Source organism: Criibacterium bergeronii, from assembly GCF_001693775.2.
GTDB lineage: Bacteria > Bacillota > Clostridia > Peptostreptococcales > Filifactoraceae > Peptoanaerobacter > Peptoanaerobacter bergeronii.
On record NZ_MBEW02000002.1, the window covers coordinates 115344 to 173014 of the forward strand.

Below are 57671 nucleotides of genomic sequence, written 5' to 3' on the forward strand. Positions count from 1 at the left end.
TATGCAAAAATTTTTGTAATGAAAAATAATACTATATTTTCTTATGAAAGTCAGTATTAGAATTTATTTTGGCGACTTTTAGGTTGAGATGTTTTGAAAATAAAGAACTTAAAAAATAAAATTTAAGGAGCTGGCAATGGATATCAATTTGGTTGACCTTGGACTTCCAAACGGTATTTTATGGGCAGACAGAAATGTTGGTGCCAATTCACCTGAGGACTATGGTCTGCATCTGACGTGGGGAGATTTGACCCATCAGAAAAACTATTCAAAAGAAAATTACAAATATCTTAAAGATACAAAATATCAGGCTCTTGGAGATAATATTTCCGCAACACCTTATGATGCAGCAACTATGATGTATGGTGAGCCTTGGAGACTCCCAACACTAAAAGAAGCAAGAGATTTCATAAGCAAGAAATATTGTATTTTTACGCTGGAAACGCTCAATGGTATTGAGGGATACCGCGTTACAGGGAAAAAGACAGGTAATTCACTGTTCGTACCATTTGGAGGAATCATCATCGGGAAAGAAAACACATCTGCAACAAGTCAAGCTGTATATTGGACAGCAGAATTACAGCAAACATCTCCAGGAACCTTTTTTCCCTGTGGCTTTTATCTTGAATACTACGAGTACGACCCATACAGAAATCACTGGGGCTACATTAGTCCTTACTATGGGGCTACAATAAGACCGGTGCAAAGTAGGATAAAAAAGAGGTAGTGTGAATTAGTTACAACAATTCCAGTTTTTGGATTTGAAAACCATACAATATCGACATTTAAGACGCAGGAAATTCCGTCTTTTTTAAGTTTGTACTCTATGGGAGTTGCTCTAACGGGTGAAAGTCAAAAACAGCTATGTATTTAGACCAAACAGGTGAGCACAACAAGCAGTAAACAAAGTGTTAGAAATAATGAATGATGTCTAGGATTTGATAGTATACATAGACAAAAGAGAAATTCTTTGATTCAGTAAATCATAATAAACTAATGACGCTAATAGAAAAAACAATAGACGAAATAGTGAGTTTTACAATTTTATTTGAAACAGACTAGTGATATAATTATTGTATAGAATACTCATAATAGATAAATTAAAAAGAAACTTAAGAAAATTAATATTGATTATATCTATGATACCGCTATGTATTTTTACATATTTATTTGTTGTAAATGTTGCTGTATTTACTGATAGTGAAATTATATATAGAACATCAGAAAACATTGTTGGGGAAAAATATGACTATAGTCAAATTGAAAAGATAAGTGCGTATTTTTCTGATGGAGAAATAAAAAATCGATTAAATAATATTTATAAGGGAAGTTTTTTGTATGAAATTACTTTGCCAAACAAAAAATTTATAATAACTGAAACTAATAAAACGACAAATAAAAAATATTTTGAACCTTATACATACTCACAGGTTGTATATTTGGATAAAAAGCTTGTAGATATGGGCATAAATAAGTATTCATCAAAAGAAAATATTGAGTACAGCAAAAGGGATAAGGAGCATATAGACAAATTTTTGGGCATTATTGAAAATAAGTGAACTTGATTGTTATAAGTATTTCGCAGTTATCAAGGATTTTACAATGTCAGTTAGGTGTTGATAGAAATATTTTTTATAAATTATTTTATGTGAGTATAAGTGTCTATATTATTGTTATAATTTTACAGAGGCATAATTCTTTTAAAAGTGCTATAATATGATTGGAAATATAAGGTTTGTGGTATTATATGGAATGGATTTTTTATCAAAAATTGTTTTTTGTTAGGACTTTGTTAGTGATTTTACATAAATATTGCAAGCAATGAGGATGTGAAATAAATGAAGTATGATTTGCTTTTATCTATAGTGTTTTATGTTATAGGCTGCATATATGTGTTGATTGGAGCATACATCGTCATTACAAATTTTAAGAGTAAGATAAATCTTATTTTTTTAGGTATTTTGCTGTGTAGTTCTATTTGGTCATTTTCATTTGCTGTGTCAAATTATGCACAAACTGCTGAAGTTAGTAGGTTTTGGAGGAGTATTGCGACTTTTGGTTGGGGGATTATTTATAGTCTATTCTTACATTTTACTTTGGTTTTTACAAAATTTGAGCAAAAAATTCCTAAGAGATATACTTGGCTTGCTTATTTAATCATTTACGCTCCTGCTTTAATAAATGTTCTTCTTTTTTCTCCTTTTGGTTTTCCTGGCATAGAGCATTTTGTAATGGAAAAAGTGGATATTGGTTGGATAAACACACATAAACTAAATTTTTGGGATATATTTTATATTGCATATTATGTAATTTTTTCGTTTGCTAGCATAGTTTTGTTATTCATATGGTACAAAAATGCAAAGATGTCTGCTTTTGTTAGAAAAATGGCATTGGTAATGATTGTTTCTATAATTGTTCCTATTGTATTTGGCAGTATTACAGATACGTTTTTTAGTTTAATTGGTGTAAAATTTCCTGATATTGGTGTTATTTTCTTTATAATTCCTGTAATTGTCTTTTTTATTTCGATGAAAAAGTATGGTTTATTTTTACAGTTAAAGCAATATCGATATAATGGCATCGATGGGGAAGTCTCAGACACTTTATTATCAGATACAGACCGTTTACTTTTATTTAGAGTTGCAGGGATAGTAATTATTATTGGAGCGTTTTTAGCAAGTTTTCTTGGTTATTTTGTGTTTAGGCTACCAGTGCAAAAGAGTGTATACAATGGTGTGATTTTTTTCCTTTGTGGTGTATTATTACAGCTTGTTCCGATGCTTGTAAGAAAAAATTCCAATCAAAATATATTGTTTTTTATGGTTTGTTCTGCTTTGTTGGCATATATTGTTCAGCTGTTTTTTAATTCAGGAGCTCTTACTGTTTGGGCGGTATACTTATTTTTCCTTGAGTTTGCAGTGTTATTGGAGCAGCAGATTATAGCATTTTTTTTCATACTATTTGCTTTGCTTTTACAAGTATTTTTATGGATAAAAGTTCCCAGTGTCAATGTTACTATAGGCTATGTTGATTATTTGGTTAGGATTTTTGTCATAATTATTTCTTATGTGATTTTAAGATATGTAAATAATGAGTATCTTTTCAAGCTTTTGGGATATAAAAAATTACTCCAGCAGCAAGAGGTAATAGAAAAAATTTCTTCAAATTTTATATCTGTAAATATTAAAAATGCAAGACAAAAAATTGATGAAATGTTTGAAATGTGTTCAGTTATATTAGACTTTAATCATGCCTATCTATGTGAGTTCAGCGATGATAGAAAAGTAGCTACTATATTGAATGTTTGTTTAAAAAATAATATTTCGCCTTCGTTTTCTTATGAATATGGTATGAAATTGCCGATTACATTTTTCCCGCTTATAGAGGAAAATATTATGCAAAATCAAATTGTTGCTTGCAACAATATAATAAATATGGACTATGACTCTATGGGCAGTCAAAGAGAGTATTTTACCAGCAGGGGAGTTAATTCTTTTATTGCGTCTCCAATAGTAGTGTATGACGCGGTTGTAGGTATGGTTGTATTTGAGTATTATCAAAAACAAGAAGTACCTTTAAACAAGAGTAGGTTAAATATAGTCCAAATAATAGCAAATAAATTGGGAGAGATTAAAAAGACCACTTTATCAGAGGCAAAGCTTTACAATTTTGCGTATTTTGACCCTGTGACCAAGCTGATGAATATAAATTCAATTAAGGACAAAATAAAGGAAATCATAGAACAACGCTCTTATGATGAGCAATTTGCAGTATTTAAGATAGGGATTGGCAATATTCAAGAGATTAATGATGCTTTTGGATATGTTATAGGTAATTTTGTGTTGCAATCTGTATCTAATACCTTGGCATCTCTTATAGACGACAGTTATTTATTGGGTAGAACCGGAGACGGAGAATTTGCCATTGTAATGCTGGACTATGAGAACAAACAGCAGGCGGAATTATTTGCTAAAACTATAGTGAATACTTTTTTTAATCCTATAACTGTGAATGATAAACAAGAAAAGCTGTTTGTTTCAGTAAATGTGGGCATCTGTATATTCCCTGAAAACGGTACAGATGATAACGCACTTAAAAAGAATGCAAGCTTAGCATTATTTGAGTCTAGAAATAGTCCATCCTCAATAGAGTTTTTTTCAGATAAAATGCAAGACAAAATCATGCAAAATATTAAAATTAAAAATATGGCATATCATGCACTAGAATATAATGAGTTATATCTTGAATATCAGCCACAAGTAGACAGCGTGACGAAAAAAATTATAGGAGCTGAAACATTACTTCGCTGGATACCTAAAGGTGAAAAGAAAATAAGTCCAGAAATTTTTATACCGATTTTTGAGCAGACTGGAGTTATAAATGAAGTTGGACTATGGGTACTGAAAGCTGCAATTCAGCAGCACAAAAAATTGATAGAGCATGGACTAGCACCTCTACGCATTTCAGTGAATGTATCACCGGTGCAGCTTTTAAATGAAGAAATTTTTTTACAAGTATTAGAAATTTTGGCAGAAAGTAAAGTCGATATCAGATATATTGAGCTGGAGATTACAGAAAGTGCAGCATTAGTAGAGGACGTAAATATATTAGACAAATTAAATAAATTAAAGTTTTTGGGATTTTTAATGGCTCTTGATGATTTCGGCAAAAAATATTCCTCTCTTGGACGTATAGCGTCAATACCAACTGATATAATAAAAATAGACAAAAGCTTTATAGATGGAATAGGAATTAGCACAAAATCTGAGAAAATGATAAAAGTAATAATTATGATGGCTAAAGAACTGGATAATAAAGTAATAGCTGAGGGAGTAGAGACCAAGGAGCAATATGAATTTTTGAAAAAACTTTCATGTGACCAAATACAAGGCTACTATTTTTCTAAGCCTGTCTCAGGAGAAAAATTAGAAGAATTACTTATAAAGCAAAATAATGGAGAGCTTTGGAATGAGTTGTAGAATAACTTTTTAAAAATTAAATATACTGTTACAAAATTAAAGGTTCTATATATTTGTCAGACGTTTAGCCAACAAATATATAGAACCTTTAATTTTTATACCTTATATTAAACTTTTTGATTTAGCATATCCGGCATAGCTCACTGCTGCACAAAAGGCAATGAAAATTGGTACATAAACAGGGTTAGATAGAATTCCGCCAATTAATATTATAACAGAACCCAAAATAGCTAGAGTAGGGAAGATATATCCATAGAAATTACTGGTGATTTCATTTTTAGAACGTAGAGAAATTGATTTTAAATGCAACAAAATATATGCGGTGTATCCGAATACTATGGAAATTTCACTGATATCACTATTACCAAGTAGTCCATAGTGGTGTGTGATATAGTGAATAGCCATCCAAAATATTGAGATAATAAACACAATAAGAGACGGTCTTTTGCTAAATTTATCCGCAAATGGGAGCAGCTTACGTTCATTTAAAGCGGCTGGAAGTTGTGTATATCCTAAAACTAAGCCATTTAATACACCAAGTACGGAAATAAATATAAATACTTGTAAGATAAATTCACCTGCATTACCCCATATTGCTTGACCGGCTAGTCCAGCTCCGCCGTCTGAAGATGTAAGTATTGCCTCAGGTCCGACTAGTTTTATCATTCCAAGGAAATAAAGAACATAAACTAATAGAACAAATAGAGGACCTATAGTAAGTGCAAGGGGAATATTTCTATTAGGATTTTTTATTTTTCCTGTAATTGTAGTAGCAATAATCCATCCGTCAAAGGAGAAGGCTATAGGTGCAAGTGCTGCTAAAAATGCAAACTGACCAGTAGATGCTGTTTCAGTTTGAGACATACTCACGATTGCTGATGAACCTATTTTTAATGCAAATAGAGGTATTACAACCAATGGTATTAATTTAATAAAGGTAGTAACATTTTGTATAAAGCCACCAACCAAGATTGACTTACTATTTACTAAAAATAGTAATATCAAAGTGCAAAGCCCTACAAGCATTTCCAATTCAAAAGAAGAAGGTATGCCAAGTAATGCAACCAAGAACACGCCGCATACCCATGCGATAACAGCTGTTACTGTAGGAAAATATACATAAAAATAAAAATAAGACATAGCACCGCCCATATCCTTAGACAAAAAGCGGTCATAATAATCTATTACACCATTATCAGATTTTGTATGGCGTGCAATGTAGCTGATGGATAGTGCAGAAAAAATAACACAGAAAGCACCTATTAAAAATACTATAAGGCTGTTAAAAATATTACCTTGAGCACTTCTTAAAATATCGTCAGCTTTAAAAAATATACCTGAGCCAATTAACACGCCGACTACCATGTTTATTGCGGTGATTAGACCGAGTTTTCGTTGATTGTTTTCCATTTGATGAATCCTTTCAAATGTGTGATATTTTTTTAAAAAATTTAGCTTGGCTAAGATTATGTGAAATTTAATATAACAAAAATATATAATGACTGTCAATAAAAAATATTTAGTTTTTACAAAAAATGTTTCTTTTTTAACAGGGTGTAGGTTGCTATACACGCTATAATATTTATAATAATTAATACTACAAATCCATAAGAAGAACTTTGCAGGGGAACTGGCACATTCATTCCCCAAATACCTCCTATTATCATTGGTACAGACAAAATAATCGTAATAGAAGTCAACAGCAGCATAATGTCATTAAGCCTTTTACTGGTAAGACCATCAATCAACTCTCCGGCAGATTGTAGCATACCCATATAGGTTTGAATCATGTGGTCACAGTGAGCTATTTGAGTTTTAGTCATTTCATATTCTTTATCTTTTTTTATAATGCCTTTTTGTAACATTCCATCTACAACAAGGTTCAAGCTACCAACTGCGTTATCAAGCTGGCTCATAGAAATCTGTAGCTGATAAGCCAAAATCATTTCATTTTCAGAAGTATTTATTTTAATTTTTTCTACCAAAAATTTTATTTGGGCTTTAATTTCGTCCAGCTCATCCATATAAAAATCTAAGACTTTTTCTATAAAAGTCAATTCTAATGGAAAGTTTAAGATATTTGCTACATATTTTAAGAAAGTATCTTTATGATTGGCTAAAACAATTTTTTTCTTTGAAGTCAATATAACTACTATTGGCTGCATCATAAAATAGGAGTTAAGTTTGTAAGGACTATATAAATATAATAACTCAGCTCCACTTTGGCGGAATACCTGACGTGTGGTAAAATTGTCAAAACACTTTTCTAAGATTTCGATATCAAGCATAAATTCATCAGAAATTGCCCTAAGCTCTTTTTCATCAGGCTCAATTACATATAGAATTTGGTTATTTGCATCCTTTATGCTTGCCAAGCTAAGTACATTTTCCTGCTCATCTATTATCATAAATATTTCCTTTTTTAAATTGTAAATAGAAAAACATATTAATACTTACGCTAATAATGACCAATTTTTTACATCTAAAACATTGTCTACCCAATCTTCGTAAAAGTCAGGTTCATGGGAGATAAGCAAGATTGTATCCTTGTATTCCTTTAATGCCTTTTTAAGCTCATCCTTTGCATAAATGTCCAAATGGTTTGTCGGTTCGTCAAGAAGTAGTACGTTGGTTTTGCTGTTAAGGAGTTTGCATAATCTTACTTTAGCTTGCTCTCCACCGCTTAGCACCATTATTTTACTTTCTATATGATTTCTAGTCAGTCCACATCTTGCAAGCATACCTCTAACCTCTGCTTGATTTAGTGAGGGGAATTCATTCCATATTTCCTCCAAGCAAGTATTTTCATTGGCTTTTTTTATTTCTTGCTCAAAATAGCCTATTTCTAAAAATTCTCCCTTGGATATAGAGCCGGAAATTGGTTTAAGCTCTCCCATCAAGGATTTCATTAGAGTAGTTTTTCCAAGTCCGTTTGCACCGGTCAATGCTATTTTTTGATTTCTCTCTAGGTAAAAATCAATCGGTTTTGATAAAGGTTTTTTGTCGTATCCAATGACAAGATTTTTGGTAACAAATATATCTCTGCTTGGAGTTCTAGCTATTTTAAAAGTAAATTCCGGCTTTGGTTTTTCTTGCTCAAGTTCGATTATTTCCATTTTGTCCAATTTTTTCTGACGGGACATTGCCATATTTCTTGTAGCTACTCTAGCTTTATTTCTATTTACAAAATCTTGCAGGTCAGCTATTTCTTTTTGCTGTCTCTTATATGCTGCCTCAATTTGTTGTTTTCTAGCCTCTTTTATTTCCAAAAATTCTTCGTAGGTGGTTGCGTAACGGTCAAGCTTTAGGTTTTCCATGTTGTAAATCAAATTTATAACGCTTGTCAAAAATGGGATATCGTGTGAAATAAGGATAAAGGCATTTTCATAATTTTGCAGATATCTTGTAAGCCAATTTATATGCTCAACGTCTAAATAGTTTGTCGGTTCGTCCAGCAATAGTATGTCAGGCTTTTCCAGCAAGAGCTTTGTAAGTAAAACTTTTGTTCTTTGTCCGCCACTTAGCTGGTCTACTTTTTTATCCAGTCCAATATCAAAAAGTCCTAAGCCTCTAGCTGTTTCGTCTATTTTGGCGTCAATTATATAAAAGTCGTGATGTTCAAGTATATCTTGTATATCTCCGACTTCTTCCAGCATTTTGTCCATTTCTTCAGGGGATACATCTTCACTCATTTTCATATAGTAGTCGTTCATTTCTGTTTCAAGTTCGTATAAGTGAGCAAATGCTCCTTGTAGGACTTCTCTTATTGTCATGCTTGGCTCTAGTACGGTGTGCTGGTCTAGGTAGCCGGTGGTTACTCTTTTGTTCCATTCGACTTTGCCGGCATCAGGCTCAAGCTTGCCGGTAATAATATTCATAAAGGTAGATTTACCCTCTCCGTTTGCTCCGATTAATCCTATATGTTCGCCCTTTAATAGTCTGAATGATACGTCATCAAATATAGCTCTATCACCAAATCCATGGCTAAGATGTTCAACGTTTAATATACTCAAAATAATACTCCTATAGAAATTTCTTTATTTTAACATAGATGTTGATTATACTATATTTTTTGAAATTTTTAAAGACGAATAATTTACGAAATATTTTTGGCGAAGTAAAGGTAGGGGAGTTAGGTTTATTTATACAAAACAACTGATACTAAAATAGAACAGTTTAAAATGGACCCAATGTCAAGGACGAAATAAAAAAACCTATGCACTTAAAAGCAGATTTGTGTATTGAGCAGGAGTCAGCTTTTTCATATTCCACTGACTTCTATGATTTATGTATTCTTTCTTTACCAAGTATTTGTGGATCTAGTCCAGCTTCACTAAATATCTGTATTGCAGTTTTTCCGTTATTTGTATCTGCTATGAACTGTATTTTAAATTCATTTGTATATGTTATCGCTTTTTCAGATACCGATTTTACATATTTATTTCTTGACAACAAATCTATTTGTTCCGGTGTAAATATTATTTTACTCAACTTGATCACCTCTGTTTTATTATACATAAAAAGAACCATAGATGTAGACTTTTTTATTTGTCTACTTCTATGGATCCATTTTACCTCCATAACGTCTCCTTATTTTTCATTAATCAAATTATCACATAAATAGTCATTTGAAAAAAGTAAATACAATAATACCATAAATTAATTGAAGAATAAATATAAAGTTTAAATTATGTCAAATAAGTTGCATACTATCGCAAAATAAAAAGTTGACAATAGCTGCAATAGCAAATATAATCTGATTGTCGAAAGATATACTAATGTGAATGATTTTATAAAGGGGATGCAGTAATACAATGGATAGATTAAAAGAACTAAAAGAAGCTAAAACAGCAGCTGAGCAAGTCATAGCTAGGATAGATAATGCCACAAAATCTCTTGATAGTGCGAAGTCTTGGGGACTATGGGATATATTTGGAGGAGAATTTTTTAGTAGCTGGATAAAAAGAGGCAAAATTCAACAAGCAAATGCTGATATAAATGAAATTAGTAGCTCACTAGATACACTAAATAAAGAACTTGAAGATGTAAATATGCACCTGCCTGCTGAAATCAGCGATACATTTGCAGATAACGTATTTGATATGTGGTTTGATAACATTTTTACAGACCTTAGAGTTCAAGGAGAAATTAAAGACAAGCTAGTTGAGCTAAAAGCCTTTAGATACAGTATTATTAATCTAATTAATAATCTAAATGCTGAAATAACTGAATTGGAAAAGTAAATCAAAATCACAAGTTGAACTTATGGTATGCACTTAGCCATAGAAGTGCATATTATCTGATACCTCTCAAGTGGTATTTACAAGTACAGATTTTTTACAGGTTGCTTATAAAGCAGCCTTTTTTTATGCATTTGTATTCTTGCTACATATGAAATGGTTTATATATTCTTTGAATTATATCTAGTCATTTATTTTGATAATTGTAATTTGAAACATTATTATATAGTGCAAACACATTTAATGACTATGGTTCATCATATATTTTTCTAAACATAACATCAGAAATTTTAATTTGTATTAAACGTTTATCAAATTCTTTAATAATGTTTCTTGTTATGGTATAATTAAAAAAATGTTAATGAAAAATATTGGTAATTTTGATGATATACAATGATATATTAAATCAAAAGTTAAAGATAGGCTATAAATGGATAAATCAGAAGTGATAGGTTTAATAAAAAAAGATAAAAAAAGACTTACTAAGGCTAAGTTATTAATAATAGATTATTTTGAGGATAATACTGACTTTGTAGACGTGAACACTGTTTGTGAATTTATTGGTAGTTTTGCAGATGTTACTACTATTTATAGAAACCTTGAATATCTTGAACAGATTGGATATTTGGAACTATATATGAGGGATGATAAGCGGTGGTACAGAAAAAAGGAAGATTATGAGGCTCATGAACACTACATAACTTGTAAAATTTGTGGCAAAAAGGAGCTTTTACATTTTTGTCCTTTTACAAATTTGGAGAATAAGGATATTAAGGATTTTGATGTAAAGGAACATATATTTGAGTTAATAGGTATTTGCAACTCTTGTAGGAATAATAAGAATGAAAAATAAAATTAAATCTGATTTGAAAAAAATTAAATATTTAAAGCTTGATGATTTTTTTAAATCTACTCTAGTATTTGAAAAAATTAAAATGAATGTTAAAAAAAATGCTTATGAAAATAAGCTTTTTTATTACGAAAATGGGAAAACTAAGAAAATTTCAATGGATACGGATTTTGACATTGTAAGACTTTTTTCTTCTAGGGTAATTATATATTCGGCTAAAAAGAGGCAAGTGACAGGATTTTATATAAAAAATTTAGATACAAAAGACAAGAAGTTGCTTTTTGATATAGATTATGAGGTTCAGGATTTTGCAGTTACTGATGACAAGAAAATAGTAATTCTTGTAAATGAAAAAGATCTTATGGTAAATAACGAAACTAAGGTTGAAACCACTGATTTGAATTATCGATTTAATGGAAGTGGCTACGTTGCAGGTAGCGCTGGTAGAATTTTCATATATGACCTTATTTTAGGGCAGCTTAAAAAGGTAACTCCAAAGTGTCAGAATGTGGATTTTTTCAATCTTAATAAGAAAGAAAATAAGTTATTTTATCTGATTTCGGATAAAAACAATTTATATAATTTTAACACTCCATACGTTTATGATTTAGACAAGTGTGTTACAAAATGTTTATATGACAAAAAAGATTTTGAATTTACCTTCGTGGATTATATAGACAACAAGGTTGTTGCAGTCGCTACGAATTTCAAAAGATATGGATTAAATGAAAATCCTAAATTTTATGAGATAGAAAATGGAGCTCTTAACCTGTATTTAGAAAATGACTATGGATTTGAAAATACTATTACTTCTGATGTGCAATATGACCAAGTAGACAGGTTTTTGACTATAAAAGATAGCATTTATTTTCTATCTACTAGAGGAGATAAATGTAGTATTTATAGACTGATTAATGGAAAAGCTGAATTGTATTTTGATGAGCTGACAAGTGTGTCTGACTTTGTGATTACTGATGATGAGCTGGTAGTTACCGGGTTTAAGGATACAAATTTAATGGAGCTTTATTCCAAAAAAACTAGTATTGATGGTAAAAAAACACATGGAAAATTGAAAAAAATTACAAAACTTTCAAAAAAATTTGAAAAATCTAATAAAATTTATGAAATTGATAAATTTAAATGTGAGTTAAATTGTGATATAATATACGGATACATAATTTATCCTAGAGGGTATGACAAAAATTTAAATTATCCCGGGGTGTTGTATATCCATGGCGGACCAAAGATGGTGGCAAGTCATAATTTTAATTATGATTTACAATTATTAAGTGAGCTTGGCTATTTTGTATTTTATACAAACCCGCATGGTTCTGATGGTCTTGGTGACGAATTTGCAGATATAATGGGCAACTGGGGAAAGATAGATTATGATGACTTGATGAATTTTACCGATGTAGTTTTAAAAAATTTTAAGCAAATAGACAAGGATAGGCTGGCTGTAATAGGTGGGTCATATGGAGGATTTGCTGTAAACAGTATTATTACAAAAACTGACAGATTTAAGCTGGCTATAGCTCAAAGAAGTATTTCTAATTTTGTCAGTTTCTATGGCACATCTGATATTGGTGCGGTATTTACCTCAGACCAGTTAAATACAGAATATGATTTTGAAAAGTTGCTTGAATTTTCGCCGATAAAAAATGTTGACAAAATAAATACAAAATTATTGATAATGCACAGTGAAAAGGACTTTACTTGTCCACTTGAGCAGGCTACAGAGTTTTATACTCAGCTAAAGCTTAACGATAAAGATGTAAAGCTGATTATATACAAAAATGAAAATCACAATTTATCAAGAACAGGTTCACCTAAGTCTAGGGTTCAAAGATTAAGTGATATGAGTAAGTTTTTGACAAAAAATTTGTAATTTTAGCATATAATTTAATTTTATATTGGAGCTTATATGAGAAAAAAAGGTCTTTTAATAGTGGTTTCCGGACCGGCAGGTGTTGGAAAAGGTACTATATGCAAGGCATACATAAAAAGGTATGACGATGTGTTCTTGTCACGTTCTTCCACTACTAGGCAACCTAGAACTGGAGAAACAAATGGTGTGGAGTACGATTTTATATCTAAGCAAGAATTTGAAAGTATGATTGAGCATGATGAGCTAATTGAATATGTAAACGTATTTGACAATTACTATGGCACACCTAAAAAATGGGTTGATGAGCAAATAAATAAAGGAAATGACGTAATTTTGGAAATTGAAATTGTCGGTGCTATGAATGTAAAAAAAGTCTATGATGATGCGTTACTTATATTTATAATGCCACCATCCTCAGAAATTCTTGAACAGAGGCTAAGAGGCAGAAATTCAGATAGCGATGACCAAATAAAAAAGAGACTGGACAGAATGAAAAAGGAAGTACAAAAAATGACTGATTATGACTTCTTTGTAATCAATGATACAGTAAAAGACTCAGTAAAACAGATAAGAAGAATTATAAGGTCTCAAAGGTGCTCAGTAGAAAGATATGGAGCTGAGTACTTAGAAAAATATCTTAAATCTATGGAAAATAAGGAGAACTAATGTATAGCTATGTGCTTACTGCCGGTGTGATGGGCATAGATGGATTTAAGGTAGTGGTAGAGGCGGACATTAGTAAAGGGCTGCCGGGGATAACAATAGTAGGTATGCCTGATGCTGCAATAAAGGAGTCAAAGGACAGGATAAAGGCTGCGATTACAAATTCCTTTTTAAAATACCCGGTCACAAAAAAGATAGTAATAAATCTTTCACCGGCAGACATTAAAAAAGATGGTTCTCACTACGATTTACCAATTGCACTGTCAATTTTGAGTGAGAGTATACCATTTAGCGAAGAAAAATTAAAAACAACTGCATTTTTGGGAGAACTTTCATTAGACGGCAAGCTTAAACCGGTAAAGGCAACTACTGCACTTATTCTTGGACTGGTAGAAGAAAAAGAAATAAAATCAGTAATAATACCTGCATCAAGTGAAAAAGAGGCAAGCATGGTGCCTGATATTGATATTTTTCTTGCAGAGGATTTAAAACAAGTAGTAGAATATATGCAAGATAAGGTTGAGCTACCAAAGGTAAAGGAAGTTTTGACTTATGAGCCGATTAAGCCTGACAAAGATTTTTCTGACATAAAAGGTTCGTATCAGGTAAAAAGGGCGGCACAAATAGCGGCGGCAGGTTTTCACAATCTTATGATGATAGGACCTCCCGGCAGTGGCAAGACAATGATTGCCTCAAGAATGAATACCATTATGCCACCTTTAAGTGAAAACGAATATATTGAGGTTAGCAAAATTTATTCATTTTTAGGAGAGATACCGGACGAGATTATTTTAAGAAACAGACCGTTTCGTGCACCACATCATACCATCAGCTATGCGTCATTAATAGGTGGAGGCTCAAATGCAAACCCGGGAGAAGTGGTACTTGCACATGGCGGCATACTGTTTATGGATGAATTTTTGAACTTTGACAGGAGGCTTATTCAAGGACTTAGACAACCTATAGAAGATAGAGAGGTTACCATTTCAAGGGTAAATGCAAAATATACATATCCAAGCGGATTTATGCTGGTAGCTGCGACAAATCCGTGCCCTTGTGGATTTTTATACTCAACTGACCGTGAATGCACTTGTTCAGAGAAAAAAATCGATGATTATTTGCAAAAAGCCTCAGGTCCAATCTTGGACAGGATAGACATCTTTGTGGACACAATGTCTATAAAATATGAAGAGCTGACAGATAACAAAAAGTCTGAGCTTTCATCAGCGGACTTGAAAGAAACTGTTGAAAAAGCTGTAGCAATTCAAAAAGAGAGATTTAAAAAATTAAAAATTAATTATAATTCTCAGATGAACCCTAAGCAGATTGAAAAATATTGCATACTTGATGATGGAGCAAAAAAGCTCATGGAAACATATTATAAGACAGCAAATTTAACTGCTAGGAGCTATCATAGAATATTAAAGGTTGCTAGAACCATCGCAGATATGGACGAAAAAGAAAAAATCACGCAGGCTCATGTGGCAGAGGCTATAAACTTTAGAAAGGTTTATAGTAAATATTGGGATAGGAATTAAAATGGAAAAATTTGGAGATATTTTAATTTATATAATTAGTGCAGTTATCTTTTATTTTATTGGAGAATATGCAAAAAAGACAAAAAAACCAATGCACTTTTGGAGCGGGGATTCTATAGACCCTAACAATATAAAGGATATATATGAATATAACAGAGCTAATGCAAGAATGTGGAAACAGTATGCACTTTCATTTTTAATTTGCTCATTAGTAGTATACATTTATCCAAAGCTTTCAATAATTTTATTTATCATCAACCTTTTCGTTGGTATGGTAATAATGGTAATGCAATATGAAAAAATAACAAAACAGTATATGTATGACCCAAAAAATTATGTAATTAAAAGTAGAAAAAAATGAAAATTTAAATTAAACGGAGTATTTAATGGAAAACTTAGAAAAGACTTACAGTCCCAAAGAATTTGAAGACAAAATTTACAAAAAATGGGAAGAAGGAGAATATTTTAAAGCCCATATAAACAAAGGCAAAAAAACTTATTCAATAGTTCTTCCTCCACCAAATATAACCGGTCAGCTACACATGGGACACGCTCTTGACCATACATTGCAAGATATCCTTATAAGATTTAAGAGAATGCAAGGCTATGACACACTTTGGCAACCAGGCACAGACCATGCGTCCATCGCTACGGAAGTAAAGGTTGTAGATAAAATAAGAGCAGAAGAAGGTAAAACCAAGGAAGAACTAGGTAGAGAAGAATTTTTAAAACGTGCTTGGGAATGGAAAGAAGAATACGGCGGCAGAATAGTATCTCAGATGAAAAAACTTGGAGACTCCTGCGACTGGAGAAGAGAGCGTTTTACAATGGACGAAGGCTGTAACAAGGCAGTCGTAGAATTTTTCGTAAGACTTTATGAAGATGGATATATTTATAAAGGCAACAGAATAATCAACTGGTGTCCAAGCTGTAAAACTTCTCTTTCTGACGCAGAAGTTGACCACGAGGACACACCGGGTAATTTTTATCATGTAAAATACCAAATCGAAGGTACAAAAGACTTTGTAGAGCTTGCCACAACAAGACCTGAAACAATGTTTGGAGATACTGCAATAGCGGTAAATCCTAACGATGAAAGGTATAAATCACTAGTAGGTAAAAACGTAATACTGCCAATAGTAAACAAACCAATCCCGATAATAGAAGACGACTACGTTGACATGGAATTTGGTACAGGAGTAGTAAAAATTACACCATGTCATGACCCTAACGACTTTGAAGTAGGATTGAGACATGATTTGCCACAGGTGCTAGTTATTGGTGAAGACGGCAAAATGAATAAAAACGCCGGCAAATACGAAGGACAAGATAGGTTCGAGGCTAGAAAAAATGTAGTAAAAGAATTAGAAGAATTAGGAAATTTAGTTAAAATAGAGCCGCATGACCACAGCGTAGGACATTGTTACAGATGTCACTCCATAGTAGAGCCGATGACTTCCAAGCAGTGGTTTGTAAAAATGCAAGAGCTTGCAAAACCAGCTATAAAAGTATTAAAAGAAAATGAATTAAAATTTGTGCCTGATACTTTTGATAAAATATATCTAAATTGGCTAGAAAACATCAGAGACTGGAATATTTCAAGACAATTGTGGTGGGGACACAGAATACCGGCATATTACTGCCAAAAATGTGGCGAAATGGTGGTATCAAGAGAAGAAGTCCACACTTGCCCAAAATGTGGCTCAGCTATGAAACAAGATGAGGACGTACTGGATACTTGGTTTTCATCAGCACTTTGGCCATTATCTACACTTGGCTGGAACAGTGATGATGAAAGCTTCTTAGAGCATTATTTTCCAACAAACTGCTTAGTTACAGGCTATGATATAATTTTCTTTTGGGTTATAAGAATGGTATTTTCGTCTATGTACCTAAAAAAAGAAGTGCCGTTTAACGATGTGTTTATCCATGGCTTGGTCAGAGACTCCCAAGGTAGAAAAATGAGCAAATCACTTGGAAATGGTATAGACCCACTTCAGGTAATAGACGATTACGGTGCAGACGCATTAAGACTTACACTAGTTACCGGAAATAGTCCGGGTAACGACATGAGATACTATGATGAAAAAGTAATAGCCTCTCGTAACTTCGCCAATAAAATTTGGAACAGTGCAAGATTTATCTTGATGAACATTGACGAAGCAAATGAAATCACAATCGATGATGCACTAAAAGACCTTGAAATAGCAGACGAATGGATACTGCACAGATTAAACCAAGTAATAGAGCAAATGACAGCAAATCTTGAAAAATACGAGCTGGGTATGGCAGTATCCAAATTATACGACTTTACATGGGACGAATTTTGCGACTGGTATATTGAGCTTACAAAGAAAAGAATTTATCTTGATGGCGATGCAAAGAGCAAAAAAGTTGCACTTGCGGTATTGAAATATGTATTAAAAAATATCTTAAAACTATTACACCCATTTATGCCATTTGTTACAGAAGAAATTTGGTCACACCTTGGCGAAGAAGATATGCTAATAGTGGCAAGCTGGCCTGAATTTGACGAAAAATTTGTGTTTGAAAATTCTGATAAGAGCATGGAAGAAGTAATTTCAGCCATTACAAAGATAAGAAATGCTAGACAGGGTATGAACATACCACCATCTAAAAAGGCAAAGCTTTTCGTTGAAATTTTAGACCAAAGTAATGCTAACATATTCAAAGACACTACAGAATATTTTGTATCAGTGGGAGGAGCTAGCGAAGTATTATTTGACAGCGAAACTATGCCACAAGATGTGATAAAAATCATTACACAATACGCAAACCTTTATATACCAACCGGTGAATTAGTAGACTACGAAAAAGAAAAACAAAGACTTACAAAAGAAAAAGAAAAGCTAGTCAGTGAAATAGACAGAGTAGATAAAAAGCTTGCCAACAAAGGGTTTGTAGAAAAAGCACCGGCAGCATTAATTGAAGAAGAAAAAGCAAAAAAAGAAAAATTTGTAAAAATGCTTGAAGAGGTTAATGCTAGTCTAGCAAAAATTAATAAATAGTTAAGTATTTATTAATCTGAAATTCAGTTTTGAGATTTAATATTAATATAATGAACTTTGATATTTTAAATTAAAAATTATTTGAATTTACGAGGTGTATTGATATGAATGGAAAAAAACTTACAAGGTCATTAATAGACAGAAAAATTGCCGGAGTATGCGGTGGCTTAGGCGAATATTTAAACGTTGACCCAACAATAATTAGAATAATATGGGCAATGCTTGCTCTAATAGGCGGAGGCGGACTAATTTTGTACCTAATTTGTGCCTTAGTGATACCCGAAGCAAGTTATTAAAGACAACCTTGCCTTGCTTTAGATTAATTGCAGGTGAAAATATTTATTTGGTGGGGATAAAATGTAAAAACCATGAACCAGTTTGAAATACTGAGTTCATGGTTTTATTTTTTTGAAAAGCGTACAAAAAACGTACCAAGTTATTATTTTTCAATTCTTTTATAGTTTTTGTCATTATATATCGCTTTTATTTACTGCATATTCTGTATATTTAATGTATTTTTATTTTGTGGGTCAGATACAATTTATGAAACTTTTATAATTTCTAGAAAAAATGTCTACTAATTTAGGCATCGATAGTAAATTCTTGACAAATTGTCTTTAATTTTTTGGTATTTAAACTTTTCTTAAATCAAACTATGTGTTATTATTAAAATAATGTAAAAAGTATAACTAATCCTTAATTACTTTATAAAATTAATTTAATTCTAAACTGGAGTTTTATATGAAAGGAATAATACTTGCAGGCGGTTCGGGTACAAGACTTTACCCAGCCACAAAAGTAATATCTAAGCAAATAATACCAATTTATGATAAACCGATGATATATTATCCATTATCTACATTAATGTTGGCAAATATTAGAGAAATATTAATAATTTCTACGCCAAATGATATAAAGTTTTATCAAGATTTGTTTGGTGATGGCTCTCAGTTGGGATTGAATTTGAGCTACGAAATACAACCAAGTCCGGATGGTTTGGCACAAGCATTTATTATTGGCGAAAAATTTATAGAAAATGACAATGTGTGTTTAGTCCTAGGAGATAATATCTTTTATGGGAAGGGATTTACAGGAGCACTTAAACAAGCGACATCTTTAAAAGATGGAGCAGTAATATTTGGCTATTATGTGAATAATCCATCTGATTTTGGAGTAGTAGAGTTTGATAAAAATGGTAATGTAATCTCATTAGAAGAAAAACCAAAAGAGCCCAAGTCTAATTATGCAATACCGGGACTTTATTTTTATGACAATAACGTTGTAGAAATAGCAAAAAACGTAAAACCATCAGCTAGAGGAGAATTAGAAATAACTTCTGTAAGTGAAGAATATTTAAAAAGAGGGAAATTAAAAGTAGAGCTGTTTGGTAGAGGTATGGCTTGGCTAGATACTGGTACACACGAAGGCCTGCTTGAAGCAGCTAATTTTGTGCAAACAATGCAAAAAAGAACTGGCTTGTATATATCAAGTATAGAAGAGATTGCTTATAATAATGGATTTATAGATAAACAGCAGCTTATAAAATTAGCAGAGCCACTTATGAAGTCTGATTATGGGAAGTATTTAATAAAAATAGCACAAGAGAGTATGATTTAAAAAGAATATATTTGATTTTATTAAAATGGCATCTATAAATTAGGGAGTTTAAAAAGTGAATAAATATATTGAAAATTTTATAAAATATAAGGCACTTATTATAGAGTTGGTTATTAGAGATGTCAAAATAAAATATAGAAGGTCATTTTTGGGGATATTTTGGAGCCTTATTAATCCACTTTTGATGATGATGGTTTTAAATATTGTTTTTTCAGATTTATTCAAAATAGAGATTGATAATTTTCTAATGTATTTATTAACCGGACAAATATTATTTGCTTTCTTATCTGAAGCTACAAGTTCTGCTATGCAGTCTGTTATTTCAAATGCGTCATTGATAAAAAAAGTCTATATACCAAAGTACATATTTCCTATTTCTAAGGTTATGTCCTCCTTTGTCAACTTACTTTTTTCATTGCTGGCTATTTTTATCATGATGATGATAACCAAAGTAGAGTTTTCAGTTAGTTTAATAATGGTTATTCCGCTTTTTTGTATGTTTTTGATATTTGTAATGGGAATTGGAATACTTTTATCTTCGGTAACTGTTTTTTTTAGGGATATAATTTATTTGTATGGGATTTTTATAAGTATATGGATGTACTTTACTCCTATTATGTATCCGCAGAGCATTATCCCTGAAAAATACAGTATAGTAATAATGGCAAATCCTTTATATTATTATATCAAGTATTTCAGATTGATAGTGATGGATGGAAAATTTCCTGATTTATATTTGACTTTAGTTTGTTTAATTATTGCTCTTTTAACATTTATACTAGGGTTAATAGTTTTTAAAAAAGTACAGGATAAGTTTATATTATATATATGAATGAGAGACGATGAATGGATAAGGCTGTAGAAGTAAAAAATGTATCTATAAGTTTCAATCTTGGAAAAGAAAAAATTTTAAGTTTAAAAGAATATATAATAAAATTAGTAAAAAAAGAATTGTTTTTTGAAGAGTTTAAGGCTTTAGATGATATAAGCTTTGATATAAAAAAAGGGGAAGTGTTTGGGATTGTTGGATTAAATGGGGCAGGAAAAAGCACACTTTTAAAAATCATAGCCGGGGTTATGAAACCTGACAAGGGTACAGTTAAAACATTTGGAAGTATTGCTCCTTTAATAGAATTAGGAGCAGGTTTTGATATGGAGCTTACTGCATATGAAAATATTTTTTTGAATGGTGCAGTTTTAGGATATAGTAAGCAGTTTATGAAATCAAAACTAAATGAAATCATTGATTTTTCAGAGTTATACGATTTTATAGATGTTCCGATTAAAAATTTTTCATCCGGAATGGTAGCAAGGCTGGGGTTTTCGATAGCCACTATTGTCGAACCAAATATTTTGATAGTTGATGAGATACTTTCAGTAGGGGATTTTAAATTTCAAGAAAAATGTAATGAAAGAATAAATAAAATGATGGAAAACGGAACTACAATTATAATAGTATCGCATTCAATTGAGCAAATTGAAGAGATATGTGATAGAGCACTTTTGATAGAGCATGGTAAAATTATAAAGTTGGGAGATGCTAAGACAGTTTGTGAATACTTTAAAAATAATTAGTATAATAAAAAAAAATATCAAATCTTTATTGAATTTACTATGTTTTATATGTTATAAAAGAAAAATTATTTCAGATAATAAAAAAAATGCTAATAAGATTTTGATATTATTTCCATCTCCAAGTGTTCCTTGGTCGTATATGTTTCAAAGACCTCAGCAATTAGCAAAATTTTTTGCAAGAGCAGGTAAAACAAAAGATGTTGTAGTTTATTATGGGGTACAAAACAACTTTAAATTTACCCCGGACAAAACAGTGAAAGGTACTTTCTTTTTAGAAGATAATCTATTCTTGTATAATGATTATTCAAATGGAAAACTTTTAGAAACTTTTAATAAAATTGTCATTTGGAGATATTGGGCAACGCAAAAAGAATATTTATCAAATATACAAAAAAATGTGCAAGTAATAAATGTATATGATGTTGTCGATGATGTAGCAGTTTATGATTACAATAAAAAGCAACTCAGTGACCACGCATACCTAGAAAAAAAATCTGAAATAGTTGTTACTAGTTCTAAAAGGCTAAAAAAACTATCAAAAAGAGAGGATATCTTTTTGATGCCAAATGCGTGTGATTATGATTTTTTTGCAAATCCAAATGATAATGATATAAATTTGTTAGACAAAAATTTGCAAGAAAAAATAAAAGGTAATAAAGTAAAAGTTTGTTATTATGGTGCAATAGCTGATTGGTTTGATACAGATTTACTGGTTGAATGTGCAAAAAGTTATCCTGACTGGGAGTTTATCATAATAGGAAGGTTGTATGATAATATAGGATTTATTGATAAAATATTTGATTATAAAAACATAGTACACTTTGATGCTATTGATTATAATTTATTACCAATTATTTTATCTAAAATTAACATAGCAATTATACCTTTTAAAATCAATGATATTACAAAATCTACATCCCCTGTAAAATTATTTGAGTATTTAGCAGCGGGCAAACCAACAGTAACTACTCAATTATATGAAATAACGGATATAAAAACTGTATTTATTTCTAGTACATACGAAGAGTTTATATCTAATTTGAGTAAAGCTGAAATAAAAAGTAAAGATTCTGATTTTATAAAAGAGATGAAAAATATAGCAAAAAATAACTCTTGGGAAAAACGAATAGAAGATTTTTTTGATTTTTTGGAGGAAAAGCTTGCTGAATAAGAAAAAGGTTGTAGTTTTTGCAAGAAAAGACAATACATTAAATCCGGGAGGAGATAGTGAGCAGATAAGACAAATTTGTCAGTGGCTTGAAAAAAATGATTGTGACATTGTTTTAGTAAGTGAACCAAATGAAAATTTGCAAAATTTTGATTTAGCTTTTATTTTCAATCTTACGATACCATTTGAGTGCATTTTACCTGTCTTATGGTGTTTAAAGTATAAGATTCCATATGTAATTTTTCCAATATTTTGGAGACTAGATACACTTAGTATGAAACACTATGATACAACTGATTATATGTCTATGGAGTTTATTGAAAAAGTAAAGTTTCAGTTAAAAAAAATCATAAGAATAAAAGATTTTTACAATTATTTTAATGATTATATTAAAATAACAAAAAACTCAAAAACATTGATAGAGTTTGTATTAGAAAACGCATACATGATTTGCCCTGACAGTTATGCAGAAAAAGAGCATTTAAGAGAGCATTTCAATTTCAAAAATGATTCCATACTAATTGTATACAACGCAATAGAAAGTAACTTATATTTAAAAAGCTCTCCAAGCATTTTAAAAAGTGGGATTTACTGTATAGGAGGCATAGGACCAAGAAAAAACCAACTTACACTTTTAAAAGCAGTAGAAAGCACTGATTTAAAAATTCATTTGATAGGAAAAAATAACAAGAAAGATAAGAGTTATTATAATAAAATTGCTAAGCACCAAAATAATGTAATAATGGAGGGCTGGAAACCACATTCTGAGGTTATTGACACCTTGACAAAAGCAGAAATATATATTCAGCCTAGTTATATAGAGACTCCTGGTATCGCAAGTATGGAGGCGTTTTGCTTAGGGTGTAAGACCATATTGTCTGATGTACCACCAGTAAGGGAGTATTTTTCAGATTTAGTATCATATATTTCACCTTATGACAAAGCTGATATTAAACAGAGCCTGTTGAAAGAATTAGACAGAGAATATAATTATGCGCAAAATATAGAAAAAATTGAGTATTTTAATAATAGGTTTTCATGGGATAATGTGCTTGAAAGTTTAAAATATATTTTTAAATAATTTCGGAGATTAATATGGAAATTATTAACATGGAAGGTTTAAAAAACCCAGTACCTGAAACATGGGATAAGGTAGCAGAAAATTATACTTTAGAACTAGCTGAAGGAGAAAAAAAGTTAGCATTAGAAATATTGAATATAATACAGACAATGGGGTTGGAAAAAGGTGCTCGAATTTTAGAGTTAGGGTGCGGTAGTGGGCATCTATCCGCTTTTTTGTCATTAAACGGATATAAAGTAGATTTGCTTGATTTTAGTGAAAAAGCAATTGAAAAAGCAAAAAAAACGTTTAAATTTTATAAATTAGAGGCTAATTTTTTTCAAGCAGATATGATGAACTTGCCAAAATTTGAAAATAGCTATGATTTAATATGGAATAGTGGAGTGATGGAGCATTTTACATCACAAGATTTGAGCGTTATGGCAAAAGAGTTTTCATCAAAATTTAATTGCCCTTATCTTTGTATAGTTCCTAATCCAAAATCGTTACCTTATCTATTGTATAGATTTAATATGATAGAAAAGGGACTTTGGAATGTTGGTAAAGAGTATTTAAGAAAAGATTATGCAAAACTATTTATGCAAAATGGATATAATCTATTAGATGTTTTTTATTTAGGGGACAGCTACACAGTAGAATGGTTTAAAAGTTCAGGGAAATCAAGTGAATTAGAATATGTTGCATCTAATTTTGAAAAGATGTTAAAAAATGGTCTTATTCCTGAGGAAGAAAAATACTTAGTGGCATATTTATTTAAAATAGAAGAAACTGTAGCAGAAAACAAGATGGTTAACAATACTGAATTAGAAAGTTCTTTTTTTGATTTAGTAGCTACATTTAATGCAGTTAGAAACGAATATATCTCAGATAAAAATAAATTAGACGCTAATTTAAATAATCTATCTAATCAATTAGAAAATAAAAATAATATAATAAATCAAAAGAATGATGAAATAATTGAAAAAGCTAAAATAATAAATAATAATAACGAAATCATTGAAGAATTTAAAAGTAGCTTTAATGATATTGAACTTGAAAATAAAAGCCTTAAAGACAAGTTGCAAAATAATGAAAAACTTAGTAATGTTTTAGAACAATTTATAAATGAGTCTAATCTAAATTTACCAGTTTATAATGAAATCTTAAATGGATATGATTTTAAATCTGTGGATGCATCTGATGAATTTAGTCTAAAAATGTATTTTAAAGAATATATCAATCAGATAATACATCTTCTGGCTCAAAACAAATACTTAAATGAAGAAATTGTATTAGAAGAAAATAAAATATTAAATGCGGCTAATTCTATAAAACTTCTTTCCCAAACTAAACCTTATAAATTAGCACATTTATTAAGAAAATTTAAATTTCAATATCTTAAAGGCAGCAAAGAAGAAAAAAATGAATTTAAAACATGGTTATATTCAAAACTATGTAAAAAAGATTGCTATTCAACATTTGAAGATGGACATTTTACAATATATAGCGTAATTGATATATTGGAAAATAAGAAAAAAATTAAAGATGCATCAGAGAATGATTGTGTTATAAAAGAAAAAAATCATGCAGCAGAAAAGCTACAGACAGATTTTGATGGATATGTGAAGTCGATTAAACAAAGTTATGCAATAAGTTTATATGAAGAATCTGATGAAATATATAAAACAATTTGTGACAAAATTTCTGAAAAAAATAGTGGTATTATAGTTTATCCACCAGCAGTACATTGGCAGCCGATACAAAGAACACAACATATTTTAAGAGAATTTGCTAGAAATGGTTTTATAGCAATATTTTGTGAAACTAATGTACAAGATAATAATTATTTTAGAGAAGAAGAAAAAAATTTATTTGTCAGTAATTGCCCCGAATTGGTTTTAAAAGCTATTAAAAGAAAATCAGTGATTGTTCTTTGCACATGGGCAGTTCAATTATCGTTTATAAATTTATTGGATAATCCAATTATTTGGTATGATATTTTAGATAAAATAGATTTTTTTAGTATGTATGATAATGCTTATAAAAATTCACATGATAAATTAGTGAAATATGCACATATTTTAAGTTATTCTTCAAAACTGTTAGAAAAGTATACAAACAAAAGGAAAGATGCATTATATCTTCCAAATGCTGTAAATGTGGAAGATTTTATGAAAAATAAATCAGCCAAGAACGAATTTATAAAAGAAATAAAAAATAAGTATGACAATATAATTGGATACTACGGTGCAGTTGAAAAATGGTTTGACCAAAATCTCCTATATGAATTGGCAAAAAAACACACCAAATGGGCATTTGTTATAATTGGATATGTTGGAGTAGATATCGAGAAACTAAAAAAATTGAATAATATTTATTTTGTCGGCAAGATACCCTATGAAAAATTAAGTGGGTATGCTAATTATTTTGATGTGGCAATAATTCCATTTATAGTAAATGATTTAACAAATTGTGTATCACCGGTAAAATTCTTTGAATATTCAGCTCTTGGCAAGCCGGTTGTATCTACAAATATTAGTGAAATGCTATGTTATGAATCGGATATAGTCAAAATAGCTAACAGTCCTATGGAATTTGACAAGGCGTTGACTCAAGTGCTACAACTTTCGCAAGATTATGTTGCATCAAAAGCAAAAGAGCTTGCTGAAAAAAATACATGGGCAAAAAGAGTAAAGGCAGTTTTATATAAAATAGATTCTGAAATAATGTTATACAGTCTATTTTCAAATCCAAATGATAAAAAAGATATAGCTATATTTACAGAAACTTTTACTAGTTTTGATGGGCAAAAATTTTTTGCAGGTGGTGCGGAAAGATATCTAATTGATTTAGTTCAGGTCTGCAATGAATTGGGATTGAATGCAAAAATATATCAGTATGGGAAATATCCGTGGTTTAGGAAGATATATGGATTAGATGTTGAGTCACTATATTATAAAGGTGCAAATTGTGATGATATAAGTATGACCTCTATACAAAAATTTAATAGAGAATTTTTCTTGGAAACATATAAAAAGTCAAAATTGTGTATTTACTCTCCCTTTTTTCTTACTAATCCAAAAACAGTTTCTCCAAATATAGGCATCAGTCACGGTATTTGTTGGGATAGTAAATATAATAATTGGAAAGGATATACTCAATTTCAAAATAATAATAGCAGATTTATATATGGGGCAAAGAATGTAGAAAGTATTGTATCTGTTGATACAAATACGGCTAACTGGTTACAGACTATAGATTTTGAAACTTCAAAACGAGTAAGAGTAATTCCAAACTATGTGGATATAGACGAATTCAATCCAAAAAATAAAACTCTAAATTCAAATAAAATTGTTATTACCTATCCTCGTAGACTTTATGAGGCAAGAGGATTATATCTTGTTTTAGATATAATAGATGATATACTAGATAATTATGAAAATGTGGAATTTCATTTTGTAGGCAGAGGATTTCCTGAAGATACCTACAATGTAGAAAATAAAATTAAAAAGTGGGGAGATAGAATAAAATGGTATTTCTTGTTACCGGATGAAATGCCAAAAGTATATCAATATTCAGATATTATATTAATACCAACACTTTATAGTGAAGGGACAAGTCTGTCATGCCTTGAGGCGATGGCGTCAGGAAATGCGATAATAGCTACTAGAGTGGGAGGATTGACTGATTTAATTATAGACGATTACAACGGTAAGCTTATTGGGTTGAATCCTGATGATTTGAAAAAAGCTTTAATAGATCTTATAGAAAATAAAGACAAAAGAGAATTCTATGGAACTAATGCAAGAGCTATTGCATTGTCCTTTTCTAAAGAAAAGTGGAAAAATAACTGGAAAGAAGTTATAAAGGCAATAATAAATGAAAAAAAATCTATAAGTCATGAAGTTATTAAGACAAAATATCTTATTGTATACATTAATAATTTTAAGCAAATTGATAATAACAATTTAAAAAGAGTTATTAAAGAAAAATTGTTAGATGATTATTTAGTGGAGATTAGATGTGAAAATATAGATGATGAGAGCATTATAAAAAATAGCTTTGGAAGGTTACAGTTTCTGAAAAAAGATGCCGAATTACTTTCAATGCCTGATTGTATTCTCTATGAAAAAACAATGGAAGATTTTGTAAAAGGAAATAAGCTTTTCGAAGATGTTGAAAAGAAATCAATGATTTTATAGATGTTTAAAGAAATTAAAAGTAAAATGACAAATTACTGTTTTTAAATAAGGATGAGAGCAAGTGCAAAATGAAAAAAATAAAAAGGAGAAATTTTACTCTTTTTCATCGCTAGCAATATCTATAATGCTGATAATTAGTCATGCTTGGTATTTAAACTACCAAAAAAATAACATAATGGATTTTAATTATAAGTTTGCAATTATTAGATTTTTGACAACAATAATTATATTTTCATTTTTATTTGTGAAGTGCAAAAAAAATAATGCAGATAGTAGCAAAAAAACTATATATTTTGAAAAGATACTTGAATATAGTTTGTATTTTATACCTATAATCTTATTTTTTGGCATAGAATTTTTGGTTGGGAATTTTAAATACTTTGACTGGAGTAATCTTGCATTAAATATAATTATTTACTATGCTATTTATTTGATACTGTATTTAATTTTAAATGACCTACATTTGTCTGCTTATATATTGTCTATATTAGGCATGATTTTAATATTAGCACAGTATTTTATACTCAGATTTAGAGGGACGCCACTATTACCATTAGATTTTCTCATGGTAAATACTGCCGCTACAGTTGCTAGTAGTTATAAATTATATATAGATTATAGTATCTTTGTTATTTTTTTGTTACTGATTTTGTACCTCTATAAAACTAGGATTGTTAAAAAAAATATAAAACAAAAGAAAAATAAATTTATTTTATTTATTGTAGTGGTATTTTTTTGTAGTTTTATAAATATAAAATCTAAAATCAATTTTTTTGAATTAAATTTGTTTGAGACGATAAATAATTATTATAAATATGGCTTTGCACTAACACTTGTAAATGAATTTAAAAATTTGAAAATAAAAATGCCTATTGGGTATAGTGATAAAATCGCAAAAGAGAGTTTAAATAAAAGTCAATATATAGTAGAAGGTTCTAAAGAAAGTGAGATACAACCGGAAAACATCATAGTGATTATGTCTGAAGCGTTTGCTGATTTGGAAAATCTTGGGAATATCAGTATAAAAGATGGAATAAAAAGCACACCATTCATAAAATCTTTGATAGAAAACAATACATCAGGATATGTTAGTGTGCCAACCTATGGAGGTGTTACAGCTAATTCCGAATATGAATTTTTAACTGGAAATTCACTGCATTTTTTTCCTCCCGGTTATGTGCCGTACCAGTTAAACACGCATAAAATTAAAAGCAATATTATAAATACTCTTAAAATGTATGGCTATCATTGTTGTGCAATGCATACATATATTGGGAAAAATTATAATAGAAATGTTGTTTATCCTCAGCTTGGCTTTGATGAATATATAACTGATAATTATGGTGATGTGGAATTTATAAGAACTTTTCCAAGTGATGTACTTTCCTACAATATTTTAATTGACAAAATAAAGCAGACAGATGGAAAGTTATTTTCATTTTTAATTACAATTCAAAATCATGGTGGATATGCCATAGATGGCTATGATAATGAAGTAAATTTGTGTTATGAGCAAAGCTATCCACAAGCAGAGCAATATCTATCTCTTTTACAATTGACAGATAGGCAGATAAAAGACTTTATTGAACAACTCAGTAAAATAGATGAAAATACAATGGTAGTATTTTTTGGAGACCATTTACCATTAATTGAAGAAAGCTTTTATAATACAATAATGGGCAAGGATAGAGGTTCTTTAAGTACATTCGAATACCAAAAATTATATGAAACCCCATTTTTTATATGGAAGAATTATGAAAATGAAGGAGCTAAAAATAAAAAGAAAAATTTGAGTTTAAATTATTTTGGACCATATGTTTTATCTGAGGCAAATATTCCTGTTGATGGATATAATAAATATTTATTAGATTTAATGTCAAAAATACCTATTATAGGTCAAGGTGGGATACAAACAAGTAATGGAGACTGGTTTAATTATGAAGATATTCAAGAAAATGAAAAACAGTTGCTTGACCAATATGAGATAGTCCAGTATTATACGCAAACGAAAGAATACAGAAACTCATTATTGCAAAATCAAAAATAAAAAAATGATGTATGTTGAAAATATCAAGAGATATTGTGTAACATGGATTTTATGGAGATTAAATTTATGAAGTATCTAATAACAGGTTCAAACGGTCAGCTCGGTAGGGCTTTACAAGAAGAATTTAAAAACAGTTCTGATGAAATAATATTACATGATGTGGATACTTTAGACATAACTGATAATAAGCAGGTTGAGGAAATACTACACAAGGCAAAGCCGAATGTAGTTTTTAACTGTGCTGCATATACTAATGTTGACAAGTGTGAAGAAAATATTGAATTGGCATACAAGATAAATGCTCTTGGTGTGCAAAATTTGGCTATGTCTTGCAAAAATATTGGAGCAAAATTAGTTCACATTTCTACTGATTATGTATTTTCAGGTGATGAGAAAGCTCCTAGAATAGAAAGTGATTTTACAGCTCCAAGGACTGTATACGGGAAAAGTAAGTTATATGGCGAAGAATTGTTAAAACAATTTGGAGAAAGATATTTTATAGTCCGTACTGCATGGCTTTATGGTGATGGTAACAACTTTGTAAGGACTATGCTAAAGCTTTCAAAAGACCATAATAAGCTTACTGTAGTAGGCGACCAATTTGGTTCACCTACTAATGCAAAAGACCTTGCTAAAGTTTTAATTGAGCTTAGTAAGACACAGTATTATGGCTTATATCATGGCACTTGTCAAGGTAGTTGCTCTTGGTATGAGTTTACAAAAAAAATTTATGAAATAATGGGTATAAAAAATGAAGTCATAAAAGTGACTTCAGAAGAATTTAAAAGACCTGCACCTAGACCTAATTATTCTATTCTTGATAACTTCTGTTTAAGGCTAAGAGGTTTAGATAGATTTAGACCTTGGGAAGAGGCTATAAAAGATTATTTGGAAAATGATAAAGATTGGCGAGGAGATAATTTATAATTATATATTGCAATTGACTATTTGTTTTTAAAAATGTTATATATCATTTTTATTTTTATAAGGTAGGTGTAAAGGATGGCTGTTGTAACTTTTAATGTAGAAGACGATTTAAGAGAAAAAGTACAATAAGTGATGGATAGCATAGGAATTGATATGCAGACTACGTTAACTATATTTTTGAAACAGATAGCTAGAGAAAATAGAATACCGGTTGATTTATATGTTGATACTACATATGAGGACAACTTTTATTCTAAATCTAATATGTATGCACTTAGAGAATCTATTGAGCAATATAACAAAGGTAATACCAATATACCTTTAAAATCGTAGTATAATAAATTTATATCTCACTTATCCATTTTCTTAATGTTATACTTTTTACCATTTCATTCGTTAGCTTATTTATTGTTTTGCATAATCTGTTAATTACAGCTTTTAATGTTTTAAATTCTTCATTCTTGAACCTCATCTGACGGATTTGTTTCAATATCTGTTCTATGGGGTTCATTTCTGGTGTATATGGTGGTATATGTAGTATCTCTACATCATCAGGTATATCTAATCCTTTTGATTTATGCCACAGTGCTCCGCACACCTTTGTAATTATTTTTACAATATTCCTGCAATCCTTTTTCTTTGAATCTTCTTAACAAGGTGGCTACATAGTTAGGTGTGTACTGTATAATTTCTGCGATTTCAACATTCTTATATCCTTGAAATCTCAGAGTTATTACTCGTAATTTTTTATCTAGCGTCTTATTATTGTTAGCTTTTCTTATTTCTTCAACTTGTTTATATTCTTGTTCACCTATTTCGTATATTTTTCTCATAATTCATTATTATACTATATTCATTATTATACTATAAATTTAAAGGTATGTAAGTATGAGTTTTATATTTATAAAATTTCCCCAATATTTAATTTTCAGATATGGTGATTTTTTTAATAGATAATAGAATAAAACAATAAAAAAGGGTTTCTGATTAACAACATTGCTAATCAGAAACCCTTTTTATTAAAATTTAATTATTTACTTCTACGCTGTCTTCATCAACAGGTCTTGGGGTTTTTACTATTTTATCATAATATAATTTATCCATTGCAAGGGCGATGGCATTATCCCCTGATACGTTTGCAGCAGTACCAAAGCTGTCTTGAGTTAGATATAAAGAAATAAGTAATGATGCCATGCTACCTGATGGGTCAACACCAAGCACTGGTAAAAATGGTAGGGCACTCATAACTGCACCGCCGGGAGCACCTGGAGCTGCTACCATTGCTACGCCAAGAATTGCGATAAATTGGAACATCAGACCAAAGCTATGAGGCATATCAAACATTACTAGCATTGTATAAGTACAAGCAGTAATTGTAATCATAGAACCAGGCATATGGACAGTCGCACATAGAGGTACAACGAATTCTCTTATAGGTTTGCTTACACCATTTTTCTTTGCTACTCCAACGTTAACTGGTATAGTTGCAGCAGAAGATTGTGTACCTATAGCGGTCATATATCCAGTAACCTGATTTCTCATCCAAGTAAATGGGCCTTGATGTCTATACGCTCCTGTAATAAGAAACATAGCACTAACATATAATAGATGTAAAATAACGATACATAGGAAAATCTTCCAAAAAATTCCTAAAACTATAAATACAGAGCCTGAATAAGACATATTTGCAAAGTTTCCGAAAATAAAATAAGGAAGTAATGGAACTATTGCTACATCAAGGACTTTTACAATTATGTCGTTGAATTCATCGAATATATGATATAAATATTCTCCCTTTTTAGTTTTAGTTCTTAAATATGAAATACTAATTCCCATCATAAATGCAAAAACTAATGCTCCTGTTACATCAAGTAGTGGTGATAGTGGAATTTTGAAGATAGGTTCTAGGCTAGCATCTGTTGCATTTTGAATTTTGTCTGCTAAGTCTTTAGTTATGAAACTTGGAAAAATGCTGTGTGACATTGTGTAAGATAAAGATCCAGCAATTAAGGTTGATACATAGGAAATACATACTGTTGCTGCCAAAAGTTTTCCGGCACCTTCGGTAAGTTCTGCGATACCTTTGGTTACAAAAGCCAATATCATAAGTGGGATTATGAATGACAAAAATGAACCAAAGATGGTTGAGAATGTTACAGCAATCTGCGTAACAACTGGTGGTAAATATTTACCAACTAGTATACCTAGTATTATAGCAACTATAAGTTTTGGTATCAAACCAAGCGTTACTTTTTTAGTTTCAGACATTTGAAACCTCCTAAAAAATAAAATTATAAACCCAATTTATTATATATTAAATCAGTATTTTTTACAATTGAAATTTCAATAAAAAATTAAGTATTAAATATATGAAACATAAGGCATTAATATATGATGGTATTAAAGATTAATCTCAAACTGCTTATTTATGCTTAGAAAATATATAAAGCATTGTGCAACTTTTTTTTCAAAGGCAGTTTCTATAGCTTGTTTATATAGAAAAAGCTGTTTTGAATATATTTTTGCATGGTCAGGGGCTCGCTGCTCTGTTACGTCATCAGTCTTATAATCTATCAGCACAATGTGGTCGCCCTCAACAAAAAATAAATCTATTATCCCTGTAAGCAAGCTACCCTTGTATTTTGTGATAAATGACTCTTCCTTAAAAATCTGATTTGAATTGCCAATTCTTTTGTAAAAATCTGATTGGGTAAATTCATAGATGTTTTTTAGCTCTATTAATTCCTTTTCGCTTTCTTTTATAAATTTTTTGGCTACCATATCTTCTAAATGGCTTTTTAATGAATTGATGTCATATTTTTTTGTAAAGTCAAGTGTCATTAAAAATAAGTGATTAAGTGTACCGACTTGTTTTTTGTCGACTTGAGTGCTGTTGTAAGGTACATATTCCTTTGTCGGCTCTAAAAGGTAGCTGTCGGGTGTCTTTGACAAGGAGGTAACACTCACCTTTGCAAGGGTATCAAGGGCGACTTTGTTGGTATAAATAGGAATATATTTTTTTTCTATAAAGTCTGCATTTTTCTCAGCGGTAGAGTAAACCAGCTCATCCAAGCTATAATATTTATTTGAGTTATGAGCTGACAGTGATTTAACTATATCTTCATAGGAAATTATAGAAAAGTTGAATAAATCTTGTGAATAAATGCTTTCGTCTATTATTTGCTCTGACAATGCAAAAAGTATAAAATCAAAAAAAGATTTCATATCGCTAAAGTCTCTGTTTAGAGAGCTTTGTATAATGTCGCTATATGTTTTATTTGCTGATGAGTCTAGTATTGCATTTATAATCAATTTTTTCTTGGCTCTTGTCAGGGCTACATAAAGTATCCTTATTTCTTCTGAAATCTGTTCTTTTTTCATGGTTTCAGAAATTAGTTTTTTTGGTAAGGTGGCTATTTTATATCGCTGTTCAACGTCAGTGTAGTCTAAGCCAATCCCAAGCTGTGAATGAATTAACACTGCGTCCGATGTATCAGTCCTGTTGATTTTCTTTTGAATGTCATTTAAATATACTACTTCAAACTCCAAGCCTTTTGATTTGTGGACTGTCATCATTCTAACAATGTTTTGGCTATCAGAGATGTTTTTAGCTGTCATGGAGTCGGATTTGTTGGTTAGAATTGAGTAAATATAGATTAAAAAGTAAAACAGGGTTTTGTTTTCGCTTTTCATAAAATCTTTGACTGCAATTTTGACTGTATCAAGGTTATCCAGCCTTAGACTACCTCCGGGCATAGTCTTTACAAAATCTTCATAGTAGGTGTCATGAAGTAAAAATTCTATAAATTCGTCAAGAGGCATATAGTTTTGCAAACTGGAATATCTTGAAATTTGTTCAAAAAATTGTGATAATTTTTTCGATAAATCATCATCATTTTCTTTTTCATATTTGAAAGCGGACTTATAGAAAAATTTTTCTTCTTTGTCAAATATTTTTATTTGGGTGATTTCTTCGGCACTAAAATTAAATATTCCAGACATCATCACTGAAAGCATTGGTATGTCTTGATAAATATTGTCTACTATTCTTAATAAATCAATAAAGATGGCAACCTCTATAACGTCAAATTTTCCGCTGGAATAATCTATGGAAAGTGGTATATTATATTTTTTGAAAACTGTTTCGTAGGTTTGGCTGACACCTGCAAGTGACCTTCTTAGTATTACGATATCTTTAAAGCTGACCTTTTTGTCGCTTTCTACTAGCTTTAATATGCTTTTGGCGGTGAATTCTGCCATCAGTTCATCATTTTGGAGCTCTTGTGTAGGTTCATCAAGGTTTTCTTTATCACTTTCCATGTCATTTTTTTCTAAGCTGATTAAATTTACTTGGATATTATTTTTATCGTTATTTTCTTTATTTAGGTCTTTTGTTTTTGGAAAAACCAGCCTTTGACTGGAGTCATACTCCAACAAGGAGGTCTGCTTTACCATTATTTTTTCAAAAATTTTGTTGTTAAAATCTAGGATTTGCTTGCTACTTCTAAAGTTTTCTGAGAGGTCGATTTTTTCTGAATTTTCATCAGTTTGATAGCTTTCATATCTATTGACAAAGTTTTGAGGGTAGGCTAATCTAAATCCATATATGGACTGTTTTACATCTCCTACGAAAAATAAATTGTCATCGGATTTTAGGCTTTCGATTATGCTGTCTTGCACTTCGTTGGAGTCTTGGTATTCATCATAAAATATATATTCGTAGTTTTCTTTTATTTTATTTCTATTTTGTTCGTCATCAAGTAGGGTTAGGGTAAAGTGCTCCAAATCGCTGAAATCAAATATGGATTTTTCTTTTTTTACTTGCGAGTATAGCTCCATAAACTCTAAGGTTAAATCTATTAGAGCTTTTACTATTGGGTAGGTTTTTTGCATATATTCAGTCATTTCTTTTGAGCCGGCTGAATATCCTTTTAAATCGGAGATGGCTGTCTTTATGATGGAGTCTCTGATTTTTTTTATTCTTTGCTTTTGGAGTTCATCACCATTTTTATCCTTTGAACGTCCAAGTGTTTTGAATTTAAAATTTGAAATTAGCTCTACATATTCGTCATAGTCAGTATCTATAGAGGTGCTGATTTTTTCTAAAAAATCTTCGTCATTTTTGATTGCCTCATAATAGGGCTGCCAAAAGTTACTTGCATCTACTGATAACTTTTGTGTCGTTTCTAAAGTTGTGCTTATTTTTTCTTTTATATAAAGCTTTAATATTTCTAAATATTGATTGCTGTCGTTGTATTTTTCAGCCTGCTCATTTAGCCAAGATTTCATATCTTTTTTACTTTGGACAAAGTCATAAATTTTATATACAAGTCTAGTGAGCACCTTGTCATCGCCCTTAGCAGAAAAGGTGTTTACAAGGTTCAAAAAAGCTTTGTCATCACTTTCATATTTTTGTAAAAAAATCTGATTTATACACTCTGCTCTCATCATGGCTGTGGTGGCGGTAGAGCCTACGGAAAAGCTTGGGTCGATATTTAAATATTCAAAGTTTTCTTTTAGTAAATCTATGCAAAAAGAGTGCATAGTCGATATGTTTGCAGTGGAGGATTTTGCGACTTGCTGACTTAGATGCAGATTATCAGGATTTTTTTCTAAATCATCTGATAATTTTTTTTGAATTCTATTTTTCATTTCAAAGGCTGCTGCCTTGGTAAAGGTCAAGACAAGCATACTTGAGATATCTTTTTTATCTTTTTCTATTAAATCAACAATCCTTTGAGTAAGTACAGCAGTCTTACCTGAGCCAGCAGCGGCTGAGATAATTAGATTTTTATTTCTTTCATCAATGGCTTTTTGTTGTGATTTTGTCCAAGAAATTTTTTCACTCATTTTTTTCACCTCCTAAATCAGAGTTTAAGTCATTTAAGGATAGTTTTGTGGCACGTTTTTTTCTATAACCCGGTGTGCGGGAGTCAATTTTACATATGCTTTTGTACTGGCAATAATCGCAAGTATTTCCAACAGGGCATGGCTCTATGTTACCATTTAGCATATCCTTTGATAGGGAAGTGATTGAGCTAATTACCATGTCCATTATTTGTTTCATTTGATTTTTTGAAACAACACTTGAGCCTTTTAAATCATCACCTTTAATGGTAACGTCTGAAAATTCGGATTTGTCACCCTCAATTAATTCAAATTTTTGGTAAATATCTTTGTCGTTTACTACTATTCCTTTCATTTTGAGCTGGTCTTGTAGTTTTTTTTCTATTTCATCAAGGCTGTTGGCGTCAAGGCTTTCATAGGCATTTATCATAGGCAGATACATTGCAGCGTAGGCAGTGCCTGCTCCAAGATTTTCTAGTGCGTAGAGGTAAAAAACTAGCTGAATATTTGTGCCGTCTACTATTTCTCCAAGATTTATGCTTTTTTTGGAGGATTTGTAATCAATTATTCTGATGTATCTTTCATCGTCTATATTTATGGTGTCAAGCCTATCAATTTTGCCATGAAGATATATTGTGCCTAGGTCGTCTCCCTTTGTCACATCGATGACTAGCTTAATTGGTTTGATTGAGTATTCAGCGGCTGTAGTGTTATACTGACCTGCATTTTGCTCTTTTATCATAAAATCAGTGGCTTTGGCTGATATTTTTTTGAGATTATTTAAGATGTTGAGCTGTTTTTTTGAGTTTGATATGATAATTTTGGAGGTGTTATCTAAAAACTCTTCTGAATTATAAATTTTGTCGACTAAGTTGTCAACGGAGTCTTTTGTCATTTGCTCTATTTTTTTATTTTTTAAAATCACCTGTTTTGTAAAATTTTCCATGTATTTATGGAGCAAGCTACCTGATGCCAAGGAGTCTATATATATTGACTCTTTTGGCTGAGGATGTATCAGATAATTCATAAAGTGAGAAAAAGGGCATGACGCAAAGTTTTGTAGCTCTGATACTGAGGTAGATATAGGTAGATTGTAAATCTGCTTGGTGCTTTGCTCTGTAATGGTGTGATAGTCATTTTTCCTAAAAGTTGAATTTTTTACAGTTTCGTAATAATTTTTTAGCTTGTCATTTTCTTTGATATAGTTAAGAAAATTCATCATATTTATAAAGGACTGGCTGTTATTAAATGTAATTTCTTTATTTTCATTGGTGTCAAGCTCTTTTACAATTTCAGGAAGTATTTTGAAAAGATGGTAAATGCCTGATTTTAAAGTTAGATTATTTGCAAAATCTTTGTCATAGTCAAATGCAATTTCGTCTAGGTCTTTGTGAGTTATAAGCCCCGAAGTTTTTAAAAGTGGAAATATCGACTTTATTTTTTCTATATAAATAGAGCTGTCTGCACTTGACTGATTTATATCTGTAATGGCGTAGCTAAAATATAGTTTATCAATACTGCCGGCAAGTAAAGTATATAGGGAGGCTTGCTCCATTTTTTGGTAGTAGGAGCTATCGTTGTTTAAATTTATATTTAGATTTTTAAGGGCTTGTTTTTCTTTTTCATGTAAAAATACGTCTGTTTCACTCTTGGTCGGGATAAGTGTGTTACTCATTCCGCAGGCGAACAGTATTTTAGAGCCGATGTATTTACTGCTGTTAATGTCTATTATAGTGACTGAGTCCACTGTTGGAGGAATGATGGATATTTTTTGGGCGTCTATACAAAGAGATAGCATTTTTTGGTAAGCGTCAAGGTCTATTTTTTCCTCGCTAAAGGCTGCGTCCATCTTGGTTAGTGTGTCGACTAAAACGTTCCAAGACTGAGATATCTCACCGGCTATTTGTGGATATTCGTTTTTTAGGTTTTCTATTTCCAGCTCAATTTTTTCTTGGGCGTTTAGGTCATTTAGAAAGTCTATCAAGGACGATGAAAATTGACTGGAGGTAGTATTTTTTGTAAAAATATTTTTATATTTTTTGTATATGTCTGTTAATAAGTAATATATTTTTTGTATGTCAGCTTTGCTTTCTTCAAATTCGCCTAAGAAATATTTATCTTCTGTAAAATATTTTTCACTGATATATGGTCTTTCAGATATGCTCCATTTATACATGAAATTATCCAGTAAATCAATGTCTGACTTGTCTACATCTAAAAAACCGGTTTTTAATATGCTAAGTGTGTTTTTATAATTTAACCCTTTATCAAAGGCAGATAAGAATGAAAATATTAAGTTTATAATATTTTCTCCGGTCAAGCTCCTTTTTAAATCTAAGAAGAAGGGTATTTCGTAAAGGGTGAAAAATTTCCTGATTGGCTCTGTATATCCGTCAAGATTGGTGACAGCTACGCAGATGTCAGAATATTTAATATTTTTGTCCTTTACCAAGCCTCTTATTTTATTTGCTATATAGTCTATCTCTGTTTGAGGATTGTCAAAGGTATATAGAAAAATATTTTCAGGCTCTTTTGCATACTTTTTTGAGCCTATTAAGCCGAAATTTGTTTCCAAAAAATGTAAATCTTCTTTTTTTATAAAGGATTTTTTGAGTTCTTCCGTTTCAAATTTAATATTATTTTCCTCACAAATTTTATTAAGTTGTCTAAAGGTATCTCTTGCAATTTCAAAACTGGTGTCATTAAGCTCGCTAAAAGGCAAAGTGATTGTAACGTCTTTATCTAAATTTAAAAGTGCAGTTATAAAATTTAGCTCTAGGGCAGTAAAGCTAATATAGGCATCAAAATATATGGTGAAATTTTTTCTATTTATGTATTCAGGGATTTTTTGGGTTGTAAATTTTAACCTTGAGCCGTTGTCAATAAATTTGCCTGATAAGGAGTTTTCCAGCAATCTATACATATTTGCTATTTCAGAAAGCTTGGTTGACAAATCGTTTGATATTGTTTTATCTTTTGAGGCTTGCTCAAGAGTGCCTGCTGATATGTCATTTAATTTTAAATTATCAATTAATTTTAGGCTTTTTTGTAAAAACCCATTTTTGTTTAATGAACTGTTGTAAATTGTAAAATTATCCTTGTTATTGTCTAAGGCTTTATATAGCAGAGCTAATTTTGATACTTCGTCTATGTATTGCTCATTTTGTCCGCCTACGTTCAATATGATGTCGCTTGAAATCCTGTCAAAACTCATAATCTTGCAAAAAAATAGTGGCTTTTTAAAAAATTCTGTAGCCAATTTTTCATAAGAAAGGGTTAATTGTTCAGGCACCATCAAATATGCTTTCTTGCCACTTCTTATATCAGTATCTATTAGATTTAAAATTTTTGTGGTCTTGCCACTTCCGTTTCTTCCTAAAATAATTTTTAGCATTTTTATTCCTCAAAATTAATCATTTTAAAAAAGCACACCGCAGTGTGCAAGTTAATTTTATTTAATGTTTGACCAGTTTATCGCATCAAGTCCATGTTGTACCAAAAAATTATTTGTTTTGCTAAATGGCTTGGAGCCGAAAAATCCTCTACTAGCTGATAGTGGACTAGGGTGAACTCCAGTGATTACTAGGTGCTTAGGGTTGTAAATGTATTCTGCTTTTTCCTTTGCAAAGTTGCCCCAAAGTATGTAGACAACTGGAGAATTTTTTTCATTTATTTTTCTGACGATTGCATCGGTAAGCTTACTCCAACCAATTTTTGAATGAGACATAGCCTCAGACGCTCTTACAGTCAATGAGGCGTTTAATAAAAGCACACCTTGTTTTGCAAGGTAAGTAAGATTTCCGTTACCAAAATTCATTTTTGTACCGATATCGGTTTCTATTTCTTTGTAAATATTTAAAAGTGATGGAGGTAGTTTTACACCATCTTGCACTGAAAACGAAAGCCCATGAGCCTGCCCCTGTCCATGATAAGGGTCTTGTCCTAAAATAACAACATTTGTATTTTCGTATGAAGTGTATTTTAATGCGTTAAAAATATCGTGCATATCCGGATATATAGTTCTTGTAGAGTATTCTTTTTTTAGGATTTCACGAATTTTTAGATAATAATCCTTTTCAAATTCGTCAGCCAATATTTCGTCCCAGTCGTTACCAATGTGTACCATGTTTCACCTTAAAATTTAAAGATTAATCCGTTTGCCATATCTCCTGACAGCTTGTATTTATCTGTAGTACCTACAAAGTTTTCGCTGAAAAGCTTTTTGATATCAGCTTTGTAAATAAAATCGTCTATTTTGCAAAGACTGTCAGCTAAATTTTTATAAAATGCGGATTTAGCATTTATAGTTATAAAGTCGCCATCATATTCTATTTCAGAAAATGGGAGCAGAAGTGCAGATTTTTCATCAAAATCTGTATTAGTAGGCTCAATATATGCACCGATTAAGCCACAACAAAAATTGTGGTCATTATCCAAGTAAGAGCAAGCTGTATTTTCTGTTTCATATTCTTGCTCAAGTCTTTTATCTGAGTATGGCTTTACAATTTGCCCGTCTCTTATTAACACATTTTTGTAATATTGATTATATGAACCCTCAAAATCAAAAAAAGCAAGATTTTTATACTTTAGGCTATGTTTATCCTCGTAATTTAAAGATGTGTATAGATTAATTTTATCAGAAAAGAGCTGTTTATTTAATAAATTATTTTCTTTGACATATTTTGGGTGCAAAATTTTTTCAAAATAGTTATAAATTTGCTCATTACTGCTAGGTATTATAAAATATTTGAAATCGGACACCTTTACATTTTCGCTAGGTCTATTTATTGCATTTACAATCTGTAAAAGCTCAGACTTAATAATTTCTTCGTCTAATTTTTTATAATTTAGAGTAATATTTTGCCCCTTTGATTTCAAATAAAAACTATGCTCCATATCCTCATAATTAAGATGCAGGCTTACAGAGTTTGTCATATTGTGTGCGAATTCTTGCCTTTTATAAACCAAGCTTGACTCAGAGTCTATTTCTTTTACAGCATTGGAAATATTTTCTACAATCGTACTAAGTTCCTTAATGTTATATTTTTGTTTGTTGGCAATTACATTCATTTGCACATTTGAGGACTGAATGTAAGGGTAAAAAATATTTAAATTTTCACCGGCTTTTTCAAATCCAATCTCATCATCAATAGGCTTTTCGCAGATATACATACCGAGCTTATCATTTTCGTAGAGCTTGTATATGTAACTTTCTTTTTTTACAGTATTTATATTAGAAAACTCGCCATACATAGGAGATATTTCAATTATTTTATTTATTATTTCGTATCTTTCTTTCATTAATATCACCCCTTATGTTGTCTTAAAATATAAATTTAAAAAAGTAATAATGAATACTTTTTTAACTAAATATATTTTAACACTGATTTATCATTTAATCTACAAATAATCTCAAGATTAATTATAAAATAATTTTCTTAACAAATACATAAATTTGAATAAAATACCTACTCATATTTTGCACAAGTGTGATAAAATAATTATATAAAGAAAAAAATAAAAGGATTGGAGAAAAATGAAGAACAAGATTTATTTAGATAATGCCTCAACTACTAAAATAGACGACGATATTTTGGATAAGGTTATAGATTATATTAGACAAAGCTATGGCAACCCCTCAAGCTTGTATAAAGATGGCAAAGAGGCAAAAAAAATAATAGAAAATGCAAGAATACAGGTCGCAAAAGCAATCGGTGCAAAAGAAAATGAAATATATTTCACCTCAGGTGGCACTGAGGCTGACAACTGGATATTAAAGCAAGTATTAAACAGTGAAAAAAAAGCTTTAGTCACATCAAAGCTTGAGCACCACGCAATATTAAATACAGCAGAGTTTTTGTCAAAAAACGGAGTAAGCGTAAAATATTTGGACGTAGATAAAAATGGAAAAGTTTTATCAGATAAGCTGGAAAAAATGAATTCGGGTGAAGTTTCTCTAGTTTCAATTATGTATTCCAATAATGAAATAGGTACAATCCAAGATATTAAAAAACTTGCAGAGCTTGCCCACGAAAAAGGAGCAATATTTCACACTGACGCAGTGCAGGCACTAGGAAAAATTGATATTGATGTCAAAAGAGATGGGATTGACGCACTCAGCCTATCAGGTCATAAAATCCATGCTTTTAAGGGGATAGGGGCACTTTATGTAAGTGATAAAATAAAAATAACCCCTCAGATATTTGGCGGTGAGCAAGAACGTGGAAAAAGAGCCAGTACAGAAAATGTCGGAGGCATAATGTCTCTTGGACTAGCCTGCGAAAAAATAAATGACGAAATAGAAAATATTGACAAGATTATAAATCTAAGAGATTATTTTATAAAAAATGTTTTAGAAAATATAGATGGAGTAATATTAACAGGAGATAGAGTAGATAGGATAGCAAACATTGCAAGCTTTTGTTTTAAAGATGTGGACTCTTCTTTGGCTCTTATATTATTAGACAAAGAGGGTATAAGTGTATCAGCAGGCTCTGCCTGTATGTCAGGCTCTATTGAGCCATCTCATGTACTGCAAGCTATAGGAGTTGGTAATGAATATATCAAAGGCAGTCTTAGATTTAGCTTTTCAAAGTATACCACAAAAGAAGAGCTTGACATTACACTTGAAACACTTAAAAAAATTATACAAAAGGTCAGATAAAAATTTTAATTAACAGGAGTATAAATGAAAATAGAAAAATCAGCATTTTTAGAGCAAAACCAAGCAAAAATGCAGAAAATAGTAAAAAAATTAGGAGAAAAATTTTCCTATGTATCAATACTTGGTACAGACGTGTACGGAGTGAATTATTTAGTTACCACTAGACAGATAAATGTCGGAGCAAGTCGTGACGAAGAAAGAGGGTTTGTGGTAAGAGTATTTAACGGCAAGTCCTTTAGTGAGTTTTCATTTAACGACATTGATGTAGATTTTGTAGTAGAAAAAATGCAAAAAATTGCAGGAGACGACAGAAAAATATTTGAAGAAAATATTTCTAGAATTGAATATAAAGCTGAGCCAACAGACGAAAAAATCGTAAAAGAATATTTTGTAGACGTAAATGAACAGGTAAAAGACATTGACGATGAAAAAATAATAAATATTTTAAAAAATGCCATTTCAAATAAAGTTGAGCAAAATGAAAAATTGGCTGAAATGCAGGCTAGATACTCCATTACTCAAGTAAACAAATATTTTTTCTCAAAAAACAAACAGCTAAAGCAAAGCTATATTTATTCAACCCTAGCCGCAATTGCGATTGCTTCAGATGGGGAAAAAGTCAAAATAGGATTTTTGCCGGCAAGTGGCAATATTGGCACAGAGCTATTAGACCAAGTCGATGATTTAGTAAAAGCAGCAATCACAGAGGCATTAGAGCTAATGAATTCTGTACCTGTAGAGGCGGGAGAATATGACATAATTTGCAATCCTAATTTCACAGGACTTATCGCCCACGAGGCTTTTGGACATGGTGCAGAAATGGATATGTTTGTCAAAAACAGAGCAAAAGGCAAAGAATATATGCACAAAGAGGTTGCCTCAGACAAAATCACAATGCACGATGGAGCGGCGGCATTAGGCGAAGTGTCCAGTTATATGTTTGATGATGAAGGAAATATTGGACAAGATACTATTATTATAGATAAAGGCATTTTAGTCAGCGGTATGTGCGATGAACTTTCTGCCTTACAGTTAGGCATAAAACCAACAGGTAACGGCAAAAGAGAAAGCTATAAGAGAAAAGCATATACAAGAATGACAAACACATTTTTTGCAGGCGGAGATGACAACCTTGATGATATGATTGCCTCAGTAAAGCATGGCTATTTATTAGAAAATTTCTCCTCAGGCATGGAAGACCCAAAAAACTGGTCGATACAGTGTGTGGCTGCAAAGGGTAGAGAGATAAAAGACGGCAAATTTACCGGAAAAATAGTAAGTCCACTTTACTTGACTGGATATGTGCCTGATTTGCTAAAATCCATCAATGCAGTGACAGCGAATGTAAAAATGTCAGGCAGCGGATATTGTGGCAAAGGGCACAAGGAATATGTAAAGACATCTACAGGTGGCTCATATATAAAGGCAAAAGGGAGATTAAACTAAATGATAGAAATAATTAAAAATAAATTAAATGCAGAGCAAAAAATCACAAGCTGGGTTATAAAAAAAATCACCAAGACTTCAAAAGAATTATTTTTTATAAAAACCAAGTTGGATATGAATAGAGAAGTGATTTTTACAGAATATCAAGTAAAAATATATGTAGACTTTTCACAAAATGGTGTGGAGTACACCGGTGACGTGCTATTTACTATAGGTCAAAGTGACAGCGAAAAGGAAATCCAAGACAAGATTGATTTTGCAGTAAAACAAGCTCAATTTGTAAAAAATAAGCCATACAAATTGTTTGACAACCATACAGAAAAATTACTGGAAATAAAATCCCAAAGCAATATCAAAAAATTTATGGATAAATTTAAAGACCTTAGCGACTTGATTAACCATGATTATAAAAAAGACGGGATACATTCAAATATAAACTCATTTGAGCTATTTGTGATAGACATAAACCACAAAATACAAAATAGCTACGGGTTAAATCTTTCTTATGATACATCAAAAGTTTCCTTTGAGCTGGTAACAGACAATGACACAGGTAAAGAAAGTGTAGAAATATTTACACTTTATGACATAAGAGATTTTGATATAGAAAAAATTAGAAAAATATTTGTTGAGCAGTTGACGCAGACTGATTTAAGAGCCAAGGCGGTTACTTCGCCAAAATTAGAAAATGTAAAAGTAATTTTATCCAATGACGCAGTGCAAGAATTATTACAATACTATTTGGATAAAGCCACAGACCAATATATATTTTCAAAGCTATCAAATTACAAAGTAGGCAAAAAAATCCAAAAAGAAACTGCAAAAAATAAAATCACATTAAAGACCATACCTAATCTTGAAAATGTAGTAAACCCACAAATAGTTGATGGTGATGGTGTAATTTTAAAAGAACAGATAATAATTAATAACGGTGAAGTAAACTCCATAATGTCAGGTTCAAAAATCGGTAGCTATCTTAATATGCCAATATCCGGATATACCGCCAACTTTGCAGTAAATGCAGGAGAAATATCAGAAAAAGAATTACGCTCAGGTGATTATTTAGAAATTAAAATGTTTTCATCATTTTTGACAGACAATGCCACTGGAGATTTTGGCGGAGAATTTAGACTGGCAATTTTACACAAAGACGCAAAAGAATTGCCGGTATCAGGTGGCTCATTATCATTAAATTTAAATGACGTGCAGGATAAAATGATATTTAGCAAAGAACTGGAGCAAAGGTCATATTCACTAGCACCATCAGTCATAGCCTTTGAAAATGTCAGTGTAGCGGGAGAATAAAATAGAAATGTTGAACAGTGACAAAATTGCTTTGAAACAAATTTTATCTGAAATTGAAATGGGCTATGAAATAGTTGACGAAGTGGATATTTATGATTTTCTTGATGATGAAATATTAAAACGTGCATTAGCTATGACCTTTATAAATATGGCAGAGTTTGTTATTTCTCTTTCAAAGGAAATAAGAGAAAATACAACACATATTCCATGGCTTTGTATAGTTGATATAAGAGATACCATTATCCATAATTACCAAACCTTTAAAATGCAAGTCTTATACAACATAGTAAAAGTAGAATTTACAGCATTAAAATTTGAACTGGAAAAAATCTTGGAAATGGATAGTTAAAATCCAAAAAAGCTATAACTGATTGAAGGTAATCAGTTATAGCTTTTTTTAAAACTTTTTTGCTCTATCTATATTATCGAAGTATAAGTCAATTTGGTTAAGTAAATCTGTTTTATTTAGATTATTTGAGGCTTTTTTTTCATTCAGTAGTGAGTAGATTTTTTTAAGGTCTTCTTTTAAGTAAAAGTTTATAAGTTTTTTCTTTGCCTCACTGGAAGTTCTGTCGTATATCATATTATTTAAATAATAGTCTTTTGCCTCTTCTTTTGTAGACATTTTTTCAACTTCTGGAACTTTAAATTTTGATTTTGGTTTTGACTTTTTGGCGGTAGCTTTTGATTGTATTTCTTCAAAAAGATTGTTTATAACTTCATTAATTTTTTCTATTGGATAGTTGAAATAATCTTTTTTAAAGCTGTCTTTTATTGGATAAACTGCTACATAGCTTTTTACAAGATTTTCCAATACTTTTTTATCATTTGCATTCATTTTTTATACTCCGATTGAATTCAAAATAATTTTTGTGATTTGCTCATATTCTTCGTGGGCAGTGGCTTTATCTGTAAAAAATGGTATTCCTTCTTTACCTTTAGTAGTTCTGTTGTTTAAAAAATGTATTTTATTATCCAATATATATGATTTGTTTGCCTTAGCATTAGGATTATTAATGTTAAAGTTGTAACGCAAATATTTTTTTGTGGCGATTGGTTCTTTTACATTTATTTCTATTAATTGGTCATTAAGACTGCTCATAATTGCACTTGAGCTTGGACTTTCTATTTCTTTATACATTGTTTCAAGTATACCGAGTAATTCAGGCTGTTTTTTAAATACTTTTTCTAATAACAAGCCACCAACTGAAGACTCATAGGTAAATCTTAAAAATGTTTTATTTATATTGGATATGTAATCAGCAACTCCAGAAGTGCTAATGTCGTCTGCAATTGTAGGTATCATAAAATAATCTGATTTTAAGAATATGCTTTCTATAATAGCATTAATTGCAGGAGGGCAGTCAACTAATACATAGTCTAGTCCATCTTCAAAGGAGTCAATTATATCGTCTATCATTACGGATAAGCCTACAATGCCCATAGAATATCTTGACATCTTATATGCCAAGTCATTTATACGAGAATTTTCTATATCTATTCTATTTGGGATAAATGCTAAAAAGCCTTTTTCTGTTTCGCTTTTATAAATAGAATTTTTAACTATATTTTTAGTATTTTCATCTGTTTTAAGAGCTTCACTATTTTCAAGTACATCTAATTTTGTGATACGACGAAATTTAAGCAGGTATAACTCTAACAAATAGTTTAAAGTTCTTTCGACTGGTATGTCATTTGTATTTTTTATATTTACCATTTTTACACAAATTTTGCTAAGTGAGCCTTGTGGGTCAAGGTCAATTAGTAAAACCTTTTTGCCCAGCTTTGCCATATTTGCACCAACTTGAAATGTGGTCGTGGTCTTGCCAACTCCGCCCTTATGATTTCCAAAAAATATAATCTTAGCCAATTTAGCCTCCTAAATATTTTTATTTTCTTTTAGCGTAAACTTCACCATTAATTTGCCAAGTTTTTCCATCGTCAAAGGAAGATTTATTTTCCCAATGAAACCTATTTGATGTGATATCACTGAATACCCAAAGGTTTAAACCATTTGATTTGTCTAAATTAGTTAAAATTATTTCATCACCAATTTTTTCTGCCTCTAATCTAACCATTTTTCCTGTGCAAGCATAACAGATATCCCATTTTTTTGTTTTTTGGTTGTAAAGCCTTATGGTTGTGCCATACTCTGCGTCGGGTTGGGGGTTTATTTTTCTTTCTTCTCTTGATGGGCAAATGAAAATGTCTTGTATTCCATCACCATTGAGAATTTTTGAAAAATACCATTGTCCTTTGACGTGGCGTTCGTGGTCGGTATTTTTTGAGTCAACCCATTCTAATTCCCAATCTCCTATCAGTGGGTCAAAAATAGTTTGAGTATCATTTTCTTCACCGATAAGTGCATTATAAAATTCCATAAGTTCCTCCTAATTTTTAAATTTCGTTGTAGATTAAATCCGCTATTTGCTCAGGTGTATAAATTGCTGTATCAATCCATTTTGCAAAAGCATATCTTCTAAACCAAGTATACTGTCTTTTGGCATAGCGTCTGCTGTCTCTTTTGATTAACTCAACTGATGTTTGGTAGTCAGTTTTTCCGTCTAAATAATCAATAATTTGTCTGTAGCCTATGGCTTTCATGCTGGTGCTGCCAGTTGGCACTTTGGAGTTGATTAAGTTCTTGACTTCGTCTACTAAACCATTTTCAAGCATTTTGTCTACACGATTGTTAATTCTTTCGTAGAGGATTTTTCTGTCTAGTGCCAGCACATAGAGCTTGACTTCATAATCTTGAAACTCACTTATTTTTTCAAACGGATTTACTTTGTCATTATTTTCTGCTATTTCTAAGGCTCTGATTACTCTTTTGATGTTTTGCTTTTCTATTTTTTGTGAGGCATTTATATCTTTTTCTTGAAGTAGGGCAAAAAGAGCGTCTTCGCCATTTTCACTATAGTATTGTTCATATTTTTGTCTAACTGTTTCGTCTTTATCTGTATCGTTAAAATCCATTTTATAAATGACGGAGTTTATATATAATCCAGTTCCGCCAGCAAAAATAGGGATTTTATTTTTTTCAAATAATTTAGAAATCTCTTTTTGTGCATCTTCAGAATATGAGCCAACGCTGTAATAGTCTTGTGGTTCTACAATATCAATAAGATGGTGTGCAATACCGTTTTTTTCTTCTTCTGTAACTTTGGCAGTACCGATATCCATGCCTTTGTATATTTGCATAGAGTCGCAGGAAATAATCTGTGTATTTAATTTTTTTGCCAGCTCTACAGCAGTTTTAGTCTTGCCAACTGCTGTAGGTCCGGCGATTATTATTACTTTTTTCAATATATCCTCTCAGCTTATAATATTCTTTTGAAAAACTTTTCTATTTCATATTTGGATAGTCTTGTGATAGTTGGTCTGCCATGAGGGCAGGCGTATTTATTTTCGCAATGCTCTAGGTCGAAAATTAATTTGTCTACTTCTTCATTTTTTACAGTTGTATCTAAGCCTTTGATTGCTGCCTTGCAGGCTTTTGTGGCAATTTTATTTATTATTATGTCGTCAAAGCTAGGGACATCTTCTTCCAAATAGCTGTCAAAAACTCTTTGTACGAATAGCTCTGTTTGGTTTTCGCTAAAATAGGTGGGTATACTACGAATTAAAATTATATTGTCTCCAAATAAATCACAATCAAAGCCGAATTTATCCAATAGCTCTATTATTTTATCGGAATAATCGGTTAGATTTATTGGCACTGTAACTCTATTTGGCATTAATAAGCCTTGAGTTGAAATCTCTTGTGTTTTGAAGTCTTTCATAAATTTTTCGTATAGCACTCTTTCGTGAGCTGCGTGCTGGTCTATTAGATACATATATTTTTCATCGTTTAAAATTATATAGGTATCAAATATCCTACCAGCATATTTTAATAGGGTAAGGTCTACAAAATAGGGTTCAGTTGCTTTTTTGTCAGAAAAATTTTCTTGTGTAACAGTTTCTTTTGGTATAAAAAATGGTGCAGGAGTTGAATTGTTTTTTAGTAATGGGCTTTGTTTGAAGTCCAATTCTTTATTTTCAAATTCATTTGCGTTTTCAGAAAAATAGCTGTCTTCTTTAACTAAAGTATCAGTATTTTTTATTTTATAAACATAATCTCCATCTACTTCAACTTTTTCAAATTTTAGAGGTGGCTGTTCAGGATTTTTATTATCTGAGGTATTAATAAGTTTGCTTGATGTAGATAGTGGTTCGCTGTTTTTTTTAGAAATTTCATTTTTATATTCCTGATATTGTGATTTTATATCAGTAAAATCCTCTTTTTCTAAGCCGAATACATTGTCTATATGTGCTATCATTTGTGAGCTATCCAGCTGTTTTGATACAGCATTTTTTATTTGTGTTAAAATTTGCTGTTCATTTTCAAATTTTACTTCTAATTTGTTTGGATGGATATTTACGTCAACATTTGCGGGATTGACCAGTATATTTACAAAAAACATTGGGAAGTTATTTGCAGGGATATATTTTTTATATGCCTCTTCAATTGCTTTTTGTATGCTTTGTCCATGGACTATTCTTCCATTTACAAATATGTACTGCATTTTTCTGCTGGAGTACATAAGTGAATTTTTGCCAAGTAGTCCTGTTAATGATAAATCTTCATTTATTTTGATATCTACACAAAGAGCTTTGTTGTAAAAATCTTCTGAAAATAATTCTTTGGCAGTTTGCATTAAATCAGACGTACCATAGGTTTGGAAAATCTGCTTGGAATTATTTATATATTTAAATTTTACCTCAGGGTGGGCAAGGGCATATTTGACTAGATATGAAGTTATTTTCATTGCCTCAGACTTGTCAGATTTTAAGAATTTTTGCCTTGCCGGTACGTTTTCAAACAAATTTTTTACTATTATATTTGTGCCGTCGCTTGTGCCGACTTTTACTTTTTCTAGGATTTTTTCATTTTTATATGTGATGCTTATGCCATAATTTTGCTCTTTTGTTTTTGTGGTCATAGATGTTTCAGATACTGCTATGACACTTGATAGTGCCTCGCCTCTAAAACCATTTGTGTATAATTTATTAAAGTCGTCTATTGTCGATATTTTGCTGGTAGAGTGCTTGTTAAATGCCTCTTCTACATATTTTTCGTCAATTCCGCTACCGTTGTCCGTAACACGAATATATGATTTTCCGCCATTTTTTATTTCCACTGTTATGCTGTCTGCTCCTGCGTCTATGGAGTTTTCTACCAATTCTTTTATTACGCTGGCGGGCGACTCTATTACTTCGCCGGCAGAAATTAATTTTACGATTTCGCTATCTAATTGTTTTATTACATTATTCATTTATTTTTTCCTTTTTTGGTACGGCTCTTGTTACAAATGCACTGGTTATTTTTGTGTTTGGATTTTGCATTTTTATCGATTTTGCTAGATTAATCATAGTTGCACCGGTGGTCAATACGTCGTCTATTATTAGCAAAGTTTTACCGTCTAACTTAGGTAAATTTTCAGCTCTAAACGCATTTATCATTTGCTCAGCTCTTTGTTTTTTGTCAAGGTGATACATTCCTACTGTATCTACCACTCTTTTTGCAGGATTAACTATTTTTTTATCAGTCAATTTTGATAAATATTTTGCAATTATATCAACTTGGTTGTAGCCACGTTCATTTAATCTATTTTTGTGTATTGGAGTGGAGCAAATGTAATCAAAATCTATTTTTTTAAATTCAATCAATTCATACAAAAATGTGGCAAGATATGGTGCTATGTAGGTCTTTTTGGTATATTTTATACCATGAATGAGATTTTTCATAGTTTGTTCGTAAGTTGTAGCAAGGTATACTTCTTCTATAATATCAGTTGACATTAGGTAGTTTACGACCATGTCTCCTGCTGTATATTTATCTTTTAAAAACACTATATTGTTATAGCAATCCAAACACAATGAATATGGATTTTTCATGGATATTGGAGAGCCACACGATATGCAATATATATTTTCAGGGAAAAGTATACTCATAATTTTACTCACAATACATTAATTTTTTATGATATAATTTATTATAACCTACAATGGATAATTTTTAAATATATTTTGGAGTAGACTATTGGAAAACTTAACACCAATGATGCAACAGTATTTTGAAATCAAAAAAGATTTTGCTGATGCAATATTATTTTTCAGATTAGGCGATTTTTACGAAATGTTTTTTGATGATGCGAAAATTGCCTCAGATATATTAGCTCTTACACTAACCGGTAAAGCCTGCGGAAACAACCAAAGAGCACCAATGTGTGGAGTGCCATACCACAGTAGCAAAACCTATATACAAAAGCTGATAAATGCCGGCAAAAAAGTAGCGATATGTGAACAGGTGGAAGACCCGAAACTGGCAAAGGGGATTGTTAAACGTGAGATTATAAGAGTTGTAACCCCGGGGACTGTCTTAGACGATGAAATCATAGATAAAACATCAAACAATTTTATAATGGCTATTGTCGAAAATGGTGATGAATTTGATATTTCTTATGCAGATATCACGACAGGGCAACTTAGCACAAAAATAGTTGAACCGGAAAAGCTTGTAAATATTTTTTACGAAACCTTCCCAAAAGAGATATTAGCAGACGAAGATTTTTACAAAAAATTGGAACAAAAAGCTTTCAAAGGCACTGGGATTATAAAAGGTCTGATAGAGCAAAATAATATAATGACAAATATTATAAATCTTGACGGCTTAAAAGAATTTGAAGAGCAGTACAAGCTTGATAAAAATGAAAAACTTTCAACAAAAGTAATTTATAAATATATTTTTGACACACAAAAGGTCATAGATTTTAGCTTTTTCTACAAGAGCAAAGAGTCAAAATCTATGAGCCTAGACTATTACTCCCTAAAAAATCTTGAAGTAATTGAACCTTTATCAAGAAATAATAAATACACATTATTTTGGGCATTAAATAAGACAAAGACTGCCATGGGAGCAAGAAAACTCAAAGAATTTTTGACTAGACCATCTAATGATAAGGAAGAAATAAAAAATCGCTTAGACATTGTGGACTATTTCATAAAAGATTATAGACTTACATCTCAAATATCTGATGAGCTGAAAAATATGTATGACCTAGAGAGAATTACAAACAAATTAGCTTATAATACTATAAATCAAAAGGATTTGTTTGACTTAAAAACATCACTTTTTTCTCTAATTAAAGTCTATGATTTAATAGAAAAATCAGAAAACGAAAAAGTAATAGACATTTTTTCTAGTCAAGACATCGAATATGCTGAAATTACAAGAAAACTTATAGAAAATTCAATTATTGAGCCTGATATAGAGGGCAAAAAGTCAAAATATATAATCAAAACAAGCTATGACCAAAGACTTGTAAAATATAGAAAACTAATTGATGAAATATCAGACGTATTATTAGAGCTGGAGCAAAGAGAAAAAGATAGAATAGGAATAAAAAATTTAAAAGTTAGTTATAATAAAGTATTTGGCTATTTCATTGAAATTAGTAAAGCCTCTTTAAATGGAGTAGAAATCCCATCAGACTATGTTAGAAAACAAACTTTAGTATCTAGCGAAAGATTTGTCAGCGATGAATTAAACGAGATAGAGCAAGAAATCTTAAAGGCAAATGTAAATCAAGACGAGCTGGAAACTGAGCTTTATGCGCAAGTAAAATCAGAGCTAAAAAAATATATAAAAAATATTTTGAGTCTTGCAAGGTCTGCATCGCTACTAGATGTTTATATTTCTTTTGCACAAAATGCAATAGAAAATGATTATGTAAGACCAATAATTGCCCAAGACGAAAAATTAATAATAAAAAACGGCAGACACCCTGTTATAGAAAAATTACTGCCTGACAAAAGCTATGTGCCAAATGACACCGATATGACAGAAAATGAGACCCATATTATAACCGGACCAAACATGGCGGGCAAATCCACATACATGAGACAGGTTGCAACGATATTGATAATGGCTCACATAGGGTCGTTTGTACCATGCAGTTTTGCAAGTGTGCCTATAACAGACAGCATATTTACAAGAATAGGTGCAAATGATGACCTAGCCATGGGCAAGTCAACCTTTATGGTAGAAATGCTTGAGGTCGCAAACATTTTGGATAATGCCACGACAAATTCATTTATAATTTTGGACGAAATAGGCAGAGGTACAAGCACCTATGACGGCATGAGCTTAGCCTTTGCAATAGTAGAATATATAGTCAAAAAAATAAATGCAAAGACATTAGTATCCACACACTATCATGAATTAACCGATTTAGAAAAAAAATACAAAAATATAGTAAATTACAAAATGTTAGTTGATGATACAGAAGAAGTCAGATTTTTGAGAAAAATAGTAAAAGGCAAGGCAGATAAGAGCTATGGGATACACGTTGCCAGTCTTTCAGGACTGCCTTATGAAGTATTAGAGCGTGCAAAAGTAATACTTGATAGATTGGAGCAAGAGGGAAATACTCAAGTCATTAACAAAAAAACTTCAAATGATAATAATGCGAATGATACAGCAACAAAGCAACAAAATAGCAAAGCTCTTGACACTCAAGAGCAGATAAGCATAATGGACTTCAAAAATGAAACAAACCTGCAAATAGTAGAAAAAATTAAAAAAATCCAATTAGACACATTGACACCAAAACAATCCATGGATTTACTTTATGATATACAATCAAAGCTTAGATAAAATATAATAAAAAACTGCAATTGGTTTTTAGCTGATTGCAGTTTTTTATAAATCATTCATACTGATATAAAAGATAAAAAATTTTTCACAACAAAAAAACGACAATTTACAACATTTGTTATATTTCTTTCAGCTTTTTACGATACTATTAGTAAATAAAAAAATCTAAGGAAGTGAATAAGTGAAAATTGCTATTTGTGATGATGAAAAAGAAATTAGAAAAGAAATTAAAAACTACATAAATTCCTTCGACAATTCTATTACAGTGTTAGAGTTTGAAAGTGGAAATACACTACTTGAATACGAACAAGAGATAGATATTTTATTCCTTGATATATGTATGGGTGAATTAAACGGTATTCAAACAGCAAAAAAACTTAGACAAAGAGGCAATAATGCTATAATAGTTTTTGTTACAGGAATAGAAGATTATGTGTTTCAAGCCTTCGATGTATCAGCATTTAATTATTTGCTAAAGCCGATAGACAATGCGAAATTTTTTGAAGTGCTGAATAAAGCCATAAATAAAATTAAATCATTTGAAAATGAACTGCTTAAAGAGCAACCTAGTATTCTGATAAAAATAGGCACTGCAACGCAAAAAATATTCTTGAATGAAATTTTATTTATAGAAGTTTTTAATAGAAAAATAATTATCCATAAGCAAAATGATGAAATTGAATTTTATGGTAAGCTCAAAGAATTTGAAAATGCTCTAGGGAAAAATTTTATTCGCTCACATAGGTCATATATAGTCAATTTAATGTATGTTTCAGTATATTCAAGAGATAGTGTAACCCTTGAAGATGGCACAACTATATTACTAGCAAAGCAGAAATATGAAGAATTTGTTAAAAAATTTATGGAGTATAACAAGAGTTTAATCAGCAAGAAAAAGGAGACCTATATTGATAGAACTTGAAAAACTAGACTTATTATCTAAAATCATAATCCATACAGAGATTGTCTTAATTAATCTGATTACAGCGATATTTTTAACCCAGCTTTGTAAAAATTTTTCTAAAAATAAACACAAGATAGAGCTTGTAGGAGTAGGATATTTTTTTACTAGCCTATTTTTATATTACATACCTTTTGAGTTTGCAAATATTATAGCTTATTCAATTTCACTTTTTGTTTCATTTTTGATATATATGTATTTAGATAAAAGAAACGTCCATATGAAAATATTTTTGATAATTACATTTTTTTCACTCAGATGGATTTCAGCTACATTTGGCAATTTATCAGTGACGTCAGTTTTTAAAATTATTGAATTAACAATATTTAAAAATTTTGAAATAAATGATACGCAGACCTTGATATATGCTTACATTGAGATAATTTTACAAACAGTGCTTTATTTAGCAGTCTTTGCAATACTACTTTACTTTTTTACTAGAATAATTCAAAATAAGTTTAAAAATAAATATAATGATATAAGTCTTAAAGAGCTTTTATTTTTATCAATACCAGCAGTTGGCGGAATTATTTGGTATCAAATAGTTCAAACCTATGCAGACATATTTAAACAAATAAACGGACAATCTATTTATATAACTAATCCACATATACAGTATGTACTGATGTTTGGACAAATTATAATTTTGATTACAATTATTAGCACAATAATTTTATATCAAGATAATAAAAATTTAGAGGAAAAAGAAAGAGAAAAAATTATCTTGAAAAACGAAGTAAATGATATCAAGTCGCACATTTTACAAGTAGAAAAATTGTATAAAGAAATTAGAGGAATAAAACACGATATCAATAATCATATAAGCGTAATCAATTCATTATTAAAACAAAATAAAATTCCTCAGTTAAATCAATACTTAGGAGAAATGGAAAAAAATGTTGAAGATTTTTCATTTACTATAAAAACAGGCAATCCAGTTACAGATATCATAATAAATGAAAATATGACAAAAGCAACAGAAAAAGGAATTACCTTTAAATCAGAGTTTCATTATTTGGATAGTGACAAGCTCAGTAGCTTTGATGTGAGTGTAATATTATCAAACGCCCTGTCAAATGCTATCGAAAGTACAAAAAGCGGAGGATATGTAAATATATCTTCATTTAAAAATAAAAACGTATATCTAATAACTGTTGAAAATTCATTTCAGGGAGAAATATTAATTGACAAAGAAAATGGACTGCCTTTAACAAATGAAAAAGACAAAACAGTTCATGGATTTGGTATGAAAAATATGAAAAATATCGCAGAAAAATATTTTGGCAGTTTAATATTCGAGCAAAAAGAAGACAAAGTAATATTAACAGTTATGATGTTAGTATAAAAATAGTTCACAACAAAAAACAGTCCACTGACAACATTTTAGAGAGGCTATTTTTCTTTTTAGCCGACAAATTATATAAGAAAATTTTAAATTAAAATAAAACTTTCAGGAGGAAAAAATGCAAGTACAAAACGTAGGAAACGGAAATAATGTTTTAAAAGGACTGACAGATTTAAAAAAAGATAATCAAAAAACTAATGCTTTGAATATCAATTTTAAACAGACCAAAAAAGACGACATCAAAGAAAGCTTACAAAACCAAATTATGAACATTCAAAAAAGAATGGGCGAAATATCTGACAGCACAACACTATCTTTAGAACAAAAAAAGCAGCTCAAAGAAGAACTGCAAGAAGAATTAAAAAATCTAAACAAGCAGATTATTGAAAGAGAAATGCAGATTAGAAAAGAAAGCCAAGAAAAGCAAGAAAAAGAAATGAAGGAAAAATTAGAGAAAAATAATCCTAAGACCGAGCAAGAACAAACTACATCAGATATATTTATGTTCTCTAATACATTGACTCAAATAAGAGTTGAAAATTCCGTCAGGACTAGAATGAAAGGGCAAGCAAGAGTCCTAGCAAGCGAAATAAAACAAGACGAAATGTATGGCTCAGACACA

General features: G+C 30.7%; 44 protein-coding genes (1 of these 44 only partly in view). 28 read left to right on the plus strand and 16 right to left on the minus strand.

Annotated elements, in window-relative coordinates:
* Positions 1 to 136 precede the first annotated feature (136 nt).
* From BBG48_RS01735 to BBG48_RS01745, 3 genes are all read left to right on the plus strand, one after another.
* Positions 137 to 727, plus strand: coding sequence for a hypothetical protein (locus tag BBG48_RS01735; RefSeq protein WP_068913723.1), 591 nt, complete (start codon positions 137 to 139; stop codon positions 725 to 727).
* 412 nt (positions 728 to 1139) lie between these two features.
* Positions 1140 to 1559, plus strand: coding sequence for a hypothetical protein (locus tag BBG48_RS01740; protein ID WP_147292820.1), 420 nt, complete (start codon positions 1140 to 1142; stop codon positions 1557 to 1559).
* A gap of 279 nt (positions 1560 to 1838) precedes the next feature.
* Positions 1839 to 4979 (plus strand): EAL domain-containing protein, encoded by a 3141-nt coding sequence (locus BBG48_RS01745; protein WP_068913719.1) that lies wholly within the window; start codon positions 1839 to 1841, stop codon positions 4977 to 4979.
* Between the two features lie 102 nt (positions 4980 to 5081).
* On the opposite strand, the gene BBG48_RS01750 is transcribed toward BBG48_RS01745, so the two are convergent.
* From BBG48_RS01750 to BBG48_RS01765, 4 genes are all read right to left on the minus strand, one after another.
* On the minus strand, positions 5082 to 6389 hold the full coding sequence (locus BBG48_RS01750; protein WP_068913717.1) for an APC family permease: 1308 nt from the start codon (positions 6387 to 6389) through the stop codon (positions 5082 to 5084).
* Positions 6390 to 6505: 116 nt separating this feature from the next.
* Positions 6506 to 7387: a CorA family divalent cation transporter gene (locus tag BBG48_RS01755; protein ID WP_068913715.1), complete on the minus strand. Its 882-nt coding sequence runs from the start codon at positions 7385 to 7387 to the stop codon at positions 6506 to 6508.
* Between the two features lie 45 nt (positions 7388 to 7432).
* Positions 7433 to 8992: an ABC-F family ATP-binding cassette domain-containing protein gene (locus BBG48_RS01760; RefSeq protein WP_068913713.1), complete on the minus strand. Its 1560-nt coding sequence runs from the start codon at positions 8990 to 8992 to the stop codon at positions 7433 to 7435.
* 265 nt (positions 8993 to 9257) lie between these two features.
* Positions 9258 to 9560, minus strand: a complete 303-nt coding sequence (locus tag BBG48_RS01765) for an HTH domain-containing protein (RefSeq protein WP_068914276.1) — start codon at positions 9558 to 9560, stop codon at positions 9258 to 9260.
* A gap of 233 nt (positions 9561 to 9793) precedes the next feature.
* Between BBG48_RS01765 and BBG48_RS01770 the strand changes: the two genes are divergently transcribed.
* From BBG48_RS01770 to BBG48_RS01850, 17 genes are all read left to right on the plus strand, one after another.
* Entirely contained in the window at positions 9794 to 10222 is a 429-nt protein-coding gene (locus tag BBG48_RS01770) for a hypothetical protein (protein ID WP_068914275.1), read from the plus strand.
* 427 nt (positions 10223 to 10649) lie between these two features.
* Entirely contained in the window at positions 10650 to 11072 is a 423-nt protein-coding gene (locus BBG48_RS01775; RefSeq protein WP_068914274.1) for a Fur family transcriptional regulator, read from the plus strand.
* Complete coding sequence (locus tag BBG48_RS01780; protein WP_068914273.1) at positions 11062 to 12957, plus strand: alpha/beta hydrolase family protein; 1896 nt, start codon at positions 11062 to 11064, stop codon at positions 12955 to 12957. The genes BBG48_RS01775 and BBG48_RS01780 overlap by 11 nt, the downstream gene beginning before the upstream one ends.
* Before the next feature lie 36 nt (positions 12958 to 12993).
* Entirely contained in the window at positions 12994 to 13623 is a 630-nt protein-coding gene (gene gmk / locus BBG48_RS01785; RefSeq protein WP_068914272.1) for a guanylate kinase, read from the plus strand.
* A complete protein-coding gene (locus BBG48_RS01790) occupies positions 13623 to 15158 on the plus strand; it encodes a YifB family Mg chelatase-like AAA ATPase (RefSeq protein ID WP_068914271.1) in 1536 nt (511 codons plus the stop codon). The genes gmk and BBG48_RS01790 overlap by 1 nt, the downstream gene beginning before the upstream one ends.
* A gap of 1 nt (position 15159) precedes the next feature.
* Complete coding sequence (locus BBG48_RS01795; protein WP_068914270.1) at positions 15160 to 15519, plus strand: hypothetical protein; 360 nt, start codon at positions 15160 to 15162, stop codon at positions 15517 to 15519.
* Positions 15520 to 15544: 25 nt separating this feature from the next.
* Positions 15545 to 18187 carry a valine--tRNA ligase gene (locus tag BBG48_RS01800; RefSeq protein ID WP_068914269.1) on the plus strand — a complete coding sequence of 881 codons (2643 nt, stop codon included), beginning with the start codon at positions 15545 to 15547 and terminating at the stop codon, positions 18185 to 18187.
* 104 nt (positions 18188 to 18291) lie between these two features.
* Complete coding sequence (locus BBG48_RS01805) at positions 18292 to 18483, plus strand: PspC domain-containing protein (RefSeq protein WP_068914268.1); 192 nt, start codon at positions 18292 to 18294, stop codon at positions 18481 to 18483.
* 445 nt (positions 18484 to 18928) lie between these two features.
* Positions 18929 to 19804: a glucose-1-phosphate thymidylyltransferase RfbA gene (gene rfbA / locus BBG48_RS01810; protein WP_068914267.1), complete on the plus strand. Its 876-nt coding sequence runs from the start codon at positions 18929 to 18931 to the stop codon at positions 19802 to 19804.
* A 55-nt stretch (positions 19805 to 19859) separates the two neighbouring features.
* Entirely contained in the window at positions 19860 to 20636 is a 777-nt protein-coding gene (locus tag BBG48_RS01815) for an ABC transporter permease (RefSeq protein WP_068914266.1), read from the plus strand.
* 14 nt (positions 20637 to 20650) lie between these two features.
* Positions 20651 to 21379, plus strand: a complete 729-nt coding sequence (locus tag BBG48_RS01820) for an ABC transporter ATP-binding protein (protein ID WP_068914265.1) — start codon at positions 20651 to 20653, stop codon at positions 21377 to 21379.
* Positions 21357 to 22550: a glycosyltransferase family protein gene (locus BBG48_RS01825; protein WP_068914264.1), complete on the plus strand. Its 1194-nt coding sequence runs from the start codon at positions 21357 to 21359 to the stop codon at positions 22548 to 22550. Before BBG48_RS01820 ends, BBG48_RS01825 begins: the two co-directional genes overlap by 23 nt.
* On the plus strand, positions 22540 to 23628 hold the full coding sequence (locus tag BBG48_RS01830) for a glycosyltransferase (RefSeq protein WP_068914263.1): 1089 nt from the start codon (positions 22540 to 22542) through the stop codon (positions 23626 to 23628). Before BBG48_RS01825 ends, BBG48_RS01830 begins: the two co-directional genes overlap by 11 nt.
* 14 nt (positions 23629 to 23642) lie before the next feature.
* Positions 23643 to 27809, plus strand: a complete 4167-nt coding sequence (locus BBG48_RS01835; protein WP_068914262.1) for a glycosyltransferase — start codon at positions 23643 to 23645, stop codon at positions 27807 to 27809.
* Positions 27810 to 28593: 784 nt separating this feature from the next.
* Positions 28594 to 29856, plus strand: a complete 1263-nt coding sequence (locus BBG48_RS10950; protein ID WP_158527892.1) for an LTA synthase family protein — start codon at positions 28594 to 28596, stop codon at positions 29854 to 29856.
* 66 nt (positions 29857 to 29922) lie between these two features.
* Entirely contained in the window at positions 29923 to 30783 is an 861-nt protein-coding gene (gene rfbD / locus BBG48_RS01845; RefSeq protein ID WP_068914260.1) for a dTDP-4-dehydrorhamnose reductase, read from the plus strand.
* Positions 30784 to 30936: 153 nt separating this feature from the next.
* Positions 30937 to 31116 carry a hypothetical protein gene (locus BBG48_RS01850; protein WP_068914259.1) on the plus strand — a complete coding sequence of 60 codons (180 nt, stop codon included), beginning with the start codon at positions 30937 to 30939 and terminating at the stop codon, positions 31114 to 31116.
* Between the two features lie 242 nt (positions 31117 to 31358).
* On the opposite strand, the gene BBG48_RS01855 is transcribed toward BBG48_RS01850, so the two are convergent.
* The 6 genes from BBG48_RS01855 to BBG48_RS01880 form a co-directional block, all read right to left on the minus strand.
* Complete coding sequence (locus tag BBG48_RS01855; RefSeq protein WP_116170929.1) at positions 31359 to 31616, minus strand: helix-turn-helix domain-containing protein; 258 nt, start codon at positions 31614 to 31616, stop codon at positions 31359 to 31361.
* 193 nt (positions 31617 to 31809) lie between these two features.
* A complete protein-coding gene (locus tag BBG48_RS01860) occupies positions 31810 to 33051 on the minus strand; it encodes a dicarboxylate/amino acid:cation symporter (protein ID WP_068914257.1) in 1242 nt (413 codons plus the stop codon).
* Positions 33052 to 33183: 132 nt separating this feature from the next.
* Positions 33184 to 36633, minus strand: coding sequence for a helicase-exonuclease AddAB subunit AddA (gene addA / locus BBG48_RS01865; protein WP_068914256.1), 3450 nt, complete (start codon positions 36631 to 36633; stop codon positions 33184 to 33186).
* Positions 36626 to 40024, minus strand: a complete 3399-nt coding sequence (locus tag BBG48_RS01870) for a PD-(D/E)XK nuclease family protein (protein ID WP_068914255.1) — start codon at positions 40022 to 40024, stop codon at positions 36626 to 36628. The genes addA and BBG48_RS01870 overlap by 8 nt, the downstream gene beginning before the upstream one ends.
* Before the next feature lie 57 nt (positions 40025 to 40081).
* Positions 40082 to 40756, minus strand: coding sequence for a uracil-DNA glycosylase (locus tag BBG48_RS01875; RefSeq protein WP_068914254.1), 675 nt, complete (start codon positions 40754 to 40756; stop codon positions 40082 to 40084).
* An 8-nt stretch (positions 40757 to 40764) separates the two neighbouring features.
* Positions 40765 to 41931 carry a hypothetical protein gene (locus BBG48_RS01880; protein WP_068914253.1) on the minus strand — a complete coding sequence of 389 codons (1167 nt, stop codon included), beginning with the start codon at positions 41929 to 41931 and terminating at the stop codon, positions 40765 to 40767.
* Between the two features lie 235 nt (positions 41932 to 42166).
* Between BBG48_RS01880 and BBG48_RS01885 the strand changes: the two genes are divergently transcribed.
* From BBG48_RS01885 to BBG48_RS01900, 4 genes are read left to right on the plus strand one after another with little or no spacing between them, the layout of a single operon-like run.
* Positions 42167 to 43294: a cysteine desulfurase family protein gene (locus tag BBG48_RS01885; protein WP_068914252.1), complete on the plus strand. Its 1128-nt coding sequence runs from the start codon at positions 42167 to 42169 to the stop codon at positions 43292 to 43294.
* Between the two features lie 24 nt (positions 43295 to 43318).
* Complete coding sequence (locus BBG48_RS01890) at positions 43319 to 44740, plus strand: TldD/PmbA family protein (RefSeq protein WP_068914251.1); 1422 nt, start codon at positions 43319 to 43321, stop codon at positions 44738 to 44740.
* Positions 44741 to 46045, plus strand: a complete 1305-nt coding sequence (locus BBG48_RS01895; RefSeq protein ID WP_094754510.1) for a metallopeptidase TldD-related protein — start codon at positions 44741 to 44743, stop codon at positions 46043 to 46045.
* 7 nt (positions 46046 to 46052) lie between these two features.
* The gene (locus BBG48_RS01900) at positions 46053 to 46394 is read left to right on the plus strand and encodes a HepT-like ribonuclease domain-containing protein (RefSeq protein ID WP_068914250.1); all 342 of its coding nucleotides are present in this window, start codon (positions 46053 to 46055) and stop codon (positions 46392 to 46394) included.
* A 48-nt stretch (positions 46395 to 46442) separates the two neighbouring features.
* Here the strand turns inward: BBG48_RS01900 and BBG48_RS01905 are convergent, their stop codons facing one another.
* The 6 genes from BBG48_RS01905 to BBG48_RS01930 are packed head-to-tail and all read right to left on the minus strand — an operon-like array spanning position 46443 to position 52039.
* Complete coding sequence (locus BBG48_RS01905) at positions 46443 to 46883, minus strand: hypothetical protein (RefSeq protein WP_068914249.1); 441 nt, start codon at positions 46881 to 46883, stop codon at positions 46443 to 46445.
* Between the two features lie 3 nt (positions 46884 to 46886).
* Positions 46887 to 47915: a ParA family protein gene (locus BBG48_RS01910; protein WP_068914248.1), complete on the minus strand. Its 1029-nt coding sequence runs from the start codon at positions 47913 to 47915 to the stop codon at positions 46887 to 46889.
* A gap of 19 nt (positions 47916 to 47934) precedes the next feature.
* Positions 47935 to 48426 (minus strand): hypothetical protein, encoded by a 492-nt coding sequence (locus BBG48_RS01915; protein ID WP_068914247.1) that lies wholly within the window; start codon positions 48424 to 48426, stop codon positions 47935 to 47937.
* Between the two features lie 16 nt (positions 48427 to 48442).
* Entirely contained in the window at positions 48443 to 49351 is a 909-nt protein-coding gene (gene miaA, locus BBG48_RS01920) for a tRNA (adenosine(37)-N6)-dimethylallyltransferase MiaA (RefSeq protein WP_068914246.1), read from the minus strand.
* A gap of 14 nt (positions 49352 to 49365) precedes the next feature.
* Positions 49366 to 51360: a DNA mismatch repair endonuclease MutL gene (gene mutL / locus BBG48_RS01925; protein WP_068914245.1), complete on the minus strand. Its 1995-nt coding sequence runs from the start codon at positions 51358 to 51360 to the stop codon at positions 49366 to 49368.
* Positions 51353 to 52039 carry a ComF family protein gene (locus BBG48_RS01930; RefSeq protein ID WP_068914244.1) on the minus strand — a complete coding sequence of 229 codons (687 nt, stop codon included), beginning with the start codon at positions 52037 to 52039 and terminating at the stop codon, positions 51353 to 51355. Before BBG48_RS01930 ends, mutL begins: the two co-directional genes overlap by 8 nt.
* Before the next feature lie 88 nt (positions 52040 to 52127).
* On the opposite strand from BBG48_RS01930, the gene mutS reads away from it, so the two are divergent.
* From mutS to BBG48_RS01950, 4 genes are all read left to right on the plus strand, one after another.
* Positions 52128 to 54743: a DNA mismatch repair protein MutS gene (gene mutS / locus BBG48_RS01935; protein ID WP_068914243.1), complete on the plus strand. Its 2616-nt coding sequence runs from the start codon at positions 52128 to 52130 to the stop codon at positions 54741 to 54743.
* 181 nt (positions 54744 to 54924) lie between these two features.
* Positions 54925 to 55665, plus strand: a complete 741-nt coding sequence (locus BBG48_RS01940; protein ID WP_068914242.1) for a LytR/AlgR family response regulator transcription factor — start codon at positions 54925 to 54927, stop codon at positions 55663 to 55665.
* A complete protein-coding gene (locus tag BBG48_RS01945) occupies positions 55652 to 57049 on the plus strand; it encodes a sensor histidine kinase (protein ID WP_068914241.1) in 1398 nt (465 codons plus the stop codon). Before BBG48_RS01940 ends, BBG48_RS01945 begins: the two co-directional genes overlap by 14 nt.
* Before the next feature lie 118 nt (positions 57050 to 57167).
* Positions 57168 to 57671: the 5' portion of a FlxA-like family protein gene (locus tag BBG48_RS01950; RefSeq protein WP_068914240.1), read on the plus strand. Its footprint extends 216 nt past the window's final position; 504 of the gene's 720 nt are visible here — the first part of the coding sequence; the start codon lies at positions 57168 to 57170; its stop codon lies off the right edge, out of view.

Coding starts and splice junctions, on each gene's coding strand:
- mutL (WP_068914245.1), bottom strand. CDS start 51,360: ATGAATAATGTAATAAAACAATTAGATAGCGAAATCGTAAAATTAATT.
- gmk (WP_068914272.1), top strand. CDS start 12,994: ATGAGAAAAAAAGGTCTTTTAATAGTGGTTTCCGGACCGGCAGGTGTT.
- BBG48_RS01745 (WP_068913719.1), top strand. CDS start 1,839: ATGAAGTATGATTTGCTTTTATCTATAGTGTTTTATGTTATAGGCTGC.
- BBG48_RS01860 (WP_068914257.1), bottom strand. CDS start 33,051: ATGTCTGAAACTAAAAAAGTAACGCTTGGTTTGATACCAAAACTTATA.
- BBG48_RS01770 (WP_068914275.1), top strand. CDS start 9,794: ATGGATAGATTAAAAGAACTAAAAGAAGCTAAAACAGCAGCTGAGCAA.
- BBG48_RS01750 (WP_068913717.1), bottom strand. CDS start 6,389: ATGGAAAACAATCAACGAAAACTCGGTCTAATCACCGCAATAAACATG.
- BBG48_RS01850 (WP_068914259.1), top strand. CDS start 30,937: ATGCAGACTACGTTAACTATATTTTTGAAACAGATAGCTAGAGAAAAT.
- BBG48_RS01900 (WP_068914250.1), top strand. CDS start 46,053: ATGTTGAACAGTGACAAAATTGCTTTGAAACAAATTTTATCTGAAATT.
- BBG48_RS01855 (WP_116170929.1), bottom strand. CDS start 31,616: ATGAGAAAAATATACGAAATAGGTGAACAAGAATATAAACAAGTTGAA.
- BBG48_RS01805 (WP_068914268.1), top strand. CDS start 18,292: ATGAATGGAAAAAAACTTACAAGGTCATTAATAGACAGAAAAATTGCC.
- BBG48_RS01790 (WP_068914271.1), top strand. CDS start 13,623: ATGTATAGCTATGTGCTTACTGCCGGTGTGATGGGCATAGATGGATTT.
- BBG48_RS01905 (WP_068914249.1), bottom strand. CDS start 46,883: ATGAATGCAAATGATAAAAAAGTATTGGAAAATCTTGTAAAAAGCTAT.
- BBG48_RS01775 (WP_068914274.1), top strand. CDS start 10,650: ATGGATAAATCAGAAGTGATAGGTTTAATAAAAAAAGATAAAAAAAGA.
- BBG48_RS01835 (WP_068914262.1), top strand. CDS start 23,643: ATGGAAATTATTAACATGGAAGGTTTAAAAAACCCAGTACCTGAAACA.
- BBG48_RS01735 (WP_068913723.1), top strand. CDS start 137: ATGGATATCAATTTGGTTGACCTTGGACTTCCAAACGGTATTTTATGG.
- BBG48_RS01895 (WP_094754510.1), top strand. CDS start 44,741: ATGATAGAAATAATTAAAAATAAATTAAATGCAGAGCAAAAAATCACA.
- BBG48_RS01755 (WP_068913715.1), bottom strand. CDS start 7,387: ATGATAATAGATGAGCAGGAAAATGTACTTAGCTTGGCAAGCATAAAG.
- BBG48_RS01820 (WP_068914265.1), top strand. CDS start 20,651: ATGGATAAGGCTGTAGAAGTAAAAAATGTATCTATAAGTTTCAATCTT.
- addA (WP_068914256.1), bottom strand. CDS start 36,633: ATGAGTGAAAAAATTTCTTGGACAAAATCACAACAAAAAGCCATTGAT.
- BBG48_RS01915 (WP_068914247.1), bottom strand. CDS start 48,426: ATGGAATTTTATAATGCACTTATCGGTGAAGAAAATGATACTCAAACT.
- BBG48_RS01740 (WP_147292820.1), top strand. CDS start 1,140: ATGATACCGCTATGTATTTTTACATATTTATTTGTTGTAAATGTTGCT.
- rfbD (WP_068914260.1), top strand. CDS start 29,923: ATGAAGTATCTAATAACAGGTTCAAACGGTCAGCTCGGTAGGGCTTTA.
- BBG48_RS01890 (WP_068914251.1), top strand. CDS start 43,319: ATGAAAATAGAAAAATCAGCATTTTTAGAGCAAAACCAAGCAAAAATG.
- BBG48_RS01765 (WP_068914276.1), bottom strand. CDS start 9,560: ATGGAGGTAAAATGGATCCATAGAAGTAGACAAATAAAAAAGTCTACA.
- BBG48_RS01795 (WP_068914270.1), top strand. CDS start 15,160: ATGGAAAAATTTGGAGATATTTTAATTTATATAATTAGTGCAGTTATC.
- BBG48_RS01930 (WP_068914244.1), bottom strand. CDS start 52,039: ATGAGTATACTTTTCCCTGAAAATATATATTGCATATCGTGTGGCTCT.
- BBG48_RS01870 (WP_068914255.1), bottom strand. CDS start 40,024: ATGCTAAAAATTATTTTAGGAAGAAACGGAAGTGGCAAGACCACAAAA.
- BBG48_RS01780 (WP_068914273.1), top strand. CDS start 11,062: ATGAAAAATAAAATTAAATCTGATTTGAAAAAAATTAAATATTTAAAG.
- BBG48_RS01880 (WP_068914253.1), bottom strand. CDS start 41,931: ATGAAAGAAAGATACGAAATAATAAATAAAATAATTGAAATATCTCCT.
- BBG48_RS01875 (WP_068914254.1), bottom strand. CDS start 40,756: ATGGTACACATTGGTAACGACTGGGACGAAATATTGGCTGACGAATTT.
- BBG48_RS01800 (WP_068914269.1), top strand. CDS start 15,545: ATGGAAAACTTAGAAAAGACTTACAGTCCCAAAGAATTTGAAGACAAA.
- BBG48_RS01885 (WP_068914252.1), top strand. CDS start 42,167: ATGAAGAACAAGATTTATTTAGATAATGCCTCAACTACTAAAATAGAC.
- rfbA (WP_068914267.1), top strand. CDS start 18,929: ATGAAAGGAATAATACTTGCAGGCGGTTCGGGTACAAGACTTTACCCA.